The 55,692-nt window shown below is 62.9% G+C and carries 55 protein-coding genes and 2 pseudogenes (2 of these 57 only partly in view); 41 read left to right on the forward strand and 16 right to left on the reverse strand.

Going from position 1 to position 55,692, the window contains the following annotated elements; all coding sequences use genetic code 11:
- Positions 1–270, reverse strand: the beginning of a protein-coding gene (locus J7U39_RS18335; RefSeq protein WP_210629476.1) for a class II glutamine amidotransferase. Its footprint begins 543 nt before the window's first position; only the first 270 of its 813 coding nucleotides appear in the window; its start codon is at positions 268–270; its stop codon lies beyond the left edge, outside the window.
- A gap of 506 nt (positions 271–776) precedes the next feature.
- Between J7U39_RS18335 and J7U39_RS18340 the strand changes: the two genes are divergently transcribed.
- From J7U39_RS18340 to J7U39_RS18370, 7 genes and pseudogenes are all read left to right on the forward strand, one after another.
- Positions 777–1,454, forward strand: coding sequence for a FadR/GntR family transcriptional regulator (locus J7U39_RS18340; RefSeq protein WP_210629477.1), 678 nt, complete (start codon positions 777–779; stop codon positions 1,452–1,454).
- Positions 1,451–2,740: an MFS transporter gene (locus J7U39_RS18345; protein ID WP_210629478.1), complete on the forward strand. Its 1,290-nt coding sequence runs from the start codon at positions 1,451–1,453 to the stop codon at positions 2,738–2,740. The genes J7U39_RS18340 and J7U39_RS18345 overlap by 4 nt, the downstream gene beginning before the upstream one ends.
- An 88-nt stretch (positions 2,741–2,828) precedes the next feature.
- Positions 2,829–4,355 (forward strand): carboxypeptidase, encoded by a 1,527-nt coding sequence (locus tag J7U39_RS18350; protein WP_210629479.1) that lies wholly within the window; start codon positions 2,829–2,831, stop codon positions 4,353–4,355.
- A 10-nt stretch (positions 4,356–4,365) separates the two neighbouring features.
- Positions 4,366–4,761 (forward strand): GFA family protein, encoded by a 396-nt coding sequence (locus J7U39_RS18355; protein WP_210629480.1) that lies wholly within the window; start codon positions 4,366–4,368, stop codon positions 4,759–4,761.
- Positions 4,762–5,382: 621 nt separating this feature from the next.
- A complete protein-coding gene (locus J7U39_RS18360) occupies positions 5,383–8,940 on the forward strand; it encodes a DUF5801 repeats-in-toxin domain-containing protein (RefSeq protein WP_210629481.1) in 3,558 nt (1,185 codons plus the stop codon).
- A gap of 82 nt (positions 8,941–9,022) precedes the next feature.
- A pseudogene (locus tag J7U39_RS18365) lies at positions 9,023–10,746 on the forward strand (type I secretion system permease/ATPase).
- A gap of 18 nt (positions 10,747–10,764) precedes the next feature.
- Entirely contained in the window at positions 10,765–12,102 is a 1,338-nt protein-coding gene (locus tag J7U39_RS18370) for an HlyD family type I secretion periplasmic adaptor subunit (protein WP_259665280.1), read from the forward strand.
- Between the two features lie 30 nt (positions 12,103–12,132).
- On the opposite strand, the gene J7U39_RS18375 is transcribed toward J7U39_RS18370, so the two are convergent.
- The gene (locus J7U39_RS18375; protein WP_210629482.1) at positions 12,133–13,716 is read right to left on the reverse strand and encodes a peptide chain release factor 3; all 1,584 of its coding nucleotides are present in this window, start codon (positions 13,714–13,716) and stop codon (positions 12,133–12,135) included.
- Positions 13,717–13,806: 90 nt separating this feature from the next.
- On the opposite strand from J7U39_RS18375, the gene dut reads away from it, so the two are divergent.
- Positions 13,807–14,277 (forward strand): dUTP diphosphatase, encoded by a 471-nt coding sequence (gene dut / locus J7U39_RS18380; protein ID WP_210629483.1) that lies wholly within the window; start codon positions 13,807–13,809, stop codon positions 14,275–14,277.
- Between the two features lie 56 nt (positions 14,278–14,333).
- The gene (locus tag J7U39_RS18385) at positions 14,334–15,107 is read left to right on the forward strand and encodes a hypothetical protein (protein WP_210629484.1); all 774 of its coding nucleotides are present in this window, start codon (positions 14,334–14,336) and stop codon (positions 15,105–15,107) included.
- Positions 15,108–15,186: 79 nt separating this feature from the next.
- Here J7U39_RS18385 and J7U39_RS18390 read toward each other — a convergent pair whose 3' ends face one another.
- Positions 15,187–15,651 carry an Lrp/AsnC family transcriptional regulator gene (locus J7U39_RS18390; RefSeq protein WP_210629485.1) on the reverse strand — a complete coding sequence of 155 codons (465 nt, stop codon included), beginning with the start codon at positions 15,649–15,651 and terminating at the stop codon, positions 15,187–15,189.
- A 112-nt stretch (positions 15,652–15,763) separates the two neighbouring features.
- Between J7U39_RS18390 and J7U39_RS18395 the strand changes: the two genes are divergently transcribed.
- From J7U39_RS18395 to cysK, 3 genes are all read left to right on the forward strand, one after another.
- Positions 15,764–16,663, forward strand: coding sequence for a DMT family transporter (locus tag J7U39_RS18395; protein WP_210629486.1), 900 nt, complete (start codon positions 15,764–15,766; stop codon positions 16,661–16,663).
- A gap of 114 nt (positions 16,664–16,777) precedes the next feature.
- Positions 16,778–17,395 carry a LysE family translocator gene (locus J7U39_RS18400; protein ID WP_210629487.1) on the forward strand — a complete coding sequence of 206 codons (618 nt, stop codon included), beginning with the start codon at positions 16,778–16,780 and terminating at the stop codon, positions 17,393–17,395.
- A 144-nt stretch (positions 17,396–17,539) separates the two neighbouring features.
- Positions 17,540–18,502, forward strand: coding sequence for a cysteine synthase A (cysK, locus tag J7U39_RS18405; protein WP_210629488.1), 963 nt, complete (start codon positions 17,540–17,542; stop codon positions 18,500–18,502).
- A 130-nt stretch (positions 18,503–18,632) separates the two neighbouring features.
- On the opposite strand, the gene J7U39_RS18410 is transcribed toward cysK, so the two are convergent.
- The 5 genes from J7U39_RS18410 to rsmI form a co-directional block, all read right to left on the reverse strand.
- Positions 18,633–20,165, reverse strand: a complete 1,533-nt coding sequence (locus J7U39_RS18410) for a YifB family Mg chelatase-like AAA ATPase (protein ID WP_210629489.1) — start codon at positions 20,163–20,165, stop codon at positions 18,633–18,635.
- Positions 20,166–20,319: 154 nt separating this feature from the next.
- Positions 20,320–21,267 carry a glutathione synthase gene (gshB, locus tag J7U39_RS18415; protein WP_210629490.1) on the reverse strand — a complete coding sequence of 316 codons (948 nt, stop codon included), beginning with the start codon at positions 21,265–21,267 and terminating at the stop codon, positions 20,320–20,322.
- Between the two features lie 87 nt (positions 21,268–21,354).
- Positions 21,355–21,858, reverse strand: a complete 504-nt coding sequence (locus tag J7U39_RS18420) for a cupin domain-containing protein (protein ID WP_210629491.1) — start codon at positions 21,856–21,858, stop codon at positions 21,355–21,357.
- A 117-nt stretch (positions 21,859–21,975) separates the two neighbouring features.
- On the reverse strand, positions 21,976–22,344 hold the full coding sequence (locus tag J7U39_RS18425) for a YraN family protein (protein ID WP_210629492.1): 369 nt from the start codon (positions 22,342–22,344) through the stop codon (positions 21,976–21,978).
- Positions 22,334–23,251 carry a 16S rRNA (cytidine(1402)-2'-O)-methyltransferase gene (rsmI, locus tag J7U39_RS18430; protein ID WP_210629493.1) on the reverse strand — a complete coding sequence of 306 codons (918 nt, stop codon included), beginning with the start codon at positions 23,249–23,251 and terminating at the stop codon, positions 22,334–22,336. Before rsmI ends, J7U39_RS18425 begins: the two co-directional genes overlap by 11 nt.
- 259 nt (positions 23,252–23,510) lie before the next feature.
- Here rsmI and dnaN point away from each other — a divergent pair, with 259 nt between their 5' ends.
- The 8 genes from dnaN (at position 23,511) to J7U39_RS18470 (ending at position 29,468) form a co-directional block, all read left to right on the forward strand.
- Positions 23,511–24,629, forward strand: coding sequence for a DNA polymerase III subunit beta (gene dnaN, locus J7U39_RS18435; RefSeq protein WP_004673935.1), 1,119 nt, complete (start codon positions 23,511–23,513; stop codon positions 24,627–24,629).
- A 56-nt stretch (positions 24,630–24,685) separates the two neighbouring features.
- Positions 24,686–25,591, forward strand: coding sequence for a DUF72 domain-containing protein (locus J7U39_RS18440; protein WP_210629494.1), 906 nt, complete (start codon positions 24,686–24,688; stop codon positions 25,589–25,591).
- Positions 25,592–25,687: 96 nt separating this feature from the next.
- Positions 25,688–26,287 carry a phospholipid N-methyltransferase PmtA gene (gene pmtA / locus J7U39_RS18445; RefSeq protein ID WP_210629495.1) on the forward strand — a complete coding sequence of 200 codons (600 nt, stop codon included), beginning with the start codon at positions 25,688–25,690 and terminating at the stop codon, positions 26,285–26,287.
- Between the two features lies 1 nt (position 26,288).
- Positions 26,289–26,897 (forward strand): histidine phosphatase family protein, encoded by a 609-nt coding sequence (locus J7U39_RS18450; RefSeq protein WP_210629496.1) that lies wholly within the window; start codon positions 26,289–26,291, stop codon positions 26,895–26,897.
- A complete protein-coding gene (gene pyrF, locus J7U39_RS18455) occupies positions 26,876–27,583 on the forward strand; it encodes an orotidine-5'-phosphate decarboxylase (RefSeq protein ID WP_210629497.1) in 708 nt (235 codons plus the stop codon). The genes J7U39_RS18450 and pyrF overlap by 22 nt, the downstream gene beginning before the upstream one ends.
- Before the next feature lie 25 nt (positions 27,584–27,608).
- Positions 27,609–27,896: a DUF1330 domain-containing protein gene (locus J7U39_RS18460; protein WP_210629498.1), complete on the forward strand. Its 288-nt coding sequence runs from the start codon at positions 27,609–27,611 to the stop codon at positions 27,894–27,896.
- Between the two features lie 110 nt (positions 27,897–28,006).
- Complete coding sequence (locus tag J7U39_RS18465) at positions 28,007–28,987, forward strand: complex I NDUFA9 subunit family protein (RefSeq protein ID WP_210629499.1); 981 nt, start codon at positions 28,007–28,009, stop codon at positions 28,985–28,987.
- 328 nt (positions 28,988–29,315) lie between these two features.
- Entirely contained in the window at positions 29,316–29,468 is a 153-nt protein-coding gene (locus J7U39_RS18470; RefSeq protein WP_041678526.1) for a hypothetical protein, read from the forward strand.
- A 232-nt stretch (positions 29,469–29,700) separates the two neighbouring features.
- Here the strand turns inward: J7U39_RS18470 and J7U39_RS18475 are convergent, their stop codons facing one another.
- Positions 29,701–30,498, reverse strand: a complete 798-nt coding sequence (locus J7U39_RS18475; protein WP_210629500.1) for an undecaprenyl-diphosphate phosphatase — start codon at positions 30,496–30,498, stop codon at positions 29,701–29,703.
- 258 nt (positions 30,499–30,756) lie between these two features.
- Here J7U39_RS18475 and J7U39_RS18480 point away from each other — a divergent pair, with 258 nt between their 5' ends.
- The 9 genes from J7U39_RS18480 to J7U39_RS18520 all read left to right on the forward strand — a co-directional run bounded on the left by J7U39_RS18480 (position 30,757) and on the right by J7U39_RS18520 (position 41,176).
- Positions 30,757–31,449, forward strand: coding sequence for a glutathione S-transferase family protein (locus J7U39_RS18480; protein WP_210629501.1), 693 nt, complete (start codon positions 30,757–30,759; stop codon positions 31,447–31,449).
- Positions 31,450–31,461: 12 nt separating this feature from the next.
- A complete protein-coding gene (gene queG, locus J7U39_RS18485) occupies positions 31,462–32,613 on the forward strand; it encodes a tRNA epoxyqueuosine(34) reductase QueG (RefSeq protein ID WP_210629502.1) in 1,152 nt (383 codons plus the stop codon).
- Positions 32,613–33,482, forward strand: a complete 870-nt coding sequence (locus J7U39_RS18490) for an SDR family oxidoreductase (protein ID WP_210629503.1) — start codon at positions 32,613–32,615, stop codon at positions 33,480–33,482. Before queG ends, J7U39_RS18490 begins: the two co-directional genes overlap by 1 nt.
- A 398-nt stretch (positions 33,483–33,880) precedes the next feature.
- A complete protein-coding gene (locus tag J7U39_RS18495) occupies positions 33,881–34,243 on the forward strand; it encodes a septal ring lytic transglycosylase RlpA family protein (RefSeq protein ID WP_184457978.1) in 363 nt (120 codons plus the stop codon).
- Positions 34,244–34,386: 143 nt separating this feature from the next.
- Complete coding sequence (locus tag J7U39_RS18500) at positions 34,387–35,676, forward strand: RsmB/NOP family class I SAM-dependent RNA methyltransferase (protein WP_210629504.1); 1,290 nt, start codon at positions 34,387–34,389, stop codon at positions 35,674–35,676.
- A 204-nt stretch (positions 35,677–35,880) separates the two neighbouring features.
- Positions 35,881–37,155 (forward strand): imelysin family protein, encoded by a 1,275-nt coding sequence (locus tag J7U39_RS18505; RefSeq protein WP_210629505.1) that lies wholly within the window; start codon positions 35,881–35,883, stop codon positions 37,153–37,155.
- 43 nt (positions 37,156–37,198) lie between these two features.
- Positions 37,199–38,974: a di-heme oxidoredictase family protein gene (locus J7U39_RS18510; RefSeq protein ID WP_247241692.1), complete on the forward strand. Its 1,776-nt coding sequence runs from the start codon at positions 37,199–37,201 to the stop codon at positions 38,972–38,974.
- Positions 38,974–40,074: an imelysin family protein gene (locus J7U39_RS18515; protein ID WP_210629506.1), complete on the forward strand. Its 1,101-nt coding sequence runs from the start codon at positions 38,974–38,976 to the stop codon at positions 40,072–40,074. Before J7U39_RS18510 ends, J7U39_RS18515 begins: the two co-directional genes overlap by 1 nt.
- Positions 40,075–40,078: 4 nt before the next feature.
- Positions 40,079–41,176 carry a DUF1513 domain-containing protein gene (locus J7U39_RS18520; protein ID WP_210629507.1) on the forward strand — a complete coding sequence of 366 codons (1,098 nt, stop codon included), beginning with the start codon at positions 40,079–40,081 and terminating at the stop codon, positions 41,174–41,176.
- Here J7U39_RS18520 and J7U39_RS18525 read toward each other — a convergent pair.
- The gene (locus tag J7U39_RS18525) at positions 41,158–42,234 is read right to left on the reverse strand and encodes a DUF2252 family protein (RefSeq protein ID WP_210629508.1); all 1,077 of its coding nucleotides are present in this window, start codon (positions 42,232–42,234) and stop codon (positions 41,158–41,160) included. The two genes, J7U39_RS18520 and J7U39_RS18525, sit on opposite strands and share 19 nt — an antisense overlap.
- Positions 42,235–42,475: 241 nt before the next feature.
- On the opposite strand from J7U39_RS18525, the gene J7U39_RS18530 reads away from it, so the two are divergent.
- The 3 genes from J7U39_RS18530 (at position 42,476) to guaA (ending at position 45,235) form a co-directional block, all read left to right on the forward strand.
- Positions 42,476–42,925: a PaaI family thioesterase gene (locus J7U39_RS18530; protein ID WP_064707699.1), complete on the forward strand. Its 450-nt coding sequence runs from the start codon at positions 42,476–42,478 to the stop codon at positions 42,923–42,925.
- Positions 42,922–43,560: a 5'-methylthioadenosine/S-adenosylhomocysteine nucleosidase gene (locus J7U39_RS18535; protein ID WP_011423682.1), complete on the forward strand. Its 639-nt coding sequence runs from the start codon at positions 42,922–42,924 to the stop codon at positions 43,558–43,560. The genes J7U39_RS18530 and J7U39_RS18535 overlap by 4 nt, the downstream gene beginning before the upstream one ends.
- A gap of 112 nt (positions 43,561–43,672) precedes the next feature.
- Entirely contained in the window at positions 43,673–45,235 is a 1,563-nt protein-coding gene (guaA, locus tag J7U39_RS18540) for a glutamine-hydrolyzing GMP synthase (protein WP_210629509.1), read from the forward strand.
- A 25-nt stretch (positions 45,236–45,260) separates the two neighbouring features.
- Here the strand turns inward: guaA and J7U39_RS18545 are convergent.
- Positions 45,261–45,882 (reverse strand): annotated as a pseudogene (locus J7U39_RS18545) (GyrI-like domain-containing protein); the annotation flags it as partial.
- Positions 45,883–45,995: 113 nt separating this feature from the next.
- On the opposite strand from J7U39_RS18545, the gene J7U39_RS18550 reads away from it, so the two are divergent.
- Positions 45,996–46,499: a dihydrofolate reductase family protein gene (locus tag J7U39_RS18550; protein WP_210629510.1), complete on the forward strand. Its 504-nt coding sequence runs from the start codon at positions 45,996–45,998 to the stop codon at positions 46,497–46,499.
- Between the two features lie 116 nt (positions 46,500–46,615).
- Here the strand turns inward: J7U39_RS18550 and J7U39_RS18555 are convergent, their stop codons facing one another.
- From J7U39_RS18555 to J7U39_RS18565, 3 genes are all read right to left on the reverse strand, one after another.
- A complete protein-coding gene (locus J7U39_RS18555; protein WP_210629511.1) occupies positions 46,616–47,161 on the reverse strand; it encodes a YbhB/YbcL family Raf kinase inhibitor-like protein in 546 nt (181 codons plus the stop codon).
- Positions 47,162–47,199: 38 nt separating this feature from the next.
- Complete coding sequence (locus tag J7U39_RS18560; RefSeq protein ID WP_210629512.1) at positions 47,200–48,054, reverse strand: helix-turn-helix domain-containing protein; 855 nt, start codon at positions 48,052–48,054, stop codon at positions 47,200–47,202.
- Between the two features lie 142 nt (positions 48,055–48,196).
- On the reverse strand, positions 48,197–49,093 hold the full coding sequence (locus J7U39_RS18565) for a LysR family transcriptional regulator (protein WP_210629513.1): 897 nt from the start codon (positions 49,091–49,093) through the stop codon (positions 48,197–48,199).
- A 126-nt stretch (positions 49,094–49,219) separates the two neighbouring features.
- Between J7U39_RS18565 and J7U39_RS18570 the strand changes: the two genes are divergently transcribed.
- From J7U39_RS18570 to J7U39_RS18580, 3 genes are read left to right on the forward strand one after another with little or no spacing between them, the layout of a single operon-like run.
- A complete protein-coding gene (locus tag J7U39_RS18570) occupies positions 49,220–49,594 on the forward strand; it encodes an Atu4866 domain-containing protein (protein WP_210629514.1) in 375 nt (124 codons plus the stop codon).
- 43 nt (positions 49,595–49,637) lie between these two features.
- On the forward strand, positions 49,638–50,489 hold the full coding sequence (locus J7U39_RS18575; protein ID WP_210629515.1) for an oxidoreductase: 852 nt from the start codon (positions 49,638–49,640) through the stop codon (positions 50,487–50,489).
- A gap of 38 nt (positions 50,490–50,527) precedes the next feature.
- On the forward strand, positions 50,528–51,262 hold the full coding sequence (locus J7U39_RS18580; RefSeq protein ID WP_210629516.1) for an SDR family oxidoreductase: 735 nt from the start codon (positions 50,528–50,530) through the stop codon (positions 51,260–51,262).
- Positions 51,263–51,293: 31 nt separating this feature from the next.
- On the opposite strand, the gene J7U39_RS18585 is transcribed toward J7U39_RS18580, so the two are convergent.
- Positions 51,294–51,857 carry a methylated-DNA--[protein]-cysteine S-methyltransferase gene (locus J7U39_RS18585; protein WP_210629517.1) on the reverse strand — a complete coding sequence of 188 codons (564 nt, stop codon included), beginning with the start codon at positions 51,855–51,857 and terminating at the stop codon, positions 51,294–51,296.
- A gap of 290 nt (positions 51,858–52,147) precedes the next feature.
- On the opposite strand from J7U39_RS18585, the gene J7U39_RS18590 reads away from it, so the two are divergent.
- The 3 genes from J7U39_RS18590 to ybaK all read left to right on the forward strand — a co-directional run bounded on the left by J7U39_RS18590 (position 52,148) and on the right by ybaK (position 54,127).
- On the forward strand, positions 52,148–53,209 hold the full coding sequence (locus J7U39_RS18590) for a succinylglutamate desuccinylase/aspartoacylase family protein (protein ID WP_210629518.1): 1,062 nt from the start codon (positions 52,148–52,150) through the stop codon (positions 53,207–53,209).
- A gap of 90 nt (positions 53,210–53,299) precedes the next feature.
- Positions 53,300–53,650, forward strand: a complete 351-nt coding sequence (locus tag J7U39_RS18595) for an ArsC family reductase (protein ID WP_210629519.1) — start codon at positions 53,300–53,302, stop codon at positions 53,648–53,650.
- A 3-nt stretch (positions 53,651–53,653) separates the two neighbouring features.
- Entirely contained in the window at positions 53,654–54,127 is a 474-nt protein-coding gene (gene ybaK, locus J7U39_RS18600) for a Cys-tRNA(Pro) deacylase (RefSeq protein WP_210629520.1), read from the forward strand.
- Here ybaK and J7U39_RS18605 read toward each other — a convergent pair whose 3' ends face one another.
- Positions 54,128–54,571, reverse strand: a complete 444-nt coding sequence (locus J7U39_RS18605) for a helix-turn-helix domain-containing protein (RefSeq protein WP_210629521.1) — start codon at positions 54,569–54,571, stop codon at positions 54,128–54,130.
- Positions 54,572–54,650: 79 nt separating this feature from the next.
- On the opposite strand from J7U39_RS18605, the gene J7U39_RS18610 reads away from it, so the two are divergent.
- A complete protein-coding gene (locus tag J7U39_RS18610) occupies positions 54,651–55,334 on the forward strand; it encodes a glutathione S-transferase family protein (protein ID WP_210629522.1) in 684 nt (227 codons plus the stop codon).
- Between the two features lie 252 nt (positions 55,335–55,586).
- A protein-coding gene (locus J7U39_RS18615; RefSeq protein WP_210629523.1) for an aminopeptidase crosses the window boundary here: on the forward strand, positions 55,587–55,692 show its 5' end (the start). Its footprint extends 1,148 nt past the window's final position; the window shows 106 of its 1,254 coding nt (coding positions 1–106); it begins with the start codon at positions 55,587–55,589; the stop codon falls past the right edge of the window.

Raw genomic sequence — 55,692 nt, forward strand, 5'->3', positions numbered from 1 at the left:
GGTGGCGGCGCGGACATGGGCGAGGAAGAGCGGCGAGCGGATCTGCCGCGCCAGGCTCTTGAGATTGCAATCCGACCAGGCCGGCAGGATATCGCGGTAGCGGCCGGGCTCGGGCCTGTCGCCATACCAGGCGATGCCGAAGCCGTCGCCATTGGTCGCCGTCTTGGCGCGGGTGGCGCAATGGGACTGCTCGATCAGCGAATGGGCGGGCGAGGATACCAGCTCCTCAAGGTAGAGAGGGTCTCCGCGATAGGCTGCCCAGCGACACATGGCTCTTTTGCTCCGGAACCCGCGGCATCGGCGGGCATGCTCTAAATTGTCGAACGCCACGGCTAATAACAGCTTAACGCGCGACTGATTTGCAGGCCGATCATGACGGTTTGGTGACCGAGTGGAACTTCAAATTCGGCAAAAGCCTGTGTTCTTTTGTGAACGCGGGTCCGACCCAGGTGGATGTCTCGAGTGCAATTTCTTCTTGCATCTGGCGCGAATCGTCCTACCTTTTCCCTATCAGCAACAGAACGAAAGGAAGGTGATCCAATGTCTAATGAGATTTCGGACCTCGTATCGGGCATGGAAGTGGTGATGAAAGCGAGGCAGCCCTCGCTCTAAGACCCGCCTTCCTGGGGCTGCTTTGACAGTCCAGGCCAGTTCGAGGCCAAACTCATGGAAAGGGTCGCCGAGGCGGCCCTTTTTTGTTGCCTGAGTTTCCGACATTGACGCATGATCGGAATTCTTCTACTCATAAAGTCATCTGATGACTTTATGAGTAGAAGATGCAGGCGCTCAGCAAGACCAATCTCGCCGATGAGGCGATCGAGGCAATCCGCAGCGACATTGTCGGCAAGCGCTGGGCAGTCGGCGACAAGCTGCCGAACGAGGCCTCGTTGTCGGCCATGCTCTCCGTCAGCCGCGGCACGGTGCGCGAGGCAGTGCGGGTTCTTGTCTCCCAGGGTTATCTCGAAACCCGGCAGGGGTCGGGCACCTATGTGCGTTCGACCAGCGACGCCGGCCGGCCGCTGACCATGGCGCGGCGCGCCAGCCTGCGCGATCAATTCGAAGCGCGCTTAGCACTCGATGTCGAGGCGGCACGACTGACAGCAATGCGCAAGACGCCGGAGACGATTGCCGAGCTGCGCCGGCTGCTGAACGAACGCGGCAGTTACGCCGGCGGCGATGAAGCCGCCTTCATCGAACGGGACCTCGCCTTCCACAAGGCGGTCATCGCTGCTTCCGGCAATCGGGCGATGATCGAGATCTACGATTTCTTCTCGGCTTCGATCGCCGACACGATTGCGGCGACGCTCGGCAAGGATATTCCCGAACCCGACATGCAGGCGCATGTCGATATCGTCGATGCGATCGACACCGGCGATCCCGGCCAGGCGGATGCGGCGGTGCGCCGATTCATGGCGCCCGTTCTTGCTGCACTCGATCGGATGATCCTGTCATGAACACGCCTTCCAACAATGCCGCCATCACGCTTGACGTGGCCGACGAATTGCTGATCGATGCCGAGGCAGGCAGCTTTCCCGCCCCGCAGGCAGTGCCGGTACGGGATGGAGCAGACAGTTTGCTGCTCGGCGCCAGCCTCGTGCTGATCGCTTTCAACCTGCGCCCGGTCTTTTCGAGCGCCTCGGCGCTGCTGCCGGAGATCCGCTCCGAACTCGGGCTGAGCGCGCTTGGCGCCAGTCTGCTGACGACGCTTCCGGTCGTCTGCCTCGGCGTCTTCTCGCCGCTTGCGCCTCGTCTTGCCCAGCGCATCGGAACCGAACGCACACTGCTCGGCGTTGTCCTGCTGCTTGCGCTCGGCACAGCCATGCGCGGGCTTTCCTCCGTGCCGCTGCTCTTTATCGGCACGGCCCTTGCCGGTGCCTGCATCGCCGTCGGCAACGTGTTGCTGCCGGGACTGGTGAAGCGGGACTTCCCCACGCGCGCCGCGCTGATGACCGGCTTTTATACGATGGCGCTCTGCGCAGGTGCTGCCAGTGCGGCCGGGCTGACGCTGCCGATCGAACATGCGCTCGGCGGCTCTCTCCAAGGCGCGCTCGCCGCCTGGGCGCTGCCGGCGCTCGCCGTCGGCCTCATCTGGTTGCCGCAGGTCCTTCGCGGCGGTGCCGAAGCAAGGCGAAACGGCTTTCGCGTCGACGGACTCTGGCGGGACCGGCTGGCCTGGCAGGTGACGCTGTTCATGGGGCTGCAATCGGCGCTTGCCTACTGCGTCTTCGGCTGGCTGGTTCCCATCCTGCGCGAACGCGGGCTCGACGGCGTCACGGCCGGGGCGATCGTTTCGCTCTCGGTGATGGTGCAGGCGGCCTCCTGCCTCGTTGTGCCGCATATCGCCGTGCGCGGCCGCGATCAGCGATTGATCAATGCCGGCCTCTGCGGCGTCGCCGTCACCGCTCTGCTCGGGCTGCTCTTTGCGCCGCTTTCGAGCGTCTGGCTGTGGGCGGTGCTGCAGGGCATCGGCCAGGGCGGACTGATCGCGGCCGCCATGACGACGATCGTGCTGCGCTCGCGCGATCCCGATGTGGCCGCCCATCTCTCCGGCATGGCGCAATGCGTCGGCTATCTGCTCGCCGCAATCGGCCCGCTGATCGTCGGCCTCATCCGTGGCTGGACCGGAAGCTTTTCCTGGTGCGCGGTTCTGTTCATCGCGCTCGGGCTGGGGGCCGCGATCAACGGCTGGAGGGCCGGCCGAGCGCTGGAGGTGAATGTGCACGCGGTCGAGAAAGTCTAGCCCCACCGGTCCATCACCATCTCTTGATGCCGGTCGCCAGCCGCGGATGCTACGCTATCTCAGCCTGCATCCGCCCGGAGGACAAATCGTGCGCATACGAACCCTGTTTCTGCTCACCGCGTTGATGGCGTCGCTGGGGCCTGCCCTTTCCCCAGCGCAGGAAAGCGGCGGGCGCCAGGCAAATGTCGAGCGCAGTGCGCGCGACGGCGTGCTGAAGCTGCTGCCGGCCGACTCCGTCACGGAGCACGAGTTGACGGTCGACGGCCGGAAGATCGCCTACACCGCGACCGCCGGCACTCTCGATCTCTTCGGTCAGGACGGAGCGCAAACCGGCGCGATCTTCTACACCGCCTATGTCGCCAGCGGTGGCGGGTCGGATCGGCCGCTGACCTTTGCCTTCAACGGCGGGCCGGGCGCGGCCTCCGCCTTTCTGCATCTCGGGCTGGTCGGGCCCAAAGTGCTCGATTTCGGGCCGCAGGCACGTGACGGCGCCCATGCGAAACTCGTCGATAACGAGCAAAGCTGGCTCGATTTTACCGATCTCGTGCTGATCGATCCGATCGGGACCGGCTGGAGCCGGACGGCGAAGGCGGACGACGCCTCCAACTATTACAACGTCAACTCGGATGCCCAGAGCATCGCCAAGGCGATCGCGCTCTATGTCGCGCATAATAATCGTTCCAACTCGCCGAAATATCTGCTCGGCGAAAGCTATGGCGGTTTCCGCGCCGCCAAGGTCGCCTCCGCCCTGCAGGAAAGCCAGGGCATCGTCGTCGCCGGCGCCGTGATGCTCTCGCCGCTGCTCGAAGGGCAGCTGATGTTCAATGCCGACCAGTTCGCGCTCGGCGCGGCGCTCGAGCTACCATCGCTGGCTGCGGCCGAACTCGACCGGCAAAATGGCTTTACCGAGGAGAAGCAGAGGCAAGCGGAGCGTTTCGCGCTCGGCGACTATTTGACGACGCTCGCCGGCCCGCCGCCGACGGGCGCCGATGCCGCAGCCTTCTATGGCAGAATCGCCGGGCTAACCGGCATTCCGCAGGATATCGTCGCCCGCAATCGCGGTTTCCTCGGCAATTCCTTCGTCAAGCACTCGGACGGCGGCGGCCAGGTGGCAAGCCCCTACGATGCTTCCTTCGCGGCGCCCGATCCCTATCCGGAATCCGATTACGACCGCGGCGATGACGCCATCCTCGATGGCTTCACGCGCGCCTATGGCGGCGCCTTCGCCGATTATGCCCGTAACGAGCTCGGCTTCAAAACCGAAATGACCTATTCGCTGCTCGACAGCGACATCAGCCGGCGCTGGGACTGGGGCGGCGGCCGCGGCGGGTCACGCCTCCAGGCGAGCGCCACCGACGACATCCGGCAGCTGCTCGCTTCGAACGCGGCCTTCCATCTGCTGATCGCACATGGCTACAGCGATCTGGTGACGCCGTACAGCGTCAGCCGCTATGTGGTCGACCACCTGCCGCCATCGCTCGCCAGTGTCCGTGTCGGGCTGAAACTCTACCATGGCGGCCATATGTTCTACACAAGTGCCGATGAACGGGCCGCCTTTACGGCGGATGCCAAGACCTTCTATGCCGCCCGCCCGGCCGCACAGCCGGCGGATTGAGGAGTTGCCGATGCATATAACGGGAGGATGTCATTGCGGCGCGATCCGCTATCAGGCGGAGATCGATCCCGAGCGGGTGTCGATCTGCCACTGCACCGATTGCCAGCGACTGACGGGCTCGGCCTACCGCGTCACCGCCCCGGCGCAAAGCTTCACGCTTGTTTCGGGTGAACCGCGCAGCTATGCGAAACATGGCGACAGCGGCGCCCTCAGCCGGCAATTCTTCTGTGCGAATTGCGGATCACCGCTCTACCGCACGGATGGCGAAGGCGGCTCGATCGGCATCCGTGTCGGCAGCATCGACCAGCGGCGGGACCTGACGCCAAGGAAGCAGATATGGTGCCGGTCGGCCCTGCCGTGGGTGGAAAATCTTCAGCCGCTGGCGCGAATTGATGGCGAGGACTAGCGGAAGCAGGACGACCAGGACTGTCGAACGAGACGGTAGACCGGATTCGGTTACACCCGCTTGGTCCGCATGTCGAGTTGCGAGCCCACCACGGTGATGAGCCGCCTGTGGCGAGAGCGCAAGCCAAAGGCCACGCTCTTCGAGCGCCGGTTCACGACTTCTACTGGCCTTCCCAGAACTGAGCAGTGTGAATCCGAGCGTCACGCGATCACCAAAAAAGAGAACCCGTTAATATTGCTCCGCTTTTAGCTCGAACTGGCTAAGTGCATCTAAGATCAATTTATAGTATACAGGAAACGGGGGGAGAATCGCGCATACGTCGCGGCGAGATACCGCAATACCCAACGCATTTCTTCTGAATTTTGCAGCCTCGTATTGCATTTCTTTGGATGTAATCTTCAGAGATTCTATTGCGACGGCCGTAGATTGGGACTTTAGCCGTAACGCGTATAGGGGCTTTGGTCTTAATACCCTCCAACTGTGAATGAGCTGGCCCTCTCGATCGACGGCAATCGCAGTCGATCGAGAGCTCTAGTTCAATACGCAAGAGGGTGGGTCCGGGAATGCAGTTCGGCTTCCGGGCTCTGTGACCCTCTGCGAGCTAGCCGAGGGAGAAGCTCCATGGCACTCGATATTACAACTCAAGATCTCATCATCGACGAAACCACTGGTTTGCAGGACGACGACGTCAACCCGGCGATTGCGCCGCACAACAATGCGACGGTGCAATACCTGCTGGGCCTCGACGCTGCCGGCGGGCTGACCTCGCCGGAGGTCGCCTACCAGAGCAATTTCGTCGTGGCCTCGGCGAGCGCCGGAGAAACCATCAGCGCGGTCGTTCTCACCCAGAACGCCTCGGGCACCCCGTACTCCACCACGGATGGCGTCAACAGCGGCATTCGCACGGTCGACGGCAAATACGTCTGGCTGTTCCAGGATGCGACGCATGCAAACGTCGTGATCGGCGTCATCGGCACCTCCGATCCGCTCGCCGAGCCGGCCGAGACTGGGCCGCTCGCCTTTTCGCTGGCACTCCTCAGCACCAGCGCCACCAATGCCGACCTCTATACCGTCCAGTACGTGCCGTTGCTCCATCCCGATGCGAACAACGCCGACGACCGCATCGATCTGACCAACAAGGTGTTTGCGTCGGTTACGGCAACCTCGGTGGTCAATTTCAGCCAGCTTGACGATGCCCCTTCCGGACATAACAACTGGTATATTCTCGACGCCGACGCAGCCAGCCCGCAGAAGATCCTCGTCACCGCTCACGACAATGGCGTGCAGGCGGAAGTCAACGTCAGCACGCAGGGCCTCGGTGTCGCATCGCAAGACGTGCGTTTCGGCCGCGAGCTCCAGATCGACCTGATCACCGGCGGCACCCAGAGCGCGGGCAAGGATTTCACCGACACGCCAACCGCGCCCGACTACGGCTCTCACATCGAGAACGTCTTCAGCGCCGGCTTCTCGGTCTCGCAGTCGACGCCAACCGGCACCGTCGCCGATATCGAGATCCACGCTTATAACAATGACGACAATGTCGAAGGCGCTGCATTCCCCACAGACGATAACGATACCGAGATCAACATCACCGGCGTGACATTCAAGCTGAACGGCGTCACAAAAACAGCCGCTGAGCTCGGTATCACGGTCAACCTCGCCGGCACCGGACTGATCCTCGAGAATGTCGGAGAGGGCGTGACGGTCGATTTCACGACCGCGGGCGGAGCTGGCGGATCCTTCGACCGATTTACCATCAAGAATATCGACACCGAGAAAGACTTCTTCGATGTGAAGGAGGTGCACTTCAGCGGTGCTGTGGGCAACGCCTACAATGAAGAAGTTGGATCGTTCATCAACTTCGACGACGACGGGCCTAGCCTCGCGGCAACCGGCACCCCGCCGCAACTGACAGTGGACGAGACCGTCCTGGCGACCAACGCCAGCGCCGACTTCTCGACCTTCTTCACCTCGAATGCGGGGGCCGATGGCGGCGCCGCCACCGCTATCACTTATGCGCTCGGCATCAGTCAGGCCGGCAGTGCCAGCGGCCTCACCGACACCGCAACCGGCCAGTCCGTGCTGCTCTACCTCGAAGGCGGCAATGTCGTCGGACGCGCCGGATCCGCCGCCGGCGCAATCGTCTTCACCGTCAGCGTCAGCGCTGCCGGCGTCGTCACCCTCGATCAGCAACGGGCAATCGTTCATGCGGACGCCACTAACCCGGATGACAGCCGAACCCTGGCGGCCGCCAACCTCGTCACCCTGACCGCCACCATTACGGACGGTGACGGTGATCAGGCCTCGGCCAGCCGCAATATCGGCCAGAATCTCAACTTCGAGGATGACGGACCCAGCATCACGGCGAGCGGCACTCCACCGCAGGTGACAGTCGACGAGACCGTCCTGACGACCAACGCCACCGGTGACTTCTCAACCTCATTCAACTCGAATGCGGGCGCCGATGGCGCCGCTGCCACCATCTATGCGCTCGGCATCAGCCAGGCCGGCAGTGCCAGCGGCCTCACCGACACCGCAACCGGCCAGTCCGTGCTGCTCTACCTCGAAGGCGGCAATGTCGTCGGACGCGCCGGCTCCGCCGCCGGCGCAATCGTCTTCACCGTCAGCGTCAGCACTGCAGGCGTCGTCACCCTGGACCAGCAAAGAGCAATCGTCCATGCCAATGCCAGCGACCCGGATGACAGCCGAACCCTGGCGAACGCCAACCTCGTCACCCTGACCGCCACCATTACGGACGGTGACGGTGATCAGGCCTCGGCCATCCGCAATATCGGCCAGAATCTCAACTTCGAGGATGACGGGCCGACGATCACAAAGCCGTTCGACGGTAACCCGGCTACTCTGGCTATCGAGCATGAGACCCTGGCCAATGTACTCAACGCATCGGCGAGCGGCGCCTTCGGCTATGATATCGGCGCGGACATTCATCCGGCCGCGTTCTATGCCACAGGCTCCGACTTCGTCGACCAGGATGGCGGGACAGCCGGCGTCCAGATCGGGCTTACCGGCACGATCACCGGCGGCGGCGGCGGCAGTCTCCTCAGCTCGAATGTGACGCTCGCCTCGGAAAGCCTGAGCTCCGCGACGTTCAACTTCACCTTCACCTATGACAAGGACCCGGCGGCCGGAAACCAGATCGGAACGGCGGGTGGCACTCTCGTCTTCGACAAGGTGGCCGACACCTACACGATCCAGCTGACGGACCCGCTCGAAGGCTTCAGCTTCGACGTGCTCCACACCAGCGAACTCTTGTCCAAGGAGCCGACGGGCAATACCGGCCACCCGCAGATCGTGGTGGAAAAACTGCAGGCGGATGATCCGAACACAACGGCGGACGAAGACTTCTATGTCCAGTTCACCGGCAACCTGATCGACAAATCCCACCCATTCAGCCTCACGAGCAATGGCGAGGGGTCATCCAGTGATACCGTCTTCACCCCCGGCGGGCACGAGATGGTCAGCAACACCAACGAAACCTGGGTGTCGGCGACGCAGAGCACCAACGGTGTTGCCGGCGACACGATCCAGAAAGACGAACTGTTGACCTTGCGGTTCTTCAACAGCAATGTCGGCATCGCCAACGAGGCCCTCACCCCAACGGCGACCGCCGGCGCGATGGCCATCAAGTTCGACGGCATCGGCAGCAGCGAGGATCTGATGCTGATCCTCAACCTGATCGACAAGAACGGCGCCGACAACATCGCCGGCAACGCGGACGACAATTCGACGATCACCCGGGCCATGTATGTGTCGAACGCCGACATCTACAAGACCGGCCAGGTCCCGGCACCCTATAATACCGAGTTCACGCTCGACAATAATGACGGCCTCGTGATCGTCGAGCAGAACGACTACAACGCCGCCGGCGAAGACTACGTGCTGCAGGGAGCGCAAATCATGCAGTCGGGCAATGGGATTACCGGCACCGCTGCGGCGATCGACCTCAACAGGGTGACCGGCGCCAGTGGCGGCAGCAATGCGACTTCAAGCCTGGTCGATTTCGACGCCACCGACAACGACGTGCTGAAGATCACCGACATCGGCTTCACCTCGACCGTGACGCAGACGCCGGATGCCAATCTCGACTTCGCCTTCCAGGTGGCGGACGCCGATGGCGATCAGACAGCGATGCAGCACATCCTTGTCGACGTCGCCTGACATCTGACCAGACGGGGGCAGCCATGGCTGCCCCCTACTGTCTTTGCATGCGCATGGAATCTCGTAGGCCAGAGACATGATGATGAAAACAAAGCAACAGCCCCCTGCCCTGCAGGTGGTGATGAAAGAAGCCAGACGCGCCATCCGGCCGCTTCTCTGGTTCAGCGGGGGCATCAACGTGCTGATGCTGACCGGAGCGCTTTACATGCTCCAGGTCTACCACCGCGTGCTGTCGAGCCACAGCCTGGAGACCCTGGCGATGCTCTCGCTGATGGCGGCCGGCGCACTGGTGGCAATGGCGGGGCTGGAGGTGGTGCGCGGGCGTCTTCTGGCAAAGGTCGGGTCATGGATGAACGCACGCCTGGCCCCGGTGCTGCTGACCGCATCGGTGGAATATGCCGCTTCGGCGCCCGGCCAGGCCAACGCCCGTCCGCTGCGTGACCTCGACCAGGTACGGAATTTTTTCACCAGCCCCAGCATCTTCCCGATCCTCGACGCACCTTGGGCGCCCTTGTTTTTCGCCGCCATCTTCTTCATGCACCCCTGGCTGGGCTGGCTGGCGCTATGCGGCGGAGCGGTGCTTTTCGCGTTGGCCCTGCTCAATGAATGGCTGACACGCAAGCCGTTGACCGAGGCCGCCGGCGCGCAGTCGCGGGCCTATCTCCAGGCGGAGGCAGCGATCCGCAATGCGGAAGTCGTCCAGGCGATGGGCATGTTGAAGCCCTTGCTGGAAGGCTGGAAGCTGCAGCAGGACGAAGCTAACAAAGGCCAGGTGGTTGCCGCCAACCGTGGCGGCATCATCTCCGCCATCGCTCGTTGTCACCGGCTGGCCCTGCAAATGGGCATACTGGGACTTGGGGCCTATCTCGTCCTTCGCAACGAAGCGTCCCCCGGCATCATGGTTGCCGCCTCCATCCTGATGGGCCGCGCATTGTCGCCTGTGGAACAGGCGATCGGCACGTGGAAGGCAACAGTCGGAGCGCGGGCCGCTTACCGACGCCTCACCGCCGTCGCAGGCCAGCACCCCGAGGCAAGCCCGGTTCTGGCGCTGCCGCGGCCGATGGGCCGATTCGAGGCGGACAACATCGTGCTTTCCCGGCAGGGCGGCGAACATATTCTGAAAGGGATCAGCTTCCACCTCGAGCCGGGTGAATCCATGGCCCTGATCGGCCAGAGCGCGGCCGGCAAGACGAGCCTGGCGCGAATTTTGGCCGGCGCCTGGCGTCCGTCCGGGGGGCGTGCGCTGCTTGACGGCATGGATGTCGCCCAATGGGCGGCGGAGGACCGTGGTCATCATGTCGGTTACTTGCCCCAGGATATCGAGCTCTTCGCCGGCACCGTCTCCGAAAACATCTGCCGCTTCGCCACCATCAGCCCGGTTGTCTTCGACAAGGTCGTCAAGGCCGCGCAGCTGGCGGGCGTTCACGACCTGATCAAGGGGCTGCCGAAAGGTTACCTCACCGAGATCGGCGAATCCGGCGCGGTCCTCTCGGGCGGACAGCGCCAGCGCATCGGATTGGCCCGGGCTCTCTACGGCGACCCGGCGCTCGTCATCCTGGACGAGCCCAATTCAACCTCGACCGCGACGGGGAGGAGGCATTGATCTCAGCCCTCGGCACGATCAAGGCGGCGGGCACGACCGTTATCCTGATCGCGCACCGACCGAATATCATGGAGACGGTCGACAAGATACTCGTCCTCAACCGGGGCCAGCAGGATCTCTTCGGTCCACGCGACTATGTCTTCAATGAACTCGCTGCGCGCGTGCGCAAGGTCGCTCAAATGCCGACGATCGTGGCGAAGTAGCAAGGGAACGAAACCGCCATGAAAAAAGACATGAAGGTCGTTCCGTTACCCGTTTCGCCGCCCCCGGCACCGGTCCCGCTGCGTCTCACGGGCCTAACTTTCACCGGCTTTGCGATCATGTTCCTGTTCTTCGGCATGGCCGGAGGCTGGGCGACGCTTGCGCCGCTCGACAGCGCCGCGGTAGCGCCCGGCCTTGTCAAGGTCGCCGGTGACCGCAAGCTCATCCAGCACCTCGAGGGCGGCATCATTGCCGGGTTGACCGCCGCCAACGGCGATATCGTCCGGGCGGGCAAGGTCCTCCTCCAACTCGATGACACGCAGGCCAAGGCGAGGCTTGATCTGGTCCAGAACCGGATCGCAACGCGCGAGGTGCTGGCCGCTCGCCTGAGGGCGGAGCGTGACGGCAAAGCCGAGATCGAGTTCGATCCGGCCCTGCTTGCAAACCCCAGCAAATCGGCAAAGGACGCCGTTGCCGCCCAACGTGACGTGTTTTCGGCCAAGCACCACAATCTGAAGGACGAGCGAGAAATTCTCAGCCAGCGCCGCCGCCAGACCGAGGAAGAGATAACGGGACTGCAGGAACTCATCGTCACCGAGGACAAGCAGATCGAGGTGTTCGAGGGGGAAACCAGAGATCTTGAGAGCCTCGTCAAGCGCGGCCTGGTCACCCGCGAGCGTTGGCTGCTGCTCAGACGGCAACAGCGGGAAGTCGAAGGGGAGCGGGCGACCAATGTCGCAGCCATCGCTCGCGCCAAGAGCGCCATGGCCGAGATCGACATGCAGATCGTCAACCTCAATACGTTGCAGCTGAACGAGGCCGTCGAGGAGTTGAGCAAGGTCGAGGCGGAACTGTTCGACCTCAGGCAGGAGGAGCGGTCCGCCAAGGACGTCCTTGCCCGCACCAGTGTCGTCGCGCCGGTAGACGGCATTATCATGGACCTGAAGGTCCATACGACCGGGGGCGTGGTGAAACCCGGCGAGACCCTGATGACGATCGTGCCGATGGGACAGCAGCTCGTCATCGAGGCCATGGTCAGACCGGAAGACGTCGAGACGATCGCTCCCGGACAGCCGGCGCGCGTCAGTTTCCCGGCCTTTGCCCGTTACAACCTGCCGCCGCTCGACGGTGTCGTGGAGATCGTATCGGCCGACAGGATGGTGGAGGAGCGCAGCGGCGCGCCTTATTTCGCCGCGACCGTCGTGATCGACCAGAGCGAGCTTGCCAAGCTGGACGGCCGCAAACTCCTGCCCGGCATGTCGAGCGAGACAATGATCCGGACGGGTGCCCGCACCGTGCTTTCTTACCTCGCCGAGCCGATCACACAGAACTTCCGCCGGGCGATGCGGGAAAAATAGCCGCAGCCCGCACGCTTCCCAAAATCCCGATCACGCCGCCTTGGCGGCGTGATATTCCTTGATGGCGACCATCTTGATCGCCGGGTAACGCTCCGCCTCGTAGCGTAGCGAGAAGGCATCCTGGGCGAGGAAGACCGGATCGCCGTCGAGATCGCGGGCAATATCCCCGCGCTTGACGGTGAGGAACTTGTCGAGATCGGCCGGCTGATCGGCGGAGATCCAGCGGCAGACGGAGAAACGCGACATTTCGAAGGAGACCGGCAGGCCATATTCCGCCATCAGCCGCTCCTTCAGGACATCGAGCTGCAGGGCGCCGACGACGCCGACGATCGCTGGCGAACCGTCTTCCGGCGAGAACAGCTGGACGACGCCTTCCTCGGCCATCTGCTGTAGCGCTTCCTTGAGCTTCTTCGCCTTCATCGCATCTTCGAGACGCACGCGGCGCAGAATTTCCGGCGAGAAGTTCGGCACGCCTTGGAAGACCAGCGATTCCCCTTCGGTCAGCGTATCGCCGATGCGGAGCGTCCCGTGATTGGGGATGCCGACGACATCGCCGGCATAGGCCGTGTCGGCGAGCTGGCGCTGCGAGGCGAAGAAGAATTGCGGCGCCGTCAGGCCGAGCTGCTTGCCGGTGCGGGCAAGCCTTGCCTTCATGCCGCGCTCGAGCTTGCCCGAGCAGATGCGGGCAAAGGCGATGCGGTCGCGGTGGTTCGGATCCATGTTCGCCTGGATCTTGAAGACGAAGGCCGTCATCTTGTCGTCGGTCGCGTGCACGGTCCTGGTATCGGCGACCTGGTCACGCGGCGGCGGCGCAAACTCGCCAAGCGCGTTGATGAGGTCGCGAACGCCGTAGTTGCGCAGCGCCGAACCGAAGAAGACCGGCGTCATATGGCCTTCGAGGAAAGAATCACGGTCGAAGGGGCGGCAGGCCTCGATGGCAAGCTCGGTCTCGTCGATAAAGGCCTGGCGCTCATTTTCCGGCAGCCTGTCGGCGACGGCTTGCGGGCCGTTGACCGGCGTCGTCTCGACTTCGGTGTCGGAACCGCGGGCGGTGCTGTTGGCGAGATGATAAGAACCGCAGAAGGTCTTCGAACGGCCGATCGGCCAGGTGATCGGCGCCGTATCCAGCGCCAGCTTCTCTTCGACCTCGTCGAGGATCTCGAAGGGATCGCGGCTCTCGCGGTCCATCTTGTTGATGAAGGTGATGATCGGGATATCGCGCATGCGGCAGACTTCGAAGAGCTTTAGCGTGCGCGGCTCGATACCCTTGGCGGCATCGATGACCATGACGGCGGCGTCGACGGCCGTCAGCGTACGATAGGTGTCATCGGCGAAATCCTCGTGGCCTGGTGTATCGAGGATGTTGAAGACATTGTCGTTATATTCGAAGGTCATCACCGAGGTGACGACGGAGATGCCGCGTTCACGCTCGATCTTCATCCAGTCGGAGCGCGTCTGCATGCGGTCCTTCTTCGCCTTGACTTCGCCGGCAAGCTGGATAGCGCCGCCGAACAGCAGCAGCTTCTCGGTGAGCGTCGTCTTACCCGCGTCCGGGTGGGCGATAATAGCGAATGTGCGGCGGCGGGAGACCGCCTCGGCGAGGCTTTCGGCCATGATGTGAATCCTGTGGAATTGCCGCTTAACTAGCGATTAAAGGCCGCGATTGCAATTGACCCCGGCCGCTCACGCGCAAAGTAATGGGCCATGACCATTCATCACGATCTCAGCCCGACGCTGAACCTCATCCGCCTGGCCAATGGCGAGGGCCTCGACCTGCCCGCCTATGAAAGCAAAGGGGCGGCCGGCATGGACCTGCGCGCCGCCGTCGCCGACGGCGAACCGCTGACGCTCTCGCCCGGCAAGCGGGTGCTGGTGCCGACCGGCTTCATCTTCGAAATCCCCGAAGGGTTCGAAGGACAGGTGCGGCCGCGCTCCGGCCTTGCCTTCAAACACGGCATCACCTGCCTGAATTCGCCCGGCACCGTCGACAGCGACTATCGCGGCGAGGTGAAGGTGCTCCTCGCCAATCTCGGCGAGGAAGCCTTCACCATCGAGCGCGGCATGCGCATCGCCCAGATGGTGATCGCGCCGGTGACAAGGGCGCGGATTTTGGAGATCACCGAAGCGAGCGAGACCATACGAGGCGCAGGCGGCTTCGGCTCCACCGGCGTTTGATCAACGGTTCGAATGAAGCAGCCGAACGGTTGATGAGCAGCGTTGTGGGGGCGCTTATGCTATTCAAGAAGGCGCGATGGGGCGTAGTGATGGGTCTAGCGGCAGCGCTGATTGCGACGCCGGCGCTTGCGATCGATTCAACAAAGCTTCAGTCAATTCGCTCATCTTTGTCTGTGGAAGAGATCGTGGCTTTTGCCATGGCGAAGTCGACAGCGCCGATTCTCGACATCGACAAAACAATCGAGATGAACATCATCCTCAATGCAAAGGGTATGGAGCGGAGCGATGTTCAAGATTTGCAGCTCGAGTTTTTGCGCGTGTTTTTTGGGCTCATGGCTTACACAGACGTTCGTCTCAATTTCGACGCGAGCCATTCGATCGACTACTCAGTTGGATCGCCATATACCCCTTTTGGCAATCAAAACCAGCCGTCAAACACCCAGACCGTCGAAGTGTTCGTTGATCGAGATGCGCTCAAGCTTGCAAAATTGGGCCAAATAGCAGTCCACGACATAGACACGCTTCGAAGCAAGCCGGACTCATTAGAATGTTACCATGAGCGCCGAAAAGGATATCCGGTTATCAACGTGATCGTCGACCGCGATATCAATCCGGTAGGCTGCCTTTACACGGTTCTGCTGCAGTCGATCGGACTTGAGGGACCTTTCGGTGGGGTTGCAGCAACATATCGCGCCGGAGACGTTCCGGGCTTCAGGCGCAATGGCGAAATGGCGGCAGCATATGCCATTCATGAGTGCCGATCCCTTATCGGTGGAAAAGATCCGTTTGAGAAATGCCTGCGCGATGTTCTGGACGCCGGCAAATGGTGAGCGCCTAAGCGCGTCCATCACGAAGACTTCCCTTTTTCAGCTTTCGTTGATGGCGACTTGAGGGCCGCCCGGACGATATCTATTTCCCACGTGAAAGCGGCGGCAGACGGCGTTTGACGGGCGACGACTTGATCATCGAGGTGTTGGTCTCTGCCCGTTCGGCAACCTTGTCGAGGATGCCGTCGAGCTCGGTCATCGAGCGCACCACCAGACGGGCGATGAAACAATCCTCGCCCGTCACCTTGTCGCATTCGACGATCTCGGGAATTTCCTGAATGAGGCGCTCGACGATGTGCAGCTGTCCTGGCAGCGGCCGCACGCGGATGATCGCCTGCAGCGGATAACCGACGGCGGCCGGATCGAGATCGATTGTGAAGGCCTTGATGACGCCGCGCTCCTCCAGCCGGCGCAGACGCTCGGCGGCACTGGGCGAGGAGAGGCCCACCTGCTGTGCCAGCTCCTTCAGCGAGATGCGGGCATTGCCGGCCAGCGCTTCGAGAATGGTCTGATCGATTTCATCAAGCATCTGGGCGCCGTTAGGCATAAGCGTTTCCTTTCCTTTTATTATTAGGCAACATCGGGGAAATTCATTCCTATCTTTATATAATTTCGCGTAGAGCCGCAATATTATCACCTCAGCAAAAACGGAGGCGATCATGAGCGGCGATATCAAAAGAGGTTCGGTGGAAATGACGGCAGCGATGCTGATCTCGGGGACGATCGGCTGGTTCGTCGTCATGTCGGGTCAACCGGTCAGCGGCGTGGTCTTCTGGCGCTGCCTGTTCGGCGCGCTGACGCTGCTCGTCGTCTGCGGCGCCCTCGGGCTGCTGCGGCCCGGCATCATCACGCTGCGCGCCTTCGGCATCGCGGTTTTCGGCGGCGTCGCCATCGTCGTCAACTGGCTGCTGCTCTTCGCCTCCTATTCGCATGCGACGATCTCGATCGCCACGACCGTCTACAACACCCAGCCCTTCATGCTGCTGGTGCTCGGGGCGCTGTTCCTCGGCGAGAAGATCACCGCCGCCAAGCTGTTCTGGCTGACGCTCGCCTTTGCCGGCATGGCGGCCATCGTCGAAGCGAAACCTGAGGCCGGCGGGGCATCGGATGGCTACGGCCTCGGCATCCTGATGGCGCTGGGTGCGGCCTTCTTCTACGCGCTGGCAGCCCTTGCCGCGAAATGGCTGAAAGGAACGCCGCCACATCTGATCGCGCTGATCCAGGTCGCAACCGGCATGCTGATGCTGGCGCCGATGACGACGTTTTCGCAGCTTCCCGGCGATGCCGGCGGCTGGGCGATCCTGGTGACGATCGGCGTCGTCCATACCGGGCTGATGTATGTGCTGCTCTACGGTGCGATCCAGCGGCTGCCGACTCATCTGACCGGGGCGCTGTCCTTCCTCTATCCGATCGCCGCGATTCTCGTCGACCGGCTGGCCTTCGGCCACGCGCTGCAGCCGATGCAGATCGCAGGCGCTGCAATCATCCTGCTTGCCGCCGCCGGCATGAACCTCGGCTGGAGCCCAAGATGGCTGCGGCCGAGGGCGCTTCAGGGCTGAGGTATCGGCAGGCACGCGGCGGCAGGCATTCCTTCTGGTGATGCATCCATCAGCGCCGGTGGATTGATGGCACGGCCCAGCGGATATAAAACGGCGGGGAAGAGGAGCCACCCCATGAGCTTTGCCGCCTTGCTTGCCTATGCCGGAGCGTTGTTCATCGCCGCGGCCATTCCCGGCCCCGGCATCACCGCCATCGTAGCGCGTGCGCTCGGCTCGAATTTCCGCGAGACCTTCTTCATGGGCCTCGGCCTGGTGCTCGGCGATATGACCTATCTCACAGCGGTCATTCTGGGCCTGGCTTTCGTCGCGCAGACCTTCGCGGAAGTCTTCCTCATCATCAAGGTCGCCGGCGCTCTTTATCTCGGCTACATCGCCTGGAAACTGTGGACGGCAGGGCTGCTGCCGCAGGATATTGCCGCGAAAAAATCCGGCAATGTCGGCCTGTCCTTCCTCTCCGGCCTGCTGGTGACGCTGGGCAACCCGAAGACGATGCTGTTTTATGTCGCACTGGCGCCGACGCTGATCGATATCGGCAATATCACCCTGCGCGACTATGCGCTTCTGCTCGCCGTCACCTTCGTGGTGCTGATCACCGTGCTGGTGCCCTATATGCTGCTTGCCGCGCGCGCCCGCACGATGCTGAAACAGCCGCGCGCCCTGCGGGCGCTGAACCGGGTTGCAGCCGGCATCCTTGCGGGCACGGCGGCGTTCATCGCGACGCGGGCAGCCTGAAATAAACATCCGCCAAGAGGCGGTTTTCAAAGCTTATTTTCTCTCCGCCACCCCCGCCCGGCGCGAACGCGCTCTGGTCTCATTCCGTCTTTGACCCTATTCTCCTCCTCGATTTCAGGGAATGAAGTCCAAAGGGAGAGAACCATGTCGCACAAACCCGGCCGCGGCCGCATCTATTCCTCGATCACCGAGACCATCGGCGACACGCCGCTGGTGCGCTTCGACAAGCTGGCGCGGGAAAAGGGTGTGGTGGCAAACCTGATCGGCAAGCTCGAATTCTTCAATCCGATCGCATCCGTCAAGGACCGCATCGGTGTGGCAATGATCGAAAGCCTGGAATCGCAAGGCAAGATCACATCAGGCAAAACGGTGCTGATCGAGCCGACATCAGGCAATACCGGCATCGCACTCGCCTTTGCCGCCGCCGCCAAGGGGTATCGGCTGATCCTCACCATGCCGGAAACCATGTCGGTCGAGCGGCGCAAGATGCTGGCGCTGCTCGGCGCCGAGCTGGTGCTGACGGAAGGGTCGAAGGGCATGAAGGGCGCCATCGCCAAGGCCGAGGAGCTCGCCGCCTCCCTTCCCGACGCCATCATTCCGCAGCAGTTCGAAAACCCGGCCAATCCCGAGATCCACCGCAAGACGACGGCCGAGGAAATCTGGAACGATACCGACGGCACGGTCGATATCGTCGTCTCGGGCATCGGCACCGGCGGCACGATCACCGGCGTCGGCCAGGTGCTGAAGAGCCACAAGCCCGAGATCCAGATCATCGCCGTCGAGCCTGCCGATTCGCCGGTGCTCTCAGGCGGCAATCCCGGCCCGCACAAGATCCAGGGAATCGGCGCCGGCTTCGCGCCGAAGATCCTCGATACCGGCATCTATGACGAGGTCGTGACCGTCTCCAATGACGAGGCCTTCGAACAGGCCCGCCTCATCGCAAGGCTCGAAGGCGTGCCGGTCGGCATCTCCTCGGGCGCGGCGCTGACGGCGGCGATCAAGGTCGGCAGCCGGCCGGAGAATGCCGGCAAGAATATCGTCATCATCATACCGTCTTTTGCGGAACGGTATTTGTCGACGGCGCTGTTTGAGGGGTTGGGGAGCTGAATAGCGAATAGCGAATAGCGAATAGCGAATAGCGAATAGCGAATAGCGAATAGCGAATAGGATGTAACCTGCTTTGCGGCGGGCAAGCCGATTAACTAGTCGCTATTCGCAACTCCCTATTCGCTTGCGCTCAGGCGGCCGCCGTCAACCTCTCGCCGGCGATCCGGTAGGAGATCGCCTCAGCCAGATGCAAACGGCCAACGGTCGGTTTGTCGTCGAGATCGGCGAGCGTGCGGGCGACCTTGAGGACGCGGTGGTAGCCGCGGGCGGAGAATTTCATCTTCTCGGCGGCGTCGCGCAGGAGTTGCAGGCCGCTCGCATCGGGCTCGGCGAGTTTTTCGATCATTGATGTGGAGCAGCGGGCATTGGTGCCGATATCCCTGGCGCCGGCGCGCGCGAAGCGCTCCTGCTGGAGCTCGCGGGCGCGGGCGACGCGGCGGGCGACATCGGCGCTGGCCTCGGCCGCCATCGGGCGGATCAGATCGGCGGCGGAGACGGCCGGCACATCGATGCGGATATCGATGCGGTCCATCAGCGGCCCGGAGATGCGGGCCTGGTAGTCGCTCATGCAGCGCGGGCCACGGGCGCAGGTATGGCCGGGCTCACCGGCCATGCCGCAGCGGCAGGGGTTCATCGCCGCGATCAGCTGGAATTTCGCCGGATAGGAGACGCGGTGATTGGCGCGCGCAATGACGCATTCGCCGCCTTCGAGCGGCTGGCGCAGCGCATCGAGCGCCTGCGGCGTGAACTCGGGGAACTCGTCGAGGAAGAGCACGCCGTGATGGGCGAGCGAGGCCTCGCCCGGCCGGGCGCGCAGACCGCCGCCGACAAGGGCGGCCATGGTGGCGGAATGATGCGGGGTGCGGAAGGGCCGGCGATCGGACAGCTTGCCGCCGGTGAGCTGTCCGGCGATCGAATGGACCATCGACACTTCAAGCAGTTCGGCGGGCGAAAGCGGCGGCAGGATCGACGGCAGCCGCGACGCCAGCATCGATTTGCCGGAACCGGGAGGCCCGACCATCAGGAGATTGTGGCCGCCGGCGGCCGCCACCTCGAGCGCACGTTTTGCGCTTTCCTGGCCCTTGGTCTCGGCAAGATCCGGCAGGTTGGCGGCATTGGCGCGGATCGACGGCTCCGGCCGGGAGAGCACCTGCGTGCCGCGAAAATGATTGGCAAGGGCAATCAGGCTGCGCGGTGCGAGAATATCGACCTCGGCGCCGGCCCAGGCAGCCTCGGCGCCGCTTTCGGCCGGGCAGATCAGCCCCTTGCCGAGAGCATTGGCGCCGATCGCGGCCGGCAGCGCGCCAGCGATGGCGGCGATGGTGCCATCGAGATTGAGCTCGCCGACGACGACAAAATCCGACAGCGCATCGGCGGGAATGGCGCCGAGAGCGACCATCAGCGCCAGCGCGATTGGCAGATCAAAATGCGAGCCTTCCTTCGGCAGATCGGCGGGCGCCAAGTTGACGGTCACCCGTTTGCCCGGCAGCGCCAGGCCGGAGGCGTGAAGGGCGGCCTGAACGCGCTCGCGGCTTTCAGCGACCGCCTTGTCAGGCAGGCCGACGATCTGCATGCCGACCTTGCCAGGCGCGATCATGACCTGGACCTCGACCGGCACGCCTTCGATGCCCTGGAATGCTACCGTACTGACACGCGCGACCATATGCCCACCCTTGTCCCGCAAACTCTTAGAGACCGCCCCGTGGCCGTTGAAAGCCAGCGGTTGCAATCTGGCACGGAAGCAGGACTAAAACAAGAACAATAAAAGAACGCAGGCGGATAAGCAGCAGTAATCGCGGTTGTACCCGATCGCAGCCTCAGCCGCGCTTGCGCTCGATCGCGTCCCAGAGCAGGGCCGCGATATCGGCGCCGCCGAACTTCCTGACCTCGCGGATGCCGGTCGGCGAGGTGACGTTGATCTCGGTCATGTAATCGCCGATCACGTCGATGCCGACGAGCAGGAAGCCGCGTTCCCTCAGCGCGGGGCCGATGCGGGCGCAGATTTCCTTTTCGCGCGGCGTCAGTTCGGTCGCCTCGGCGCGGCCGCCGACATGCATGTTGGAGCGGCTGTCATGCTCGGCCGGCACGCGGTTGATGGCACCGGCAAACTCGCCGTCGACAAGGATGATACGCTTGTCGCCCTTGCGCACGTCGGGCAGATATTGCTGGGCGATGAAGGGCTCGCGGAAGAGTTGGCCGAACATTTCCAGCAGCGAGGAGAGGTTGCGGTCGTCGCGGGTCGAATGGAAGACGCCGGCGCCGCCATTGCCGTAGAGCGGCTTCAAGATGATGTCGCCCATCTCGTCGCGGAAGCGGCGGATTTCGGCGGGATCCTTGGTGATCAGCGTCTTCGGCATCAGATCGGCGAATTCGGTGACGAAGATCTTCTCCGGTGAATTGCGCACCCAAGCCGGATCGTTGACGACGAGCGTCTTCGGATGGATGCGCTCGAGGAGATGCGTCGAGGTGATATAGGCCATGTCGAAGGGCGGATCCTGGCGCAGCAGCACCACGTCCATGGTCGAGAGATCGACGCGCTCGGGCGCGCCGAGTTCGAAGTGATCGCCCTTGACGTCACGCAGCAGCATCGGCTCGACGCTGGCAAAGAGCTTGCCGTCGCGGAAGCTCAGGCGCTCGGGGGTATAATGGAAGAGCCTGTAGCCGCGCGCCTGCGCCTCCAGGCTCATGGCGAAGGTGGAGTCCCCTGCGATATTGATGCCGGCGACATGATCCATCTGGACCGCTACATTGGTGATCTTGGCCATTTCCGTCCCTCGCTGAATGCCGGACAGATGTAGGTCGGCCCGGCATCAAACGCAACGGTCATCGAAGGCTTGCGGCAGTCGCCATTTTCAGGCGGCGATGCCCTGGCTGCCGCCGTTGCGCAGCATGTTGCGCAGACGGTAGGCGATTGCCAAAGGCTTCGGGAAAGGCTTGCGCAGGAAGGCGACCTTGCGGACGTAACTGTCGACCCGCCAGCTCGCCCAGGTTCCACCTGCGAAAAAGGCGACGTCGCCGGCGCACAGGGTCCGTTCCGTGCCGTCCTCGGCGGTGATATGGACCTCGCCTTCGAGGATCATCACGGTCTCGTCCCAGCCGAAATACCAGCGGAATTCGCCCGCCGTGCAGTCCCAGATCGCCGTCAGCGACGCCTCGTCATGGCCGCGCGAATGTTCGGCGGTGCGGGCTTCCGGATTGCCGCTGATGATCCAGTCGGGATTGATCGGCGTCGATTTCAGCGGCAGGTGGTCGCTCGCATGCGCGACGAAGGACTTCCCGGCCGGCTTCAGCGCGATATAAGGCACCGAGCGCGCAGCCATGCCGACCGCACTTGCAAGCATCATCTTCCAGGCCACGCCACAACCCCCAATTCTTAATCCCTACCGCGATGGTGGATAGCAGAGAGAGGTAAGGAGCTCGTTCAACCCGGGACTAAAATTTTAACAATCCGGAAACTCGGCCGGGCAAAGCGCTCAGAAGGCGTCGGGAAAGTGCCGCGGCAACCGGCCGGGCATGACCGCGACGATATCGTAGCGCTGGGAAAGGCGGGCGTGATCGGCCTGGCGGGCGAGCCAGAGATCGCTTGCCGCCCGGATCCGCTTCTGCGCGGCGAGAGAGACGGCGTCGATGGCCGCAGCCTCGCCATACCGGGCCTTGACCTCGACGAAGACGGCGAGATCGCCCTTGCGGGCGACGATATCGATCTCGCCGAGCCGGGTGCGGTGGCGCAGCGCCAGGATGCGGTATCCCTTCAGCATCAGGAAGACGGCGGCGACATATTCCGACATGCGGCCACGGCGCAGCGCTTTCCTTTTGATGGCAGTGGGGTCTTTATCGCCCATTGCCGCCCTTCAGCTCCAGCAGGCGCTGATAGAGCGCCTTGCGCGGCAGGCCGGTGAGACGGGCGGCCTCGGTCGCAGCCTTTGCCGTCGGCATCGACGTCGACAGGTCGGCAAGCACGGCCTCGACATCGGCCTCGGACGTTTCCGCCGGCTGCGGCGGACCGACGACGAGGACGATCTCGCCCCTGACGTTTTCCACCTGCTGGTAATGGGCGGCGAGTTCGGCCAGCGTGCCGCGGCGGAATTCTTCATAGGTCTTGGTCAATTCACGGCAGACGCAAGCCGGCCGCTCCGGGCCGAGCACATCGGCGGCGGCAAGAAGCGTCGCGCCGATGCGATGGGGCGATTCAAAAAAGATCAGCGTCGCTGGAGTTGCGGCCAATTCACCGAGACGATCGCGGCGGGCCTTGTCCTTGGGCGGCAGAAAACCGGCGAAGAGGAAGGCGTCGTTCGGCAGGCCGGAACCAACAAGGGCGGCGAGCGGCGCCGAGGCGCCTGGAATGGGAATGACGCGGTAACCGGCGGCAATCGCCTGCCGGGCCAGCCGGTAACCGGGATCGGAGACGAGCGGCGTGCCGGCATCGGACACCAGCGCTACCGAGCGGCCGGCTTCCAGCGCCTGGATGAGCCGCGGGCCGGCTTCGTCGGCATTGTGCTCGTGGTAAGCGAAGGGGCGGTTCTGGATGCCGTAGCGGTCGAGCAGAACGCGGGTGACGCGCGTATCCTCACATGCCAGCACGTCGGCGCCGGCCAGCGTTTCCAATGCGCGCAGCGTGATGTCGCCGAGATTGCCGATGGGAGTGGCAACCAGATAGAGCGCCGGCTCCAGCGGCCGCGCCGGCACCGCCATGTTGTGCAGGCGGAAGCTTCGCCTCGTGGCGTCCTCGGCTGTGGTTTGCTCGTTCATGCCCTTTGCCTTCGTGCCGCCGGCGCCTTGCCGGTTCATCGGCCTTTATGGGCGAGCGCTGCGGCTTCGGCAAGGGTTGGGATTTCTGTGAGGATTGCTCCGGAAAACCTGAAATGCGAGGGCTCGGCCGTCCATGCCTCTTGCCATCCAATGCTGAAGTCTGCCATTTTGCCCGTCCACTCCCCCGACCTAAATCGGGAAAGCATTCTTCGGGCCTTCGATGCGCCCGGGCAGTCACGGTCGAAAGCGGTAGCATCCCATGCGTATTACTATTGAGCGGTCAAACCTTCTGAAATCGCTGAACCACGTCCACCGTGTGGTCGAACGTCGCAACACGATCCCGATCCTGTCCAACGTACTGCTCAAGGCCGACGGCCAGAACCTCGACATGAAGGCGACCGACCTCGACCTCGAAATCACCGAGGCGACGCCGGCAAGCGTCGAACAAGCAGGCGCCACCACCGTTCCCGCCCATCTTCTCTACGACATCGTGCGCAAGCTTTCCGACGGCTCGGAAGTGCTGCTGGCGACCAGCACCGATGGCGGCTCGATGACCGTCCAGTCCGGCCGGTCGAAATTCTCGCTGCAGTGCCTGCCGGAATCCGATTTCCCGGATCTGACCGCCGGCACCTTCACGCATTCCTTCAAGCTGAAGGCGACCGATCTGAAGATGCTGATCGACCGCACCCAGTTCGCGATCTCGACGGAAGAGACACGTTATTATCTGAATGGCATCTTCTTCCACACGATCGAGAGCAATGGTGAGCTGAAGCTCAGGGCGGTCGCGACCGACGGCCACCGGCTGGCCCGCGCCGATGTCGACGCGCCGTCGGGCTCCGAGGGCATGCCCGGCATCATCATTCCGCGCAAGACGGTCGGCGAACTGCAGAAGCTGGTCGACAATCCGGAAGCAATCGTCACCGTCGAGGTTTCCGACGCCAAGATCCGCATGACGATCGGCTCGATCGTTCTGACCTCGAAACTGATCGACGGCACATTCCCGGATTACCAGCGCGTCATCCCCACCGGCAACGACAAGGAAATGCGCGTCGATTGCACGACCTTCGCCCAGGCCGTCGACCGCGTCTCGACGATCTCCTCCGAGCGCGGGCGCGCCGTGAAGCTGGCGCTGTCCGAAGGTCAGCTGATGCTGACCGTCAACAATCCGGATTCCGGCAGCGCCACGGAAGAAGTCGCCGTCGGCTACGACACGGATGCGATGGAAATCGGCTTCAACGCCAAATATCTGCTCGACATCACCGCGCAGCTTTCCGGCGAGGAAGCGATCTTCCTGCTGGCCGATGCCGGCTCGCCGACGCTGATCCGCGACACTGCCGGTGACGACGCGCTCTACGTCTTGATGCCGATGCGCGTCTGACGGGAACGAAGGCGTCCGCTTCCGGTTTTCCTCCTGTCAAACAGGAGGATTCCAGAATGAAAAAAACCGGAGCGGTGCGCATCGGCATTTCAGGCTGGACCTATGCGCCCTGGCGCGGGCAATTCTATCCGGAGGGACTGCCGCAGAAGCAGGAGCTTTCCTACGCCGCCCGTCACTTCCGCTCGATCGAGATCAACGGCACTTTCTACGGATTGCAGAGGCCCGAAATCTTCGGCCGCTGGCGGGATGAAACGCCTGACGATTTCGTCTTTGCGGTCAAGGGGCCGCGCTTCCTCACCCATGTGCGGCGATTGAGGGAGATCGAGGCGCCGCTTGCCAATTTCTTCGCCTCCGGCCTGCTCAGGCTCGGCCCCAAGCTCGGGCCGATCCTCTGGCAGTTTCCGGCCAATATGTTCTTCGATCCTGATCGCTTCGAAAATTTTCTGTCGTTGCTGCCGCATGATCACGATGCGGCGATAACGCTTGCCAAGCGGCATGACGAGCGCCTCAAACAGGCCTGGCTCAAAAGCGACGGACACCAGCCGATCCGCCATGCGTTCGAAATCCGCAACGACAGCTTCCGCTCAGCCGAGTTCATCGAGATGCTCCGGCGACACAAGGCGGCGCTCGTCTGCGCCGATACGGTGAAATGGCCGCTGCTGATGGATATCACCGCCGACTTCATCTATTGCCGCCTGCACGGCTCCGAACAGCTTTATGTCAGCGGTTATGAGGACGAAGCGCTCGATCTATGGGCCGAGCGCATCCACGCCTGGGCACAGGGCGGAGAACCGGAGAATGCGACGCGGATAGTTGCGCCGCTGCCGGCGCGCGCCAAGGGCCGCGACGTCTATCTTTATTTCGACAACACCGATAAGAAACTGCGCGCCCCTGTCGACGCTGGCCATTTGAGCGAAAGACTTGCCGACCTCATGCCTCATACCCAGCGAAAGGCCGCATGAGCTGTTGATGCCGATGTCCTCGTTGCGAAAATCCTTGTCCCGGGAGCGACAAGCAGCATATGTAAGACAGTCAATCAACGTGCGGATGGGTGGAGAATGCGCTTACGGGTCAAGGTGAAGGAACACCTCGGGAAGAGATTTGATGAGGAAATCCGTTTCTTCCGGGGCATGATGCAGGGGCCGAAGACGGTAGGCTCGATCGTGCCGACCTCTTCGATTACCGCCAAGCGCATGGCCAGCGTCATCGATATGCATTCGGGGCTGCCGGTGCTGGAACTCGGCCCGGGCACGGGCGCCATCACCAAGGCCATCCTCGGCCGCGGCGTGAAACCGGAAAATCTCATCGCAATCGAATATTCGACGGATTTCCACCAGCATCTGCTGCGGACCTATCCCGGCGTGCACTTCATCAACGGCGATGCTTTCGATCTGCAGACCACGCTCGGCGACTACGGCGACCGGACGTTCGATTGCGTCATCTCCTGCATTCCGCTGCTGAATTTCCCGATGGCGATGCGCGTCTCGCTGCTCGAAAGCCTGCTCGACCGCCTGCCCGCCGGCCGACCGGTGGTGCAGATTTCCTATGGCGCGATCTCGCCGATCGCCGCCAATCCCGACCGCTATCACATTCAGCATTTCGACTTCGTCATGCGCAACATCCCGCCGGCGCAGCTCTGGATCTACCGGCGCGGTTGAGATGTTCGGACTTTATATCACCCATCCGCAGGTCAAGATCGACGCGAATGTTCCGGTGCCGAAATGGGGCCTTTCCGAGGTCGGCTCCGCCCGCGCCCGCAAAGCTGCCGAGAGCGATTGGGCCAGCCGGCTGACCCGCATCGTCTGCAGCGACGAGACGAAGGCGATCGAAACGGCCGAAATCCTGGCGGCCGCCTCCGGCATCAGCGTCGAGATCGTCCATGGCATGCACGAGAACGACCGCTCGGCCACCGGCTTCCTGCCGCCGCCGCAGTTCGAAGAGGCGGCAAACTGGTTCTTTGCCAATCCGGAACAAAGCTTCAAAGGTTGGGAGCGCGCCGTCGACGCGCAGGCCCGCATCGTCGCGGCGGTCAAGGCCGTTCTCGCCACACATGATGCGGCCGCACCGATCGCCTTCGTCGGCCATGGCGGCGTCGGCACGCTGCTGAAATGCCATCTGGCGGGACGGCCGATCGCCCGCGACCGCGACCAGCCGGCCGGCGGCGGCAATCTCTATGCTTTCAGCCTTGCGGATCTCGGCCTGACATGCGACTGGACGTCCATCGAAAACTGGCGGGGTGACTTCACATGGATGCACGCGAGCGGTTGATCGTCGGCCTGGATGTCCCAACGATCGGCGAGGCAGAAGGACTGGTTTCCACGCTCGGCGACGACATTCTCTTCTATAAGATCGGTTATCAGCTGGTCTTTGCCGGCGGCCTCGAATTCGCCCGCGACCTTGCCGCAAGCGGCAAGAAGATCTTTCTCGACATGAAACTGCTCGACATCGACAACACGGTCGCGTCAGGCGTCGAGAATATCGCCAAGATGGGCATGTCGATGCTGACGCTGCATGCCTATCCGAAGGCGATGCGGGCGGCGGTGGAGGCGGCGGCCGGCTCCGGTCTCTGCCTGCTCGGCGTCACCGTGCTGACCTCGATGGATGCCGAGGACCTTGCCGAGGCCGGCTACAGCCAGGACCCGCACAGCCTGGTGCTCAGTCGCGCCGGACAGGCGCGCGTCGCCGGCATGGGCGGCATCGTCTGCTCGGCGGCGGAGGCGGCCGAGGTGCGGGAGGTCGTCGGTCCCGACATGGCGATCGTCACGCCCGGCATTCGCCCGACCGGCAGCGACAAGGGCGACCAGAAGCGGGTGATGACGCCGTTCGATGCGCTGAAGGCGGGATCAACCCATCTCGTCGTCGGCCGGCCGATCGTCAAGGCGCCCGATCCGAAAGAGGCGGCCCGCGCCGTCCTCAACGAGATGGTGAGCGCGCTCTGGCCGGCAAACCGCTGAATTCAAAAGCACAAGGGAGAAGATCATGGCCAAGGCATATTGGATCGCCCGCGTCGACGTTCTTGACGCCGAGCGCTACAAGGATTACGTGGCGGCGGCCAAACCGGCCTTCGAAAGATACGGCGCGAATTTCCTGGCGCGCGGCGGCGCCATCACCGAGCTCGAGGGCAAGGCGCGCGCCCGCAACGTCGTGATAGAATTCGCGTCGATGCAGCATGCGGTCGACTGCTACAACTCGCCGGAATACCAGATCGCCGCGAAAATCCGCCAGGAGGTGGCGGATGCGGAAATGGTGGTCGTCGAAGGCGTCTGAGTCCCTTCGCATCCGCAAAACTCGCAGCGCGATAGGCCTTCCCGTCGCGCCGGGATTCGGCTAAGACGGAGCCGATACAGCATCCCGCACAGCCTTTCGAGGAGCCTGCCATGACCCTTGCCAACCTGCCGCCGCTCGTCACCGTGTTCGGAGGCTCCGGCTTCGTGGGCAGGCACGTGGTGCGGGCGCTCGCCAAGCGCGGCTATCGCATCCGGGTCGCCGTGCGCCGACCTGATCTCGCCGGCTTCCTGCAGCCGCTCGGCAATGTCGGCCAGATTTCCTTCGTGCAGGCGAACCTGCGCTATCGCAACTCGATCGACCGTGCCGTCGAGGGCGCCAGCCACGTCATCAACTGCGTCGGCATTCTGCATCAGACCGGCCGCAACACTTTCGACGCGGTACAGGAATTCGGCGGACGTGCGGTTGCAGAAGCGGCGCGCAATGCCGGCGCGACTCTCACCCATATTTCGGCGATCGGCGCCGACGCCAATTCCGATTCGGATTATGGCCGCACCAAAGGCCGCGCGGAAGCGGCCATTCTCTCCATCAAGTCCGATGCGGTGATCTTCCGTCCGTCGATCGTCTTCGGACCGGAGGACAGCTTCTTCAACAAGTTTGCCGACATGGCGCGCATGTCGCCTGTCCTGCCGCTGGTCGGCGGCGGCAGGACGAAATTCCAGCCTGTTTATGTCGAGGACGTCGCCGAGGCGGTCGCCCGCGCCGTCGACGGCAAGGTTGCCGGCGGCAAGATCTATGAGCTCGGCGGACCCGAGGTGCTGAGCTTCCGCGAATGTCTCGAGATGATGCTGAAGGTGACGAGCCGCAAGAACCCGCTGGTGTCCCTGCCCTTCGGCCTGGCTTCGCTGATCGGCAGCATCGCCTCGCTGATCCCCTTTGTGACACCGCCGATCACGCCGGACCAGGTGCGCCTGCTCAAGCGCGACAACGTCGTATCCCCAGAGGCCGAGGCGGAAGGCCGCACATTGAAGGGACTCGGCATTACGCCCACCATGCCGGCATCGGTGCTCGGCTCCTATCTCGTGCAGTACCGTCCGCACGGCCAGTATACCGGCTCCGGCAAGGCCGCCTGACCATCTTTCCCGAGGAACGATAACGCCGTCCGCCGATCCCGCGGGCGGCGTTTTGCTTTGCCGCAGCACCTTAACAGTTGCGGCGTCCTTTGCGCGTCCTGAACGGCGCGCGGCGCCGCGATGCCGGCGCAAGCTCGGCCTGTTTTCCTGCCGGCTGTATCGAGCAGCGTTGCATAAAAGGCGCAGCGGAAATTTTGTGGAATTAACGCCAAATTTAGCAGGAACGTTTATTGCTATTTGTCATTCCACTGACTACCAAACCCCGCGTCTTCCAACGGACTCAACGTCTGCGAAGGCGTGCGGCAATCACTGTGAAAGGCATTTATCGATGGGCAAGTCAATCGCGCTCCTTTTTGCGTGTGCGGCGCTGATTATCATGGCAGGCTCCTTCGTTGCGCCCGGTTCGGTCGCGGCGGTCAAGGGCGACTGCTCGCCGGCCTACGGCGTCGATCCTTGCTCGACGGCTTCGATCAGCCACTAACGAAAAGGCCGGCACCTTGCGCCGGCATCCACGAAGACAAGCCGTCGGGAACGCCGAACCAGGCGTTCCGCAATGAAGGCTCGATATTGCCTGCTTCAAAGCGGCGACGAGCGTCCTTCCTCAAGATAGATCTGAAAACTCGACGTTTGCCGGCGAGCGGGTCCTTGTGCGCAAACTTCCGACAGGGCAATGCATTCGCGCCGGGAGTTGCGCGAATGCAGTTGCAGCTGCCTCAGGCGATCATGCCGGTCGCGGCCATGCCGAGCAGCAGGACGCCGAGAATGATGCGGTAGATGGCAAAGAGCGTGAAGCGGTTGCTCCTTATATAGGCGAGCAGCCATTTGACGGCGATGAAAGCGACGATCGTGGAGACCACGAACGCGATGGCGAGCGCCGTCCAGTCTTCACCTGCCGCGCCGCCATCCTTGAAGGTCTTCAGCAACTCATAGCCGCTTGCGGCATACATCGTAGGGATGCCGACGAGAAAGGCAAATTCGGTCGCCGCGGCGCGATTGCCGGTGCCGGCCAGCAGGGCGACGAAAATCGTGGCGCCGGAGCGTGACGTCCCCGGAAAGACGCCGGCAACGATCTGGGCGATGCCGACCAGAATAGAGACAAGCCAGGTGATCTGCTTATGCGGCGGCCGGCGCGCGGCGGCCCATTCGGCAAAGATCATCCAGATGCCGCCGATGATGAGCGCCCAGGCGATCGGCGTCGCGGTCTCGGGAAGTTCAAAGCCGAGCTTCTTGACGGCGAGGCCGAGGATTGCGGTGATGAGAAATGCGACGATCAGTTTGGAGGCATAGTCCCGATTCTCGGGCTCGCGCCAGCCAAGCACCAGATCCAGCAGGCGGCGCCAGTAGATGATCGTGACGGCAAGGATGGCGCCCGCCTGAATGACGATGTTGAACATGTCCGACCGGTGGCCGAGCCATTGCTCCGCAATGATGAGATGGCCGGTGCTGGAGATCGGCAGAAACTCGGTGATCCCCTCGATGACACCGAGAATGGCGGCATTGATATAGTCCATAAATTGTCTCCGGTTTAAAGGTCGTTCGGACCGAGCACTTCCTGCGGGAAATGCTCGGAGCTGCGTCTGAGCCGATCAAGCAGCCGTTATCCTCGTGCGCAAGACGTGTGTTTTGTCCCTTGTCAGATGGCGTGAAAGCCGATTCGCTTGTGTTGGCCGGGCCAAACTCCTATAGCTTCAACCAATGAGTCATGACTAAGGCGCTATAAACGAGCTGCCACACAGTCCTGTAACAGCAATCATAAAGCCCGAGTATCGATGCCCACGCTTTATCATCATCCCATGTCCTCCGCATCTCGCTTCGTCCGGCTGATCCTGGCGGAATACGGCTATCAGGCGGATCTGATCGAAGAGCAGACATGGGAGAAGCGCCGCGATTTCCTGGCGCTCAATCCGGCCGGTACGCTGCCGGTCTATGTCGACGACAGCATGCGTGCGCTCTGTGGCGCGAGCGTCATTTCCGAATATCTGGACGAGACGCACGGGGTCTTGAAGCGCGACCGGCGGCTGCTCGCCGAGGATCCGTTCCAGCGGGCGGAAATCCGCCGGCTGAGCGAATGGTTCATGCAGAAAATGGAAAACGACGTGACGAAGCCGCTCGCCCGCGAGCGTGTCTACAAGTTGCAGATGACCGCCGATCAGGGCGGCGGAGCGCCGGATTCGAAGATTTTGCGCACGGCCCGCGCGAATATCCGCCAGCATATGCGTTATCTCACCTGGCTTGCCGGCTCGCGTCAGTGGCTGGCGGGCGAGCGGATGAGCTATGCCGACCTTGCCGCCGCCGCCTCGATCTCGATCCTCGATTATCTCGGCGAGATCGAGTGGGCCGAGGCTCCGGTCGTCAAGGAATGGTACCAGCGGCTGAAATCGCGCCCCTCCTTCCGGCCGATGCTGACCGAGCGGGTGCGCGGCCTGACCCCGGTTTCGCATTATGCCGATCTGGATTTCTGACGAGGGCGCCTCATGCCCGACAATGATGACAAAGAGCGCCGCCGCCGCGACAATTTGACCGAGTTCGTCCGGGCGGAATCTGCCGCCAAGGGCTTCGATCTCTGCCGCATCACCCGCCCTGACGCGATCCCCGAAGCCAAACAGCGTCTCGGTGAGTTCATCGATGCCGGACGCCACGGGACGATGGAGTGGATGGCGGAGACGCGCGAGCGGCGCGGCGATCCGCTGACGCTCTGGAGCGAGGTCCGGTCCGTCGTCGTCTTCGGCCTCAATTATGCTCCGGAGGAGGACCCGCGCGACGTCCTCGGCAAGCCGGACAGGGCGGCAATCTCCGTCTACGCCCGCAATCGCGATTATCACGACATCATCAAGGGCCGGCTGAAGGAGATCGCCACACGCTTTGCCGCACGCGCCGGCGCCGATGTGAAGGTGTTCGTCGACACCGCGCCAGTGATGGAAAAGCCGTTGGCGGCGGCGGCCGGTATCGGCTGGCAGGGCAAACACACCAATCTCGTCAGCCGCACACGAGGCTCCTGGCTGTTTCTCGGCTCGATGTTCACCACCGCCGATCTTGCCGTCGACGCGCCGGAGATCGATCATTGCGGCTCCTGCCGCGCCTGTCTCGATGTCTGTCCGACCGCCGCCTTCCCGGCGCCCTACCAGATCGACGCGCGGCGCTGCATCTCCTATCTCACCATCGAACACAAGGGACCAATCGACCCCGACCTGCGGGTGCTGATCGGCAACCGCATCTATGGCTGCGACGACTGTCTCGCCGCCTGTCCCTGGAACAAGTTCGCAAGCTCCGCCTCCGAAATGAAGTTGCAGGCGCGCGAAGAGCTGAAGGAGCCGTCGATTGCCTTTCTGCTGACGCTGGACGATGCCGCCTTCCGCGCCTTCTTCAGTGGTTCGCCGGTCAAACGGATCGGTCGCGACCGTTTCATCCGCAACGTGCTGATCGCTGCCGGCAATTCCGGCGAGACGGCGCTCATTGCGCAATGTCGTGCGCTCGCCGGCGATTCCGCCCCGGCGGTCCGCGGCATGGCTGTCTGGGCGCTTTCCCGGCTGATGGAGGCTGGCGAATTCTCCGCCTTTGCCGCACAAAGGACCGACGAGAGCGACGAAAATGTGCTGAACGAATGGCGGCTGGCGGGAGTGGGCTGATGCATGTGATGATCTTTGGCTGCGGTTATTCCGGCACGGCAATCGCCAAGGCCTTCGCCGGCGACGGCGTGCGGGTGTCCGGAACGACCCGTTCCGCAGAGAAGATGGAAGCGCTCCGCCGCGCCGGCATCGAGGCATTCCTGTTCGATGGCGAGACGATGGAAGAGGAACTCGTCCGGGCTTTGGCCGATGTCACCCATGTCGTGCAGTCGATCGCGCCTGGAAAGGCCGATCCGTTGCTGGGACTGCTCAATAAAAACGGCGCGAGCCTGCTGCCGAGGCTCGAATGGATCGGCTATCTCTCCACCGTCGGCGTCTATGGCGATCACCAGGGCGCCTGGGTAAGCGAAGACACGCCGTGCCTGCCGGTTTCCGGGCGGTCGAAGGAGCGGCTTGAGGCCGAAGAGGGCTGGCTGGCAATGGGCCGCGAGCGTGGCGTGCCGGCGGCGGTGCTGCGTCTTTCCGGCATCTATGGGCCGGGGCGCAACGCCTTCTGCAATCTCGAAAAGGGCACGGCGCGGCGGCTGATCAAGAAGGACCAGGTCTTCAACCGCATCCGCGTCGAGGATATCGGCGCGGCGGCGCGCTTCCTGTCGGAGCGCGGCCTCGGCGGCATCTATAATATCACCGACGACCGACCGGGGCCGCCGCAGGACGTGATCGTCGAGGCGGCACGGCTGATGGGCGTCGAACCGCCTCCGGAACAGGCCTTCGAAACCGCCGAGCTGACGCCGATGGCGCGTTCTTTCTACGGCGAGAACAAGCGGGTTTCCAACGCAAAACTGAAGGCGGCCGGTTTCGAATTCTCATTCCCGAACTATCCGATGTCGCTTGCACAATTGTGGCTGGACAGGCGCTGGCGCGGTTAGATCCGGTCGGCCAGAGTTATCACCCAAAATGAGTAGGAAATTCCTACTTTCGGCACTCTTACGAACAATTCTCGCCGCATCTTATGGTTAACAGCCTTTGAATTTGCTCAAATGTGGCAGCAAATATGGCGAAGGCGGGAAAAAAATTTCGTGATTTCCGTGAGGACCGCGCAGTTTAACGCTTCGTCGGAAAATTCATTTGAATTTTAGCTGATTCCATTAGGTTTTTTCTACGTCCGACCGCATGGGGCAAATTCCGAAATTTTATCAATAGCATCACATATATTACAGAATGCAACATTCCGTGATCGTGAGCGGCACTTTTTTGCCATTTTTCGACGGATTTAAGCCCCGCCGCCTGCAAAGGCGTGTGTTCAATAGTTGAGGGATACTCCGTTTTGAAGAAAATCAGCCGTTCTATTATCGCTGCGGCAACTATTGCGGCCTGCTCTTCCCTGCTTCCGGCGGAAGGTTTTGCTGCAAATGGCTGCGGCGGTGCTTCATGGTACGCTCTTCACTCCAAAACTGCTTCCGGAGAACGTATGAACCCCGCCGTCTTGACTGCCGCGCATCGTTCGCTCGCATTCGGCACCAAGGTCAAGGTCACCAACCGCAACAATGGCCGCACCGTCGTCGTTCGCATCAATGATCGCGGTCCGTTCATCCGCGGCCGTGTGCTCGATCTGTCGCGCGCCGCCGCACAGAATATCGGCATGGTGAGCTCCGGCACGGCGAAGGTCTGCTACCAGGTGATCAGCTAAGCCCGGAGCTTGCAACCGCCTGCGCCGTCAGCGGCGCTTGCTCTTGCCGCCAATCGCGGTTACCACGCGGTTGAAACCTGTAAACCATCCGCCCGGCACTGTGTGCGGATCGTTCACACGGCACGGCAACAGGAGATATGTGAATGCGTCTGGGCGGCCGCCTCGAAGGGGCGATTTCTGTGCTCGCGGACATTGATGCCCGCAAGCGACCCGTCGCCGACGCACTCAAGGACTGGGGCCTTGCCCATCGCTTCGCCGGTTCCGGCGATCGTGCGGCAATCGGCAACATCGTCTACGACGCCTTGCGCATGCGGCTTTCGCATGCCTGGCTGATGAATGACGACAGCGCTGCGGCCATTGCCCACGCCGTCATGTTCCGTCAATGGGGCTTCACCCCAGACAGTCTTGCCGCCGAACTCGCCGACGACAAGTTCGCGCCGGCGCCGCTTTCACCCGAGGCCGCAGCCGCCTTTGCAAGCCGCTCGCTCGAGGACGCGCCGCCGCATATCCGCGGCGATATTCCCGAATGGGTGCAATCCTCCTTCGAACAGGCTTTCGGCGCCGGCTGGCTCGCCGAAGCACAGGCGCTTGCCGCCCGCCCGACGCTTGATCTGCGCGCCAACATCCTGAAGGCTTCGCGCGACAAGGCGGTCAAGGCGCTCGAAAGAGCCGGCGCGCATGCCGCGAAGATCGCCCGCTACGGCATCCGGATTGCCGCCGGCGAAGGCGCCTCGCGTCTTCCCAACGTGACAGCCGAGCTTTCGTTCCAGAAAGGCTGGTTCGAAGTTCAGGACGAAGGTTCGCAGATCGTCGCCGATCTGGTGCTCGCGCGCGAGGGCGAACAGATCCTCGATTATTGCGCCGGCGGCGGCGGCAAGACGCTCGCCATGGCCGCCGCCATGCAGAACAAGGGTCAGGTGCACGCCTATGACGCCGACCGCAAACGGCTGGCGCCGATCATTGAGCGGCTGAAGCGGGCAGGCACGCGCAATGTCCAGGTGCATGACGACGCCAGGGGGCTGTCGGGTCTTGCCGGGCGCTGCGACAAGGTGCTGGTCGACGCGCCCTGCACCGGCACCGGCACATGGCGCCGCCGCCCCGACACGAAATGGCGGCTGACGGCGAAGAACCTCGACGAACGCACCGCCCAGCAGCAGGACGCGCTGGCGCAGGCGAGCGGCTTCGTCAAACCGGGCGGCGAACTGATCTATGTCACCTGCTCGGTGCTGCCGCAGGAAAATGAGGAACAGGTGCGCCGCTTTACGGCCGGGAACCCTGATTTTGAGATCGTCGGCGCCCTGCCCGCCTGGGACGGCCTGTTCGGAAAGCAGGCGCCGCGTCCGCACTCTTCCGATGGCCTGACCGTGACGCTGACGCCCGCCTCCACCGACACGGACGGCTTCTTCTTCTGCCGCATGCAGCGGAAGGGCTGACCCCCCCCCCCGCTGCATGCGCAGACTGGGGCCCGTCATTTCGACGTGAAGTGCTGATCTTCAGCCAAATGCACCTGAAAGACCGGGGTGCGCCGGCCCGCGCCATTCTTAAAATCATTCCAAACTAGAGCGTTTGACACCAGTTTACTTTTGCGCGAAGAGACGGAGCCCGATTAGACGGAAGATCCGTCACAGGAGAGGATTATGAAGCTCAATACATTCCGCGCAGCCGTGCTGGCGATTGCCCCCGCCGCCCTGCTCGCCCTTCCCGCGCAGGCCGAGACCGATGCTGGCGCCGTGGTGAAACATTATGCCGAGGTGGCGCATGCCAAATATGAGGACTCGCTGACGACGGCCAAGGCGCTCGACGCCGCCATCGACGCCTTCCTGAAGGCGCCGACCGACGAGACGCTGAAGGCCGCCAGGGATGCCTGGATCAAGGCGCGCGTACCCTATCAGCAGACCGAAGTCTATCGCTTCGGCAATCCTGTTGTCGACGATTGGGAAGGCAAGGTCAACGCATGGCCTCTCGACGAGGGCCTGATCGACTATGTCGACGCCTCCTACGGCACCGAGAGCGACGAAAACTCGCTCTATGTGGCCAACGTCATCGCCAACAAGACGATCAAGATCGACGGCAAGGATGTTGACGCCTCGAAGCTGACGCCGGAATTCCTCTCCGGCACGCTCGCCGAAGCCGGCGGCATCGAAGCCAATGTCGCGACCGGCTACCACGCCATCGAATTCCTGCTCTGGGGCCAGGATCTGAACGGCACGGGTCCGGGCGCCGGCAACCGCCCGGCCACCGATTACGACCTCAAGAACTGCACGCACGGCAATTGCGACCGGCGCGCCGAATATCTGAAGTCCGCCTCCACCCTGCTCGTTTCCGACCTCAAGGAAATGACCGATGACTGGAAGCCGGACGGGGTGGCGACGAAGACCGTCGAAGCAGATCCGAAGGCCGGCCTCGTCGCCATCCTGACCGGCATGGGCTCGCTCTCCTATGGCGAACTCGCTGGCGAGCGCATGAAGCTCGGCCTGCTGCTGCACGATCCGGAGGAAGAGCATGATTGCTTCTCCGACAATACCTACAATTCGCATCTCAACGACGCGATCGGCATCGCTGCCGCCTATACCGGCAACTATACCCGCGTCGACGGCACCAAGCTCAGCGGCCCGTCGCTGCAAGACCTCGTCGCCGCCAAGGACAAGGCGCTCGATGCCGAGATGGAAGGCAAGCTCAACAAGACGCTCGATGCGATGAATGCCATGGCAAAGCGCGGCGAGACGGTCGAGAAGTACGACCAGATGATCGCCGAGGGCAACAAGGAAGGCAACGCGGTCGTCCAGGCCGCCATCGACGGTCTGATCGACCAGACGAAATCGATCCAGCGCGTTGTTGCCGCACTCGATCTCGGCGCGGTTCAGCTTGAAGGTTCCGACAGCTTGGATAATCCTAACGCCGTCTTCAAATAAGCAAAAGGCGGGCCGCTCTCAGTGGAGCGGCCCGGACTCTGAAATGCCGTCTACTACCTGCCTCATTCCTGTGTCCTCAGGGCTCCGCCCGACGGATGTCACAGGAATCCAGCCACGGCGTGTCGGCGCCGTGAATGACTCGGTCAGGGGAGAGTCTTCCGCGCCCAAAGACTTGGGCGCACTGGATTCCTGTGACATCCCTCGCGTTAAACCCGAGGAAGAGAATGAGGGGGTAGAGCGGGAAACAGGCGCCAGCATCGTCGAGCTTGGCGCTCGGAAAGGTCGCCTCTTCTCGAAACTCCGCCTCTCCCTCCGCATCGCCACCTTCGCCGCCCTTGCGGGAGCGCCCCTCGCTTTCGCCTCCGGCTTCGACCTGCCGGCGAAACGCACCGACCTTTCCGAGGCCGATCTCGCACGCGTCGCCGACATCACGCAGCCGACCCAGGATTTTTCCAAGGCCGAACAATATGAAGCGATGCAGGCAGGGGCTACGACCTCGATCGACCCTGTCACCGAAGACAGCTTCTCGCATATTTCGGCCAATATCCCCTTCGAGGAAGAGCAGAATTTCAGGCTTGGCAACGCGCTCTTCCGCAAGCTCTGGGTTTCCGCTCCCTCTTCGACGCAGGCCTCCGATGGCCTCGGACCGCTCTTCAACGCCCGCTCCTGCATGAGCTGTCATGTCAATGATGGCCGCGGCAAACCGCCGGAGGGGGGGCCGAGCGCCGTCTCGATGGTCCTGCGGCTTTCCCGTGCCGTCGCAACACCGGTGGAAGAGAAGGCGATAGCACGGGCGGATGTCGTCAATTTCCCCGACCCGGCCTATGGCCATCAGTTGCAGGATCTTGCCGTTCCGGGCCTTGCTGCCGAAGGTCGGATGACGATCAGCTATCACGACGAAAAAGTGACGCTCGGTGATGGTGAGACCGTGTTGCTGCGCCGGCCTGCTTACGGGGTGAAGAACCTTGCCTACGGACCGCTCGATCCCGCAACGACGATCTCGGCGCGTGTCGCTCCTGCGATGATCGGGCTCGGGCTGATCGAGGCCATTCCCGAGGCTGACATCCTTGCCCACGCCGACCCGGACGATACCGACGGCGACGGCATTTCGGGCAAGGCGGCGATCGTTCGCGACCACCGCAGCGGCAAGATCACGCTCGGCCGGTTCGGCTGGAAAGCGCAGAACGCTACAGTTCGCGACCAGAGCGCCGATGCTTTCGCCAACGATGTCGGCATCTCGACGCCCGATCAGCCGGACGCGCAGGGCGATTGCACCAAGGCGGAAGAGAAATGCCTTGAGATGCCGACCGGGGTGCAGAAACGGCTGGGTGCAGAAGAAGCCCCGGGTCCCGTTCTTGACCTCGTGACTTTCTATTCGGAAAATCTCGCCGTGCCGGCGCGGCGCAAGGCGAGCTTTCCCGACACGCTGCGGGGAAAGCGGATTTTTTACGAAACCGGCTGCATTTCCTGCCATGTGCCGAAATTCGTCACCGCCCGGAATACGCCCGACGAGGCGCAATCCTTCCAGCTGATCTGGCCCTATTCCGATTTTCTTCTGCACGACATGGGCGACGGCCTTGCTGATGGGCAACAGGTCGGGCTTGCAAGTGGACGTGAATGGCGCACGCCGCCGCTATGGGGTATAGGACTGACCCGGACTGTCAGCGGACACAGCTTTTTCCTGCATGACGGCCGTGCGCGAAACGTCACCGAGGCGATTCTCTGGCATGGCGGCGAAGCTGAAAAGGCCCGCAACGCTTTCTCCTCCCTGTCTAAAGACGACCGGGCGGCCCTGATTACGTTCCTGGAGTCACTTTGATGCGCCTTTGGCACCCCTTGCTCTGCCTCACTCTGATCGGCCTCGCCACATCGGGGGCCGCCCAGACCGCCGCGCCTCCGGCAGGGTTGAACGAGGATGCCGTTCCCGCCGTCTTGCAGCGCGCCGTCGACGAGGTGATCCGCCCCGGCTATCGCAACATGCAGCAATCGGCCGCCCGGCTGACGACGGCGATGAAGGATCTCTGCGACGGCGGCACGCAGCAAACGCTCGACAAAGCGAAATCGGCCTTCGACGACACGATCCGCTACTGGTCGATCATCGAGATCGTCCAGACCGGGCCCGTTATCCAGGACAATCTCTTCGAGCACATCCTGTTCTATCCCGACCGCAAGGGTGTCGGCTTGAGGCAGGTGCAGGCGCTGATCGCCAAGGCCGATCCGAAGGACGCGACCGTCGATGCGATCGCCGGCAAGAGTGTGGCGCTGCAGGGCCTGACAGCGCTGGAATATGTGCTCTACGGCAACGGCTCGGAGGACCTCGTCAAGCAGAAGGGCGGCTTCCGCTGCCTTTACGGCGCAGCGGTCGCCGGCAATATCCAGCGTGAGGCCGGCGAAGTCGTCGCTGCCTGGGAAAAACCCGATGGCGTGCAGGCGAGCTGGAAACATCCGGGCCCGCAGAGCAATGATTTCATGGACAACAAGGAAGCCGTGACCGCACTGCTCGGCATTCTCGTCCACGGTGCGGAGAATGTCCGCGATCAGCGGCTGGAGCAGTTCTACAAGGGCAAGGACACCGCGCCGCGCCCGCGCATGGCCATCTACTGGCGTTCGAAGAACACCTGGAAAGCGATGGCTGCCAATCTGGAAGGCCTGCGCACGCTCTGGCAGAAGGCCGGCATGGCCGAGCTTCTGCCGGCAGACAAGCGGTCGGTTGCCGCCTCGATCGACGCGGATTTCAAATCGCTGCTCGACAGCGTGCCGAAGCTCAATCCCGACATCGACGTCGCCGTGAGCGATGCCGAGAAGGCCAAGCTCGATGCGCTGCTTGCCGACAGCCGCCAGCTGATTACCAGTATAAGCGACGAATATGGCTCGGCCATCGGCCTGTCGGCCGGCTTTTCCTTTTCGGACGGAGACTGAAGCGATGATACGAAGCACCACGATCGATCGACGCAGCTTCGTCAAGGCGGCAGGGATCGGCTTCCTTGCGGCCTTGACGCCAAGGTCGCTGATGGCGTTGGAGCGCTCGGACGCCGTCTATGCCTCGGGCATTCGCGCCGCCGACGGCTCCTTTGCCATCGCGACGGTGACGGAACGCGGCGAGATCATCGATCAGGTGGCGCTTCCCGCCCGGGCTCACGGCATGGCCTTCAGCGCCGCCACCGGCAAGACCGTCGCCTTTGCGCGCCGGCCCGGCACCTATGCGATGATCTTCGATCCGCGGAATAAGGGTCAGCCGATCGTCATCAGCTCCCGGGACGACCGGCATTTCTACGGCCACGGCGTCTTCTCGCCCGACGGCCGCATTCTCTACGCCAGCGAGAACGATTTCGACGCCAACCGCGGCATGATCGGAATCTACGATGCGACCGACCGCTTCACCCGCATCGGCGAATTCGAGACCTACGGCATCGGCCCGCACGACATGACCGTTTCCGATGACGGACGCCTGCTCATCGTTGCCAATGGCGGCATCGAGACGCATCCGGATTTCGGCCGCACCAAGCTCAATCTCGGGGCGATGCAGCCATCGCTTGTGCTGATCGATGCGGCGACGGGCGCGTTGATCGAAAAACATGTGCTGCCGGCCGAATGGTCGCAGCTGTCGACCCGCCACGTCGACCTCGACGGCGACGGCCGCATCTGGTTCGCCTGCCAGTATGAAGGCCACCGCAAGGACCTGCCGCCGCTTGTCGGTCATTTCGCCAAGGGCGAAGATCTTTCCTTCGTCGAGCTGCCGGAAGAGACGACGCGCAGGCTTGCCAACTACGTCGGCGCGATCGCCGTCAATCGCAGCGAAGGCCTCGTCGGCATCACCTCCCCGAAAGGCGGCGCCTCGGTGACGATCGACGCGAAAACCGGCAAGGTGCTGGCCGAGACGGTCGTTGCGGATGCCGCGGGCATCGCGCCGGCAAGAGAGGGCTTTGCCGTCTCCTCCTATGATGGCGACTTCCTGTCGACCCGCAGCGCCGTCGCCTGGGATCAGCACATCGTTCGGATCTCTCAGCCGACGCGCGCATAGGCCTTCTGCTCGGCACTGATCGCCGACGCCGCGGCCCTTGCCGCTTCATGCAGCCATTCGGTCCCGCGCACCCGCAGATCGTCCAGGATCGCCACCGCCGCCGTCGGATCGTCGGAATGGCAGTTGGCGATCTCAAAGCCCATCAGCTCGAGCATCGTCGGCGCAAGCAGGATTTCCGGGTGCTTGTCGATCTCGATCTTGCGGCTGTTCGGCGAGAGCCGGCGCAGGAGGATATGCCCGGAGACGGTATAGTGAGGATCGGCCGAGCGCATACGCCCTCCGGCAATCTTGTCCGCATGGATCGTCCCGTGCTGCGGCCCGTGGCAAAGCGACCAGGCCGACTGCACCAGCGCCTTCGCCTCGCGCAGAACCGGCCCGCCCTGCCATTCGCAATAGGCGACGAAACGTGGCCGACCGAGACTGCCGGTGCCGGCGCGATGCGGCTTGGCCACGAAGCGACCTGAGCCGGATGGCAATGCACCGGTAAGCGCCTTGATATAGGCGGGAGGCGCCGGTTTCTCGCCGGGACGCAGGGTCTCGTATTTCTCCCAAAATTCCCGGCGTTCGGCATTCGGCAGCACCAATGCCTTGCGGAGCCATTTGTAGTCGCGCTCGAGGATGACGGGCAGCGGATTCTCAAGGCCCCTGCGATAGCCGGTGAGGATCAGTTCGCCGACCATGCGGACGGACGGGCCGTTGTCGCCGCGCGCCAGGATGGCGCTTGCCGCCAGACGAACGAGGTCGAGCGCATAAGGCATGACCGCCGCGTCGTCGAAATCATTGACGCCCCAGACAAGCCGGCCCTCGACGTCGCGCCAGGTGCCGAAATTTTCCAGATGCATATCGCCGACTGCCAGCACTTCAGGCGCACCTGCGAGGTCCGGGCAGATATCGAGGATGGTTTCGCACCAGCGCCAATAGGTGGCGCGCAGGAAGACGAACGCGTTGCTGCGCATCTTCTTGTGCTTCTCCCGCAGATCCTTCTTGACGAGATCGTTGCCGAGTTCGCCAGCCAGCCAGTTCTCGAAATTCCGCACCGATTGCGATATCGTCGTCATGCCGCTGATGCACCATCATTTCGAGTTCGACGCGAGAATACGCGCTCCGCGCGAGGCTGCAATCGCCATTGCACGGTTTCGGTGGTGCTGATGAAGCAGGCTTGTGGAGCGACGGCACGGCGAAAGGTTGCCCCAGCGACACGGTTTCCGGTTTCCGGCGGCACCGGCACGGATTTCGGCAAGGTCCAGCTTGTCGAATCCGGCCCGTCATGCCACTTTCCCGGCTTCGAGAGGGGCAGCCATGAGCGAGACTGACAGGGGCGATTTCCGCGCGCGAATCCGCCGCAATTTTGCGCGCCAGGCGGCGATGCAGACGATCGGCGCGGAGCTGACGCGCGTCGAGCACGGCGTCGTCGAGATCGAGCTTCCCTTCGACGTCAAACTGACACAGCAGCACGGCATCCTGCATGCGGGCATCATTTCGGCGGCGCTGGATTCGGCCTGCGGCTTTGCGGCCTACAGCCTCATCGATCCCGAGGCCTCGATCCTGACGATCGAGTTCAAAGTCAACCTGATGTCGCCGGGGCGTGGCGAGCGCTTCCTGTTTCGCGGCGAAATCACCAAACCCGGCTCCACCATTATCGTCGCCGACGGGCGAGGCTACGCGATCAGCGACGGGCCGGCGAAACTCATCGCCTCCATGACCGGAACGATGATGGTCATCCGCGGCAGAGAAGGAATCACAGGATGAAGTTCGAGCTGAAGTCGGTCGCAGGAAAATCCATGCTTTTCGTCATGGCGGCGGAGGCCGAATACGGCTCCTTCCTGCGTTCGCGCATCGAACCCTTGATGACCGGCGTCGGCCCGGTCGAGGCGGCGGTCGCGCTGACCAAGACCCTGGCACGGCTGGATGCGGCCGACGACCTGCCGGATCTCGTGGTTTCGCTTGGCTCGGCCGGTTCGGCGAAACTGGAGCAGACCGAAGTCTATCAGGTGAGCTCGGTCTCCTATCGCGACATGGACGCTTCGCCGCTCGGTTTCGAAAAGGGTAGGACGCCGTTTCTCGACCTGCCCGCGGCGCTCGAGCTGCCGCTGCGCATCCCCGGCATTCCCGAAGCAAGCCTTTCCACCGGCGGCAACGTCATCTCGGGCGCCGCCTATAGCGACATCGACGCCGACATGGTCGACATGGAGACTTATGCAGTGCTGCGCGCCTGCCAGGGCTACAAGCTGCCGCTGATCGGCCTGCGCGGCATTTCCGACGGTGCGGTCGAACTGCAGCATATCTCCGGCTGGACAGAATATCTGCATATCGTCGATCGCAAGCTCTCCTACGGCGTCGACAGCCTGTTCACGGCGCTGGAGGACGGGGTTTTCTGGTTTTAGAGTTCAGCGCCGCGCGTCTTCTCCGACGCGCGGGGACAATCGGAACAATAAAAACTCGACGCCGCCGATTTCCCGGATTGCCAGGCGAAGCGCTTTTCTTTAAAGCCTCGCCATGACCCAGACAGCACATCCCGACTCCGTTCTCATCGTCGATTTCGGCAGCCAGGTGACCCAGCTCATCGCACGGCGCGTGCGCGAGGCCGGCGTCTATTGCGAGATCGTTCCCTTTCAATCCGCCGAAGAGGGCTTCAAGCGCCTGCAGCCGAAGGCGGTGATTCTGTCCGGCAGTCCGGCTTCGACGGTCGACGAAGGGTCGCCGCGAGCACCCCAGATCATCTTCGACAGCGGCCTGCCGCTCTTCGGCATCTGCTACGGTCAGCAGACGATGTGCATGCAGCTCGGCGGCAAGGTCGAAAGCGGCCATCACCGCGAATTCGGCCGCGCCTTCCTCGACGTCGACAAGGACTGCCAGCTGTTCGAAGGCCTCTGGTCCTCCGGTTCGCGCCATCAGGTGTGGATGAGCCATGGCGACCGCGTCACGGCGCTGCCGGATGGTTTCGAGGTGGTCGCCACCTCTTCCAATGCGCCCTTCGCCTTCATCGCCGACGAGAAGCGCAAATATTACGGCGTGCAGTTCCATCCGGAGGTCGTCCATACGCCCGACGGCGCCAAGCTGATCGGCAACTTCATTCACAATGTCGCGGGCATCAAGGGTGACTGGTCGATGTCGGCCTATCGCCAGAAGGCGGTCGAAGAGATCCGCAAGCAGGTGGGCGACAAGCGCGTCATCTGCGCGCTTTCGGGCGGCGTCGACAGCTCCGTCGCGGCGCTGCTGATCCATGAGGCCGTCGGCGACCAGCTGACCTGCATCCTCGTCGACCACGGCCTGATGCGCAAGGACGAGGCGGCCAATGTCGTCGCCATGTTCCGCGAGCATTACAATCTGCACCTCCTGCATGTCGATGCGTCGGACCGTTTCATCGGCGAGCTCGAAGGCGTCAGCGATCCGGAGACCAAGCGTAAGATCATCGGCCGGCTCTTCATCGAGACCTTCGAGGAAGAGGCGAAGAAGCTCGGCGGCGCCGATTTCCTCGGCCAGGGCACGCTCTATCCCGACGTCATCGAGAGCGTTTCCTTCACCGGCGGCCCGTCGGTGACGATCAAGTCGCATCACAATGTCGGCGGCTTGCCGGAGCGCATGAAGATGCAGCTCGTCGAGCCGCTGCGCGAACTCTTCAAGGATGAGGTGCGCGCGCTCGGCCGCGAGCTCGGCCTGCCCGACAGCTTCATCGGCCGCCATCCCTTCCCCGGTCCGGGCCTTGCGATCCGTTGCCCCGGCGGCATCACCCGCGAGAAGCTGGAGATCCTGCGCGAAGCCGATGCGATCTATCTCGACGAAATCCGCAAGGCCGGGCTCTACGACGCCATCTGGCAGGCCTTCGCCGTGCTGCTGCCCGTCCAGACCGTCGGCGTCATGGGCGACGGACGCACCTACGAATTCGTCTGCGCATTGCGCGCCGTCACGTCAGTCGACGGCATGACGGCGGATTTCTACCACTACGACATGGAATTCCTCGGCCGCGCCGCCACTCGCATCATCAACGAGGTGCGCGGCATCAACCGCGTGGTCTACGACGTCACATCGAAGCCGCCCGGCACGATCGAATGGGAATGAGGGCAGAAGCCGCCGTCCGAGACCGCTATTTCAGCGGCAGAAACAGCTCCGCCACCGCCTCATGCTCCGGCACCTCCGGGAAGAAGCTTAGCCGCTGGCAATAGATCGGGAAATCGCGTGCTTGCTCGCCGCTCGCCGGAAGCCAGTCGCGATAAAGGTAGAGTGCCGGCCTCCAGATTATCGGTATTGCCGAGGACGCGCAGCACCGCGCAGCGCCCGCCGGGGATCTCGCCGGCTTTGATCCCTTCGCCCGCCTCGATCGGCCGGCTGGTCCCCACGCAGAGGTCGACGCTATAATCGGCAGGCTCAGCAGGGCGCCGTTCTGAACGCCAGACGTTGAAGGTCGGACTTGTCCTGGGGTGCAGACCGGCGGCCTTGCGCCAGGCGATGAACCGCTGGATGGTGGCGGCGAGCATCGCCGGGTCACCCCGATGCTGCATGATCGCCACCGGCGTGGGCGGCACATTGCGGATCGTCATGTCGTTGGGGGTAAAAGTCTTCTGCATCAGCTTGCTCCTGGCGTTGCCGAGAGGTCCGAAGGCCGCAAGCCACGGCTCCCAGTCGGGAGACTTCCGGAACGACGAAGGCGATTGACCGAACCTTTGCCGAAAGGCGCGGGCGAAAGCATCCGGTGCGGTGTAGCCGGCCTTCATCGTATAGCCAAAAACCAATTGCAAATTAAAATCAGTTGATCTAGCCTGTTTCCTATCGGTGCGCAGCCGAACGCACGTGGATGCTCCGTTCAAAAAGGGAAGTTGGCATGGCCAAGCTCGTATTCGGGATGAACCAGTCGCTGGACGGCTACGTCGACCACACGGCCTTCGGGCCAAGCCCCATCCTCTTCCGCCACTTCGTCGAGCAGGCTCGGAGGCAGGCGGGCAGCGTCTACGGCCGCCGGATGTATGAGGTCATGCGTTATTGGGATGAGGATCATCCCGAGTGGAATGCAGAGGAACAGGCCTTTGCAGCGGCGTGGCGGAAGCAGCCGAAATGGGTGGTCTCGCGGTCATTGACGTCGGTCGGCCCCAACGCCAGCCTTGTCGGGGATGATCTCGAGGGCGCGATGCGCGCTCTAAAGGCCGAGCGTGACGGAGAGATCGAAGTTGCCGGGCCGGACCTGGCGCAAAGCCTTACCGGACTCGGCCTGATTGTCGTGCTTGGCCACGGCAAACCATATTTCGCCGGGCCCCGACCGCCGCTTCGTCTTGTGAGCCATAATCTGATCGACGAGAATGTGATCAAGCTCACCTATGTTCCTGCCTAATGAGGAGCCGCAAGTGACGTTGCCGGCGAAGACGGAAGGCACGCATAGGCCGGCCGAGGTTCAGTCACCACGGCCGGCCTTGATTGTGTAAGGACGTTGCGGATCCAGAGCCAGCTTCAGCGGCCGTAAGTCACCTCGATCGAGGCCTTGTCGAGCGTGTTGGCCCTGACATAGAAGCCGACCATGGCGCCCGGCGCCGTCTCCGGAAGCGGAAGCTTGTCCACCTTGAGCGCGTAGACGGTGAACTGGTAGCGGTGCGGCTTATCGCCGGTCGGCGGGCATGCGCCGCCATATCCGGAAGTGCCAAAATCGGTGTGACCTTCCACGGCGCCTGCGGGAAGCTTCTTGCCACCACTTGCGCCGGTGGCAATCTTCGAAATATCTGCGGGGATATTGAACACCGACCAATGCCACCAGCCGGAGCCTGTGGGCGCATCCGGATCGTATGCCATGACGGCGAAGCTCTTGGTACCCTCGGGCGCGCCCGACCAGGCCAGTTCCGGCGAAATGTTTCCGCCCGAGCAGCCGAAGCCGTTGAAGACCTGCGCGTCGGCCATGGCCTTGCCGGCGGCTAGATCCTTCGAGGTGAGCTTCATTTCGGCGTGGGCGGCCGTGGCGCCGAAGACGGAGGCGGCCATAAGTGCTGCTGTGATCAAACGCATTGTTGTTCTCCTTGGTTGACGATGCCGGGAAACTATCGTCACCGCGCCAGCGCATCTGCCCCGCTCTGCTCAATTTCTGCCCCGATCCGCTCAAAGTGCTCGGGGCCGCTGCGTACATGACGCGGGCTGACGCCAAACCGCTCCTTGAAGCGTGCGGAAAATTGCGAAGGCGAATCGTAACCGACCTCCAGCGCAACCTGCGCCATCGGCAATGTCGTCGTCTGGATAAGCGCCAGAGCGCGGTTCATCCGGGTATCGCTCAAGACCTCGCTGAAGGCGGTATTCTCGGCGGAGAGCCTCCGCCTCAGCGTCGCCTCACTCATGTTGAACAAGCCCGCAGCATTCGCCAGCGTCCAGGCGCCGGCCGGATCAGCTTCGATCATCTGCCGCAGCCGGTCCTCAAGTCGAGGGCTTTCGCATCGGCCGAGCACCGCCCCGCAGAGCGCGAACCAGGTGACGAGTTCCATCAGACGGGCCTTGGCGATGGCGCCCGGAAGCCGCGCCAGATTGCCCGGCTGACTGCAATATTCGAACAAGGCAGCAGCTTCCTCCGGCAGCCTCGAGGTGCTGGCCGGAAGAGGCCGTGATGGCACGGCGACCGATCCCATCCTATCATAAGCGTCCTCGAAAAGCTGTCGCGGAATTGGAAGCGCCAGGGTCTGATATTTCTGCGGCGCCTTCGGAATGTTCTCCATCGTCAACGGCCGGTGGTCGGGCAAGAGGCCGTAATCGCCGGCCTCAAGGCGCAAAGGCTTGTCATCCGACATGACGATCTTCGTTCCAGACTGGACCTGGATCAGCAGCGGGCTGGTCGTGACGAGGCGATGGAAGCAGGCTCGCCCACCCTGGCGGATCAATGCCCTGGTCGGAATGGGAAAGACGTCGTCGAGCATATTTTCTCCGCCAGCGGATGTTCAGAACGGCGACCGGAGGGGCCAGCATGACGTCGCCCGCTCGGCCATCGACTAGGTGCTCGGGAATACCAAAACCACATGCCGGCAGCAACCATGCCAGCGGCACGGCACTTGATTAGGCCTAATTACCGGCCGACCGGCGCACATAGTCGACCAGCGCGCGCAGTTTCACTGGCTGCCTCTGGCGCCTGGGATAATAGAGATAGAAGCCCGGAAATGGCGGGCAGAACTCCACCAGCAGCGGCACGAGTTCGCCGCGATCGATATAGGGCTCGAAAGTTTCCACCATGCCGAAGGTGATTCCGGCCCCAGCGCAGGCGATGCGGATCATCATTCCCATGTCATTGGTCGTGACCACGGGATCGACGGCGACGTCGAAGTCGCGGTCGTTCTCCGTGAACTCCCAGCGATAGGGCGCGGTATCCGGGCGCGGCCGCCATCCGATGCAGGCGTGGTTCTCCAGGTCGCGGGGATGGCGAGGCGAACCGTGACGCTCGAGATAGCTTGGCGATGCGGCGGCGCATTGTCTCTGTGGAGACGAAACCGAAATCGCGATCATATCCTGCTCGATCACCTCGCCCAGTCTCACACCAGCGTCGAAGCCGGCTTCGACGATGTCGAATTCGTCATCGGTGATGGTGATATCGAGCTTGATGCCCGGGCAGGCCTGCATAAAGCCGGCGAGCAAAGTCCCGGATAGGAAGCGCTCGGCGATGGAGGAAACGGTGATCCGCAGCAGGCCGCTCGGGCGCGCCTGCATGTCGCGCACCGTCTGCATCGCATCCCTGACCTGGCGCATCGAGGGACGAACCACCTCAAGGAAGACTTCGCCGGCCTCGGTCAGGCTGACGCTGCGCGTCGTGCGCTGAACCAGGGGCGCACCAAGCCGGTCCTCAAGACGCTGCAAGGCCTGGCTGACGGCGGAGCGGGTCACGCCCAGACGCTCGCCGGCGAGCCGGAAATTCCGGGCCTCCGCTACGGCGAGAAAGACTGAAATGCCTTCGAGATCATCGGCCATTGGTTAGCAATGTTAACCAAGCCATCCGGCATTGGCAACTTAATCGCGCGGCTCGCCAAGATTATCTTCCTGTCGAGGTCAAGGCATGGCCTAGCCCCAAGCGCTCCCCGCTCGAAAGGAGGCGCGATGCGAAAGTTTTACAGCAGCCCAGTTCTGCATCTCTTCACCGCCATCATTCCGACCGGCACCGCGACGCCGGCGTGGTCGGCCGACGCCCCGAACGTGCGAAAAACCAAGTTCCAACAGCCAAGCGAGAACACCATGCAGCAGCATCCCTATGTCGGAATGTGGGTCACCGACGACGGCCGCGTCCGACACGGACTCCTGCCCGACAATCGTTACGACGAGGCCCGCGGAAGCCGGGAGAGCGCCTATCGCGGACGCTACGAAGTCACCGGAACGCACATTGAATACTGGGACGATACGGGCTTCACCGCCGACGGCGATTTCGTCGACGACAATACGCTCCATCACGGCGGCATGGTGCTTCGCCGCAAATGACCGCTCGCGCACAGGAAAGGGCCGCATAGGACGGCCGGAAAGGATGACGACCATGTCTTCCACCACACCCATCTGGTTCATCACCGGCGCATCATCCGGCCTCGGCCGGGCACTCGCCGAAGCGGTCCTGGCGCGCGGGTGGCGCGCTGCCGTTACGGCGCGCAGACCCGATACGCTCAGCGATCTCACAGCAGCGCATGGGAAGCGGGCGCTGGCCCTCGCCCTCGACCTAACCGACGGCCGCTCCATCGCCGCTGCGGTCCACGCCGCCGAGGCGCATTTCGGCGCCATCGATGTTCTCGCCAATAATGCCGGCTACGGCTATCTCTCGGCGATCGAAGAGGGCGAGGATGCCGAGATCCGCGCCCAATTCGAGACCAATGTCTTCGGGTTGATCGCCGTGACCAAACAGGTTCTGCCCGGCATGCGCTCACGCCGGCAGGGGCATATCTTCAACGTCTCGTCGCTCGGCGGGCTCGTCGCCTTCGCCGCGACCGGCTACTACCACGCCACGAAATTCGCGGTCGAAGCCCTGTCGGAATCGCTGGCCCATGAGGTCGGGCCGCTTGGCATTCCTGTGACGATCCTGGAGCCCGCCGGCTTCCGCACGGATTGGGCCGGCCGGTCGATGGTCGAATCCAGCACGATCATCGAAGACTATGCCGAGACCGCGGGCAAGCGGCGCCAGGCCACCCGCTCAATCTCCGGCAAGCAGCCGGGCGATCCCGCGCGCGCGGCAAGCGCAATCATATCGGCCTTCGAGGCGGGCGAACCGCCGCTGCGTCTGCTGCTCGGGGCAGCTTCCCTGAAGATCGCCCGCGATCGGCTCGACACGCTGCGCGCCAATTTCGATGCGTGGGCGAAGACGACTCTCAGCGCCGATTTTCCGAATTGACCATCACGAAAATCCTCAATCTGCTCATGGAGTTTGAAATGTCTGATATCGAAGGAAAAGTCATTGCCATCACCGGAGCCAGCAGCGGCATTGGAGAGGCCACGGCAAAAGTGCTGGCCGCCGCCGGCGCGCGAGTCGTGATCGGCGCGCGCCGCAGCGACCGCCTGGAGGCGCTCGCCGGCGAAATCGAAGCCGGGGGTGGAACGGTGCGTCTGCGCAAGCTCGACGTCACCGACCGTGTCCAGGTGGAAGCCTTTGCAGGCTTCGCCAAGGCCGAATTCGGCCGGCTCGATGTCATCATCAACAATGCCGGCGTCATGCCGCTGTCGCCGCTCGACGCGCTCAAGGTCGACGAGTGGGACCGGATGGTCGACGTCAACATCAAGGGTGTCCTCTACGGCATAGCGGCAGCGCTTCCGATCATGAAGGCACAGGGATCGGGGCAGATCATCAACCTGTCTTCGATCGGCGGCCACAGCGTCTCGCCGACCGCGGCCGTCTATTGCGCAACGAAATTTGCCGTGCGGGCGATTTCGGACGGGCTACGGCAGGAGACCGACCGTATCCGCGTGACCGTCATCTCGCCCGGCACGACGACATCCGAGCTTGCCGACACGATCACCGACACGACGGCGCGGGACGCCATGAAGGCTTTCAGGGCGATCACCATCAGCCCGAAAGCCGTCGCCAATGCGATCCTCTATGCCATCAGCCAGCCTGACGACGTCGATGTCAGCGAAATCATCATCCGCCCGACGGCCAGCCCGCATTGAGCAGCCACGTCCCGCGGAATTGTCCGGCCGCTCAAAAGCCCAGCGACTGCTGGGCAGGCGGCGGCGGGCCGAGGCTGACGCCTTCGAGCTCCAGCATGCGGGCCTTCGATGACGAGCCGCCGGGCGCCGAGAAGCCGCCGATCTTGCCGCCGGCGGCAAGCACCCGGTGGCAGGGGATAATCAGGGCGACCGGGTTCTTGGCCATCGCCTGGCCGACGTCGCGAGCCGCTTCCGGCCCGGCGCCGAGTTCCCTGGCCAGCGCGCCGTAAGTGGTCGTGCTGCCCCAGCCAACACGCCTTGCCGCCGCATAGATATCCCGGAAGAAGTCATTCTGGTCGGCAAGATCGAGTTCGACGCCCGAGAAATCGGTTTCCTCGCCTTGGAAATAGCGCCTCACGGCCGCTACCGTCTCCACCACCTCAGGCGTCGGGGCGCCGGGTTGGGCATCCGGCAGGCGGCGCAGCAGCAGCCGTTCCGTCGCCTCCGCGGTTTTCGTCGGTAATTGGAAACGGGCGATGCCGGCGTCGCTCCAGGCGATGCCGCAGAAGCCGCCAGCGGTTTCGAAGATGAGATAGTGATGCATCGTCTCGGCCATGACACAGCCTCCGCATTTACGATCTCCCAAAGGATCCTATGGCGAGACCCCGGTTTCAACCCGTTTCTTGCGAAAATCGTTCTTTTTTTGTTCCTATCGGCTTGGAAGCCGATGAAGCAGGCGCTTTTGATGTTCGTCCGTGATCTCGACGGCAAGGCAAGATCAACATAGCGGCAACCTGCTTTTCTTCGGGATTGCCCCCGGTTGAGACAAGGGTGCCGGTGAGGCTTGCGCTCGCCGGATTTCCGCGCATAAAGCTGGTCGGCTGGTGAACGCGGAGCAAGGACAGCATGGAAGGTTCGGAGATCATCATCCCAGGCGATACGCCGGGAACGGAGTGGCGGCTGCCGGTGCTGCGTTTTGCGGGCCGTAATCCGAAGGCTCCGAAGGCCTATATCCAGGCGGCGCTTCACGCCGGTGAGCTGCCGGGAACGGCGCTCCTGCATTTCCTTTGCGAGCGCCTGCGGCGGGCGGAAAGCGAAGGCGCGGTCGCCGGCGACATCACCATCGTGCCGCAGGCCAACCCGATCGGCGCGGCGCAATCGCATTTCGGCGACTTGCAGGGCCGCTTCGATCTCGGCTCGCGTACCAATTTCAATCGGGATTTTCCGCTGATCAGCGTCGCCGATCGGCCGATGCTGACGGAAGACCTGAATGATTATCCGGCTACGGACCAGCTGAAGCGGCGACTTCTGGATATGGCGCTCGGCGCCGATCTCGTCCTCGATCTGCACTGCGACGATGAATCGCTGCAATATGCCTATATCGATGAGGCCTTCTGGCCGGAGGCGGCCGATCTTGCCGCCGCGCTCGACATGGAGGCGGTGCTGCTTTCGGATGGCGAAAGCTCGGCCTTCGAGGAGGCCGTCGGTTTTGCATGGAAATATGCGGTTCCCGGTGAACGACAATCCCGGCTGCCGGGCAAGCTTTCGGTCACGGTCGAGCTGCGCGGCAAGCGCGACGTCGATCCGCTGCTGGCGAAGCGGGATGCGGACGGGCTCTGGCGTTTTCTCGCGGCACGGGGGATCGTGAGCGACGACAGAATGGCGCCGGCCATGTTTGCCGGTCCCGCCGTGCCGCTCGACAATGTCGAGATCATTCGCGCTCCCGAAGGCGGCGCCGTGCTCTTCCATCGCACGATCGGCGACAGGGTTGCAGAGGGCGAGCTTCTGGCGACGATCGTCACCCGGCCCGGTCGGCCTGACGGCAGCATCGATCTGCATGCACCGCAGGATGGGCTGGTCCTGACCCGAACCTCGGATCGGCTGGTGCGCCGGCGCGGCGACCTGATGAAGATCGTCTGCGCCAGGCCGAGCAAGGCCGCACGCAAGGCCGGCACGCTGGAGAGTTGAACAAACGGTGCCCGGGATAAATGCCGGGCGGCATTTGCGCCGTCTCTCGCGCATGTTATCCCGCTGCCATCACAGGGAGAACGATCGGGCATGGCCGTCACCATCTATGGGATCAAGAATTGCGACACGATGAAGAAAGCCCGCAGCTGGCTGGAAGAACACGGCGTCGCCTATGAGTTTCACGATTACAAGGCGTTCAGCATCGACCGCCCCCATCTCGAAGCCTGGATCGACCAGGCCGGCCTTGATGCGGTGCTCAACCGCGCCGGCACCACCTTTCGCAAACTGCCCGATGCCGAGCGCGAGAATCTGAGCCGGGAAAAGGCGATCGCGCTGATGCTCGACCAGCCGTCGATGATCAAGCGGCCGGTGCTGGAGACCGAAGGCAAGCTGGTGATCGGCTTCAAGCCGGAGAATTACGCGGATATATTCGGGCGCTGAGCAATGTCCAAGACCACGCGCGCGACACAGGTTCTTTCCCAGGCAGGCGTCGCCTTCACCATCCACATCTATGTTTATGACCCGGGCGCGGAGCGCGTCGGGCTGCAGGCGGCGGAAGCCCTTGCTGAGGCGCCGCAGCGGGTGCTGAAGACGCTAATGGCCGAGGTGGACGGCAAGCCGGTCTGCGTCGTGGTGCCTTCGGATCGCGAGGTCAGCATGAAGAAGCTCGCCAGCGCCTTTCGCGGCAAGTCGGCCAATATGATGAAGCCGGCCGATGCCGAGCGGCTGACCGGCTACCATGTCGGCGGCATCAGTCCCTTCGGCCAGAGGAAGGCCGTGCCGACGGCGATCGAGGAAACCGCTCTCGCCGAACCGCTGGTCTATATCAATGGCGGACAGCGCGGGCTGCAGGTGCGGCTTGATCCGAAAGATGCGCTGAAAGCGTTGAAAGCGGTCGGTGCATCATTGATCGCCTGATTAGAGGAAACGCGCGAGTAGACCGGAAATCGCCTTCGCCTCGTCTTCGGCAAGCTTGCTGCCGACATGGGCCTCGATCGCTGCCGCATAGACAGCCCACATCCGTGTGCGAAGCGTTCGGCCGGCATCGGTAATCACAACCCAGCGCCCACGGCCGTCCTCGGCGAAGACCTCGCGCCGGACCAGGCCCTCTCTTTCCAGCCGGTCGATCAGCCGGGAAAGATTATACTGCGCCAGCAAGGTTCGCTCCTCGATCTCGTAGGGCCGCAGCTTGCCGTCTTTCGAGCGCGCCAATTCCCACAGCACGTCATACCAGGCAAGCGGCGGCATGCCGGCCGTTTTCAGATCGGCTTCGATCGCGGCGAGCAGCCGTTCGCCGGCGCGCATGATGCTGATCCAGGCAGAGGTGGCGGCTTCGCTCAGCTTCGTTGTCTTTTCCATCATAGATGCAAATACATTTATCTTGCATAAGGCCGCAAGCGCTATTATATGCAAATGCATCTATTAAAACGAGGAGACGTTCATGAGCAGGCTTACCCTCATCAGCCATCATCTCTGCCCCTATGTGCAACGCGCCGCCATCGTACTTCGCGAAAAGGGTGTTCCCTTCGAGCGCATCAACATCGACCTTGCCAACAAGCCGGACTGGTTCCTGCAGATCTCGCCGCTCGGCAAGGTGCCGCTGCTGAGGATCGAGGACGAAGAAGGCGGCGAGGCCGTCCTCTTCGAAAGCAGCGTCATCTGCGAATATCTGGAGGAGACGCAGCCGGGGCCCGCCCTGCATCCTGCCGATCCGCTTGCCCGCGCCCGCCATCGCGGCTGGATGGAATTCGGCTCATCCGTGCTTTCCGATCTCTGGGGATATGAAACCGCCACGGACGCGGAACAGCTGGAGGCCAAGCGCAAGATGCTGATCGCCAAGTTCACGACGCTCGAAGGAGCACTCGCGGACGGACCTTATTTTTCCGGCAGCAGCTTCAGCCTCGTCGATGCCGTTTTCGCGCCGATCTTTCGGTATTTCGATGTTTTCGACAGGCTGGGAGATAGCGGCATCTTCGCGGGGCTTGAACGGGTGACGCGCTGGCGGAGCGCGCTCGGCGAACGGCGAAGCGTGAAAGACGCCGTCGGCGAAGATTATCCGCAGCGGCTGATGGAATTCCTCGACAAGCACAAGTCGATCCTGCTCGGCCTGCCTGCCGCGGCTTGACGCTTGCGCTGAAACCGGTCGGGCATCGCGCCGGCCGGTTTCGAATCGGCAGCGGCGCGCTTCATTTTCGCCGCAAACGGGTCTAAGTCTTTCAGCCTCTTGGAGCGGTTCAGCTTTCACGGAAGCGCAGAACCGCTCTACTCTTTTGTTTACGCAATTCCCGGCAAAAGCGCTTTGCGCTTTGCCTGAGAAAACCGCTTCGCACTTTTCCTGGAATTGCTCTAGCGTCGATGACAGAAGGCAGGTTGAATCATGACTTTCATGCCCCAGAGCCAGAACACCGTTGATCCCGTCAAGCTCGAGAAGCTCGCGGAAGTCGCCGTCAAGGTCGGTTTGCAGCTGCAGAAGGGCCAGGACC

The sequence above is a fragment of the Rhizobium sp. NLR16a genome (assembly GCF_017948245.1).
Classification (GTDB): domain Bacteria; phylum Pseudomonadota; class Alphaproteobacteria; order Rhizobiales; family Rhizobiaceae; genus Rhizobium.

Bases quoted from the DNA above. Each gene is read 5' to 3' on its own strand.
- queG (WP_210629502.1), top strand. From the start codon at position 31,462: ATGCCCGACAATGATGACAAAGAGCGCCGCCGCCGCGACAATTTGACC.
- guaA (WP_210629509.1), top strand. From the start codon at position 43,673: ATGACCCAGACAGCACATCCCGACTCCGTTCTCATCGTCGATTTCGGC.
- rsmI (WP_210629493.1), bottom strand. From the start codon at position 23,251: ATGAACGAGCAAACCACAGCCGAGGACGCCACGAGGCGAAGCTTCCGC.
- J7U39_RS18440 (WP_210629494.1), top strand. From the start codon at position 24,686: ATGAAAAAAACCGGAGCGGTGCGCATCGGCATTTCAGGCTGGACCTAT.
- J7U39_RS18470 (WP_041678526.1), top strand. From the start codon at position 29,316: ATGGGCAAGTCAATCGCGCTCCTTTTTGCGTGTGCGGCGCTGATTATC.
- J7U39_RS18345 (WP_210629478.1), top strand. From the start codon at position 1,451: ATGAACACGCCTTCCAACAATGCCGCCATCACGCTTGACGTGGCCGAC.
- dut (WP_210629483.1), top strand. From the start codon at position 13,807: ATGACCATTCATCACGATCTCAGCCCGACGCTGAACCTCATCCGCCTG.
- pyrF (WP_210629497.1), top strand. From the start codon at position 26,876: ATGGATGCACGCGAGCGGTTGATCGTCGGCCTGGATGTCCCAACGATC.
- ybaK (WP_210629520.1), top strand. From the start codon at position 53,654: ATGTCCAAGACCACGCGCGCGACACAGGTTCTTTCCCAGGCAGGCGTC.
- J7U39_RS18340 (WP_210629477.1), top strand. From the start codon at position 777: ATGCAGGCGCTCAGCAAGACCAATCTCGCCGATGAGGCGATCGAGGCA.
- J7U39_RS18460 (WP_210629498.1), top strand. From the start codon at position 27,609: ATGGCCAAGGCATATTGGATCGCCCGCGTCGACGTTCTTGACGCCGAG.
- J7U39_RS18450 (WP_210629496.1), top strand. From the start codon at position 26,289: ATGTTCGGACTTTATATCACCCATCCGCAGGTCAAGATCGACGCGAAT.
- J7U39_RS18500 (WP_210629504.1), top strand. From the start codon at position 34,387: ATGCGTCTGGGCGGCCGCCTCGAAGGGGCGATTTCTGTGCTCGCGGAC.
- J7U39_RS18555 (WP_210629511.1), bottom strand. From the start codon at position 47,161: ATGCGTTTGATCACAGCAGCACTTATGGCCGCCTCCGTCTTCGGCGCC.
- J7U39_RS18355 (WP_210629480.1), top strand. From the start codon at position 4,366: ATGCATATAACGGGAGGATGTCATTGCGGCGCGATCCGCTATCAGGCG.
- pmtA (WP_210629495.1), top strand. From the start codon at position 25,688: ATGCGCTTACGGGTCAAGGTGAAGGAACACCTCGGGAAGAGATTTGAT.
- J7U39_RS18395 (WP_210629486.1), top strand. From the start codon at position 15,764: ATGAGCGGCGATATCAAAAGAGGTTCGGTGGAAATGACGGCAGCGATG.
- J7U39_RS18385 (WP_210629484.1), top strand. From the start codon at position 14,334: ATGCTATTCAAGAAGGCGCGATGGGGCGTAGTGATGGGTCTAGCGGCA.
- J7U39_RS18475 (WP_210629500.1), bottom strand. From the start codon at position 30,498: ATGGACTATATCAATGCCGCCATTCTCGGTGTCATCGAGGGGATCACC.
- J7U39_RS18370 (WP_259665280.1), top strand. From the start codon at position 10,765: ATGAAAAAAGACATGAAGGTCGTTCCGTTACCCGTTTCGCCGCCCCCG.
- J7U39_RS18575 (WP_210629515.1), top strand. From the start codon at position 49,638: ATGACGACCATGTCTTCCACCACACCCATCTGGTTCATCACCGGCGCA.
- J7U39_RS18525 (WP_210629508.1), bottom strand. From the start codon at position 42,234: ATGACGACGATATCGCAATCGGTGCGGAATTTCGAGAACTGGCTGGCT.
- J7U39_RS18410 (WP_210629489.1), bottom strand. From the start codon at position 20,165: ATGGTCGCGCGTGTCAGTACGGTAGCATTCCAGGGCATCGAAGGCGTG.
- cysK (WP_210629488.1), top strand. From the start codon at position 17,540: ATGTCGCACAAACCCGGCCGCGGCCGCATCTATTCCTCGATCACCGAG.
- J7U39_RS18550 (WP_210629510.1), top strand. From the start codon at position 45,996: ATGGCCAAGCTCGTATTCGGGATGAACCAGTCGCTGGACGGCTACGTC.
- J7U39_RS18510 (WP_247241692.1), top strand. From the start codon at position 37,199: ATGCCGTCTACTACCTGCCTCATTCCTGTGTCCTCAGGGCTCCGCCCG.
- gshB (WP_210629490.1), bottom strand. From the start codon at position 21,267: ATGGCCAAGATCACCAATGTAGCGGTCCAGATGGATCATGTCGCCGGC.
- J7U39_RS18425 (WP_210629492.1), bottom strand. From the start codon at position 22,344: ATGGGCGATAAAGACCCCACTGCCATCAAAAGGAAAGCGCTGCGCCGT.
- J7U39_RS18585 (WP_210629517.1), bottom strand. From the start codon at position 51,857: ATGGCCGAGACGATGCATCACTATCTCATCTTCGAAACCGCTGGCGGC.
- J7U39_RS18610 (WP_210629522.1), top strand. From the start codon at position 54,651: ATGAGCAGGCTTACCCTCATCAGCCATCATCTCTGCCCCTATGTGCAA.
- J7U39_RS18535 (WP_011423682.1), top strand. From the start codon at position 42,922: ATGAAGTTCGAGCTGAAGTCGGTCGCAGGAAAATCCATGCTTTTCGTC.
- J7U39_RS18490 (WP_210629503.1), top strand. From the start codon at position 32,613: ATGCATGTGATGATCTTTGGCTGCGGTTATTCCGGCACGGCAATCGCC.
- J7U39_RS18515 (WP_210629506.1), top strand. From the start codon at position 38,974: ATGCGCCTTTGGCACCCCTTGCTCTGCCTCACTCTGATCGGCCTCGCC.
- J7U39_RS18560 (WP_210629512.1), bottom strand. From the start codon at position 48,054: ATGCTCGACGACGTCTTTCCCATTCCGACCAGGGCATTGATCCGCCAG.
- J7U39_RS18375 (WP_210629482.1), bottom strand. From the start codon at position 13,716: ATGGCCGAAAGCCTCGCCGAGGCGGTCTCCCGCCGCCGCACATTCGCT.
- J7U39_RS18465 (WP_210629499.1), top strand. From the start codon at position 28,007: ATGACCCTTGCCAACCTGCCGCCGCTCGTCACCGTGTTCGGAGGCTCC.
- J7U39_RS18595 (WP_210629519.1), top strand. From the start codon at position 53,300: ATGGCCGTCACCATCTATGGGATCAAGAATTGCGACACGATGAAGAAA.
- J7U39_RS18570 (WP_210629514.1), top strand. From the start codon at position 49,220: ATGCGAAAGTTTTACAGCAGCCCAGTTCTGCATCTCTTCACCGCCATC.
- J7U39_RS18580 (WP_210629516.1), top strand. From the start codon at position 50,528: ATGTCTGATATCGAAGGAAAAGTCATTGCCATCACCGGAGCCAGCAGC.
- J7U39_RS18390 (WP_210629485.1), bottom strand. From the start codon at position 15,651: ATGCCTAACGGCGCCCAGATGCTTGATGAAATCGATCAGACCATTCTC.
- J7U39_RS18520 (WP_210629507.1), top strand. From the start codon at position 40,079: ATGATACGAAGCACCACGATCGATCGACGCAGCTTCGTCAAGGCGGCA.
- J7U39_RS18505 (WP_210629505.1), top strand. From the start codon at position 35,881: ATGAAGCTCAATACATTCCGCGCAGCCGTGCTGGCGATTGCCCCCGCC.
- J7U39_RS18360 (WP_210629481.1), top strand. From the start codon at position 5,383: ATGGCACTCGATATTACAACTCAAGATCTCATCATCGACGAAACCACT.
- J7U39_RS18605 (WP_210629521.1), bottom strand. From the start codon at position 54,571: ATGATGGAAAAGACAACGAAGCTGAGCGAAGCCGCCACCTCTGCCTGG.
- J7U39_RS18565 (WP_210629513.1), bottom strand. From the start codon at position 49,093: ATGGCCGATGATCTCGAAGGCATTTCAGTCTTTCTCGCCGTAGCGGAG.
- J7U39_RS18400 (WP_210629487.1), top strand. From the start codon at position 16,778: ATGAGCTTTGCCGCCTTGCTTGCCTATGCCGGAGCGTTGTTCATCGCC.
- J7U39_RS18590 (WP_210629518.1), top strand. From the start codon at position 52,148: ATGGAAGGTTCGGAGATCATCATCCCAGGCGATACGCCGGGAACGGAG.
- J7U39_RS18530 (WP_064707699.1), top strand. From the start codon at position 42,476: ATGAGCGAGACTGACAGGGGCGATTTCCGCGCGCGAATCCGCCGCAAT.
- dnaN (WP_004673935.1), top strand. From the start codon at position 23,511: ATGCGTATTACTATTGAGCGGTCAAACCTTCTGAAATCGCTGAACCAC.
- J7U39_RS18480 (WP_210629501.1), top strand. From the start codon at position 30,757: ATGCCCACGCTTTATCATCATCCCATGTCCTCCGCATCTCGCTTCGTC.